At 54.0% G+C, this 48,890-nt stretch carries 42 protein-coding genes and 4 pseudogenes (1 of these 46 cut by a window edge); 35 read left to right on the plus strand and 11 right to left on the minus strand.

The features are described from left to right. The 4 genes from ACQKPC_RS16945 to ACQKPC_RS16960 all read left to right on the plus strand — a co-directional run. Window positions 1-206 carry the end of a DUF1329 domain-containing protein gene (locus ACQKPC_RS16945; RefSeq protein ID WP_427625616.1) on the plus strand. It extends 1,183 nt beyond the left edge of the window, so the window shows 206 of its 1,389 coding nt (coding positions 1,184-1,389); its start codon lies off the left edge, out of view; it ends in the stop codon at window positions 204-206. Window positions 207-385: 179 nt separating this feature from the next. Further along, window positions 386-1,348, plus strand: a complete 963-nt coding sequence (locus ACQKPC_RS16950) for a WD40/YVTN/BNR-like repeat-containing protein (protein WP_427625617.1) — start codon at window positions 386-388, stop codon at window positions 1,346-1,348. A 16-nt stretch (window positions 1,349-1,364) separates the two neighbouring features. Continuing rightward, a complete protein-coding gene (locus tag ACQKPC_RS16955) occupies window positions 1,365-3,803 on the plus strand; it encodes an efflux RND transporter permease subunit (protein WP_427625618.1) in 2,439 nt (812 codons plus the stop codon). A 469-nt stretch (window positions 3,804-4,272) separates the two neighbouring features. Beyond that, window positions 4,273-4,506, plus strand: a complete 234-nt coding sequence (locus ACQKPC_RS16960) for a hypothetical protein (RefSeq protein WP_427625619.1) — start codon at window positions 4,273-4,275, stop codon at window positions 4,504-4,506. Between the two features lie 119 nt (window positions 4,507-4,625). Here the strand turns inward: ACQKPC_RS16960 and ACQKPC_RS16965 are convergent, their stop codons facing one another. Beyond that, window positions 4,626-5,339, minus strand: coding sequence for a methyl-accepting chemotaxis protein (locus ACQKPC_RS16965; protein WP_427625657.1), 714 nt, complete (start codon window positions 5,337-5,339; stop codon window positions 4,626-4,628). Window positions 5,340-5,483: 144 nt separating this feature from the next. Beyond that, window positions 5,484-6,623, minus strand: a pseudogene (locus tag ACQKPC_RS16970) (HAMP domain-containing protein); the annotation flags it as partial. Between the two features lie 323 nt (window positions 6,624-6,946). Here ACQKPC_RS16970 and ACQKPC_RS16975 point away from each other — a divergent pair. Then, window positions 6,947-7,345, plus strand: a complete 399-nt coding sequence (locus tag ACQKPC_RS16975; RefSeq protein ID WP_427625620.1) for a nuclear transport factor 2 family protein — start codon at window positions 6,947-6,949, stop codon at window positions 7,343-7,345. 226 nt (window positions 7,346-7,571) lie between these two features. Here the strand turns inward: ACQKPC_RS16975 and ACQKPC_RS16980 are convergent, their stop codons facing one another. The 4 genes from ACQKPC_RS16980 to ACQKPC_RS16995 all read right to left on the minus strand — a co-directional run bounded on the left by ACQKPC_RS16980 (window position 7,572) and on the right by ACQKPC_RS16995 (window position 11,024). Next, a complete protein-coding gene (locus ACQKPC_RS16980) occupies window positions 7,572-8,459 on the minus strand; it encodes a DsbA family oxidoreductase (protein WP_427625621.1) in 888 nt (295 codons plus the stop codon). A gap of 39 nt (window positions 8,460-8,498) precedes the next feature. Further along, window positions 8,499-8,888: a DoxX family protein gene (locus tag ACQKPC_RS16985; protein ID WP_427625622.1), complete on the minus strand. Its 390-nt coding sequence runs from the start codon at window positions 8,886-8,888 to the stop codon at window positions 8,499-8,501. Between the two features lie 75 nt (window positions 8,889-8,963). After that, a complete protein-coding gene (locus ACQKPC_RS16990; RefSeq protein ID WP_427625623.1) occupies window positions 8,964-10,073 on the minus strand; it encodes an alkene reductase in 1,110 nt (369 codons plus the stop codon). 33 nt (window positions 10,074-10,106) lie between these two features. Further along, complete coding sequence (locus ACQKPC_RS16995; RefSeq protein WP_427625624.1) at window positions 10,107-11,024, minus strand: SDR family oxidoreductase; 918 nt, start codon at window positions 11,022-11,024, stop codon at window positions 10,107-10,109. Between the two features lie 79 nt (window positions 11,025-11,103). Between ACQKPC_RS16995 and ACQKPC_RS17000 the strand changes: the two genes are divergently transcribed. Then, entirely contained in the window at window positions 11,104-11,589 is a 486-nt protein-coding gene (locus tag ACQKPC_RS17000; protein WP_427625625.1) for a winged helix-turn-helix transcriptional regulator, read from the plus strand. A 213-nt stretch (window positions 11,590-11,802) separates the two neighbouring features. Here the strand turns inward: ACQKPC_RS17000 and ACQKPC_RS17005 are convergent, their stop codons facing one another. After that, window positions 11,803-12,561, minus strand: a complete 759-nt coding sequence (locus ACQKPC_RS17005) for an SDR family oxidoreductase (RefSeq protein ID WP_427625626.1) — start codon at window positions 12,559-12,561, stop codon at window positions 11,803-11,805. Window positions 12,562-12,691: 130 nt separating this feature from the next. Between ACQKPC_RS17005 and ACQKPC_RS17010 the strand changes: the two genes are divergently transcribed. Then, entirely contained in the window at window positions 12,692-13,273 is a 582-nt protein-coding gene (locus tag ACQKPC_RS17010) for a TetR/AcrR family transcriptional regulator (protein ID WP_427625658.1), read from the plus strand. A 272-nt stretch (window positions 13,274-13,545) separates the two neighbouring features. Here ACQKPC_RS17010 and ACQKPC_RS17015 read toward each other — a convergent pair whose 3' ends face one another. Further along, window positions 13,546-13,935, minus strand: a complete 390-nt coding sequence (locus tag ACQKPC_RS17015; protein WP_427625627.1) for a hypothetical protein — start codon at window positions 13,933-13,935, stop codon at window positions 13,546-13,548. A 142-nt stretch (window positions 13,936-14,077) separates the two neighbouring features. Then, window positions 14,078-14,614, minus strand: a complete 537-nt coding sequence (locus ACQKPC_RS17020) for a DUF2867 domain-containing protein (RefSeq protein ID WP_427625628.1) — start codon at window positions 14,612-14,614, stop codon at window positions 14,078-14,080. 413 nt (window positions 14,615-15,027) lie between these two features. On the opposite strand from ACQKPC_RS17020, the gene ACQKPC_RS17025 reads away from it, so the two are divergent. From ACQKPC_RS17025 to ACQKPC_RS17075, 11 genes are all read left to right on the plus strand, one after another. Then, complete coding sequence (locus ACQKPC_RS17025) at window positions 15,028-15,939, plus strand: LysR family transcriptional regulator (protein WP_427625629.1); 912 nt, start codon at window positions 15,028-15,030, stop codon at window positions 15,937-15,939. A gap of 133 nt (window positions 15,940-16,072) precedes the next feature. Further along, window positions 16,073-16,969: a transporter substrate-binding domain-containing protein gene (locus ACQKPC_RS17030; protein ID WP_427625630.1), complete on the plus strand. Its 897-nt coding sequence runs from the start codon at window positions 16,073-16,075 to the stop codon at window positions 16,967-16,969. A 52-nt stretch (window positions 16,970-17,021) separates the two neighbouring features. Further along, window positions 17,022-17,843 (plus strand): amino acid ABC transporter ATP-binding protein, encoded by an 822-nt coding sequence (locus ACQKPC_RS17035; RefSeq protein ID WP_427625631.1) that lies wholly within the window; start codon window positions 17,022-17,024, stop codon window positions 17,841-17,843. 25 nt (window positions 17,844-17,868) lie between these two features. After that, on the plus strand, window positions 17,869-18,540 hold the full coding sequence (locus ACQKPC_RS17040) for an amino acid ABC transporter permease (RefSeq protein WP_427625632.1): 672 nt from the start codon (window positions 17,869-17,871) through the stop codon (window positions 18,538-18,540). 10 nt (window positions 18,541-18,550) lie between these two features. Beyond that, window positions 18,551-19,216 (plus strand): amino acid ABC transporter permease, encoded by a 666-nt coding sequence (locus ACQKPC_RS17045; RefSeq protein ID WP_046056243.1) that lies wholly within the window; start codon window positions 18,551-18,553, stop codon window positions 19,214-19,216. Window positions 19,217-19,254: 38 nt separating this feature from the next. After that, entirely contained in the window at window positions 19,255-20,136 is an 882-nt protein-coding gene (locus ACQKPC_RS17050; protein ID WP_427625633.1) for a dihydrodipicolinate synthase family protein, read from the plus strand. Window positions 20,137-20,195: 59 nt separating this feature from the next. After that, complete coding sequence (locus tag ACQKPC_RS17055) at window positions 20,196-21,239, plus strand: 4-hydroxyproline epimerase (RefSeq protein ID WP_427625634.1); 1,044 nt, start codon at window positions 20,196-20,198, stop codon at window positions 21,237-21,239. Then, window positions 21,236-22,534 (plus strand): NAD(P)/FAD-dependent oxidoreductase, encoded by a 1,299-nt coding sequence (locus tag ACQKPC_RS17060; RefSeq protein ID WP_427625635.1) that lies wholly within the window; start codon window positions 21,236-21,238, stop codon window positions 22,532-22,534. Before ACQKPC_RS17055 ends, ACQKPC_RS17060 begins: the two co-directional genes overlap by 4 nt. Then, entirely contained in the window at window positions 22,531-24,012 is a 1,482-nt protein-coding gene (locus tag ACQKPC_RS17065; RefSeq protein ID WP_427625636.1) for an aldehyde dehydrogenase family protein, read from the plus strand. The genes ACQKPC_RS17060 and ACQKPC_RS17065 overlap by 4 nt, the downstream gene beginning before the upstream one ends. An 11-nt stretch (window positions 24,013-24,023) precedes the next feature. Beyond that, window positions 24,024-25,046, plus strand: coding sequence for a proline racemase family protein (locus tag ACQKPC_RS17070; RefSeq protein ID WP_427625637.1), 1,023 nt, complete (start codon window positions 24,024-24,026; stop codon window positions 25,044-25,046). 71 nt (window positions 25,047-25,117) lie between these two features. Beyond that, entirely contained in the window at window positions 25,118-25,828 is a 711-nt protein-coding gene (locus ACQKPC_RS17075; RefSeq protein ID WP_427625638.1) for a GntR family transcriptional regulator, read from the plus strand. Window positions 25,829-26,566: 738 nt separating this feature from the next. Here the strand turns inward: ACQKPC_RS17075 and ACQKPC_RS17080 are convergent. Then, window positions 26,567-26,626, minus strand: a pseudogene (locus tag ACQKPC_RS17080) (hypothetical protein); the annotation flags it as partial. 399 nt (window positions 26,627-27,025) lie between these two features. On the opposite strand from ACQKPC_RS17080, the gene ACQKPC_RS17085 reads away from it, so the two are divergent. After that, on the plus strand, window positions 27,026-28,480 hold the full coding sequence (locus tag ACQKPC_RS17085; protein ID WP_427625639.1) for an amino acid permease: 1,455 nt from the start codon (window positions 27,026-27,028) through the stop codon (window positions 28,478-28,480). A 117-nt stretch (window positions 28,481-28,597) separates the two neighbouring features. Further along, window positions 28,598-30,331 (plus strand): acetolactate synthase 3 large subunit, encoded by a 1,734-nt coding sequence (locus ACQKPC_RS17090; protein ID WP_427625640.1) that lies wholly within the window; start codon window positions 28,598-28,600, stop codon window positions 30,329-30,331. A 65-nt stretch (window positions 30,332-30,396) separates the two neighbouring features. On the opposite strand, the gene ACQKPC_RS17095 is transcribed toward ACQKPC_RS17090, so the two are convergent. Beyond that, window positions 30,397-31,350, minus strand: coding sequence for a helix-turn-helix domain-containing protein (locus ACQKPC_RS17095; RefSeq protein WP_427625641.1), 954 nt, complete (start codon window positions 31,348-31,350; stop codon window positions 30,397-30,399). 336 nt (window positions 31,351-31,686) lie between these two features. Here ACQKPC_RS17095 and ACQKPC_RS17100 point away from each other — a divergent pair, with 336 nt between their 5' ends. From ACQKPC_RS17100 to ACQKPC_RS17170, 15 genes and pseudogenes are all read left to right on the plus strand, one after another. Beyond that, entirely contained in the window at window positions 31,687-32,628 is a 942-nt protein-coding gene (locus ACQKPC_RS17100; RefSeq protein WP_427625642.1) for an acetaldehyde dehydrogenase (acetylating), read from the plus strand. Window positions 32,629-32,633: 5 nt separating this feature from the next. Continuing rightward, window positions 32,634-33,647, plus strand: coding sequence for a 4-hydroxy-2-oxovalerate aldolase (gene dmpG / locus ACQKPC_RS17105; RefSeq protein ID WP_427625643.1), 1,014 nt, complete (start codon window positions 32,634-32,636; stop codon window positions 33,645-33,647). A 171-nt stretch (window positions 33,648-33,818) separates the two neighbouring features. Next, entirely contained in the window at window positions 33,819-34,679 is an 861-nt protein-coding gene (locus ACQKPC_RS17110; RefSeq protein ID WP_427625644.1) for an ABC transporter ATP-binding protein, read from the plus strand. Next, a complete protein-coding gene (locus ACQKPC_RS17115) occupies window positions 34,676-35,383 on the plus strand; it encodes an ABC transporter ATP-binding protein (protein WP_427625645.1) in 708 nt (235 codons plus the stop codon). The genes ACQKPC_RS17110 and ACQKPC_RS17115 overlap by 4 nt, the downstream gene beginning before the upstream one ends. A 9-nt stretch (window positions 35,384-35,392) precedes the next feature. Beyond that, complete coding sequence (locus tag ACQKPC_RS17120; RefSeq protein WP_427625646.1) at window positions 35,393-36,265, plus strand: branched-chain amino acid ABC transporter permease; 873 nt, start codon at window positions 35,393-35,395, stop codon at window positions 36,263-36,265. Between the two features lie 15 nt (window positions 36,266-36,280). Further along, the gene (locus ACQKPC_RS17125; RefSeq protein ID WP_427625647.1) at window positions 36,281-37,285 is read left to right on the plus strand and encodes a branched-chain amino acid ABC transporter permease; all 1,005 of its coding nucleotides are present in this window, start codon (window positions 36,281-36,283) and stop codon (window positions 37,283-37,285) included. A 46-nt stretch (window positions 37,286-37,331) separates the two neighbouring features. Beyond that, window positions 37,332-38,531, plus strand: a complete 1,200-nt coding sequence (locus ACQKPC_RS17130) for an ABC transporter substrate-binding protein (protein ID WP_427625648.1) — start codon at window positions 37,332-37,334, stop codon at window positions 38,529-38,531. A gap of 280 nt (window positions 38,532-38,811) precedes the next feature. Beyond that, window positions 38,812-39,554: pseudogene (locus ACQKPC_RS17135) on the plus strand (alpha/beta hydrolase). A 192-nt stretch (window positions 39,555-39,746) separates the two neighbouring features. Then, a complete protein-coding gene (locus ACQKPC_RS17140; protein ID WP_427625649.1) occupies window positions 39,747-40,937 on the plus strand; it encodes a PLP-dependent aminotransferase family protein in 1,191 nt (396 codons plus the stop codon). Window positions 40,938-41,121: 184 nt separating this feature from the next. Then, the gene (locus tag ACQKPC_RS17145) at window positions 41,122-41,331 is read left to right on the plus strand and encodes an Lrp/AsnC ligand binding domain-containing protein (protein ID WP_427625659.1); all 210 of its coding nucleotides are present in this window, start codon (window positions 41,122-41,124) and stop codon (window positions 41,329-41,331) included. Between the two features lie 39 nt (window positions 41,332-41,370). Beyond that, window positions 41,371-44,079, plus strand: coding sequence for an alpha-ketoglutarate dehydrogenase (mdeB, locus tag ACQKPC_RS17150; protein ID WP_427625650.1), 2,709 nt, complete (start codon window positions 41,371-41,373; stop codon window positions 44,077-44,079). Between the two features lie 95 nt (window positions 44,080-44,174). Next, window positions 44,175-45,500 (plus strand): dihydrolipoyllysine-residue acetyltransferase, encoded by a 1,326-nt coding sequence (gene aceF / locus ACQKPC_RS17155; protein ID WP_427625651.1) that lies wholly within the window; start codon window positions 44,175-44,177, stop codon window positions 45,498-45,500. Window positions 45,501-45,574: 74 nt separating this feature from the next. Beyond that, window positions 45,575-46,510: a cyclase family protein gene (locus ACQKPC_RS17160; protein WP_427625652.1), complete on the plus strand. Its 936-nt coding sequence runs from the start codon at window positions 45,575-45,577 to the stop codon at window positions 46,508-46,510. Between the two features lie 96 nt (window positions 46,511-46,606). Beyond that, window positions 46,607-47,950, plus strand: coding sequence for an MFS transporter (locus ACQKPC_RS17165; RefSeq protein ID WP_427625653.1), 1,344 nt, complete (start codon window positions 46,607-46,609; stop codon window positions 47,948-47,950). A 58-nt stretch (window positions 47,951-48,008) separates the two neighbouring features. After that, window positions 48,009-48,890, plus strand: a pseudogene (locus tag ACQKPC_RS17170) (NAD-glutamate dehydrogenase); the annotation flags it as partial.

A 48,890-nucleotide genomic window follows, 5' to 3' on the forward strand; every position in this document is an offset into this window, starting at 1 on the left:
TGACCATGTCGATCCAGCTCTATGACAAAGTGATTCCGTATGCGATCCCATGGCTGGTTTATGACCTTTCCAACAACGTCTATGTCATGTGCGGCATGCCGAGCAACGGACCGATCAAGGCAGGATTGAAAGGGCCGATGGCGGCGGATACCTGGAGCAAGGGTGACTGGTCCCCTGATGCGATCGCGGCGCGAGGGGTCCGTTAACCATGTTTGGTGAATACACGATGTGCCGATCGGCGGCATGGCCGAGAAGAGCGGGAATTGTTGCCTGGCTGATGGGGAGGTTTGCAACCCTCGTATGGTGTGCTCTGTGGGCATTTGTGTTGCCGCTGAGTGCTGCGAGCGGTGGGCAGACGGTGCTTGAGCCGGTACAGGTTCCTGCAATGAGCAGTCGTCTGGCCACGACGGCTCCGATAATCGCGGTGACTGTCGCTGGAACTCGAATCGTCGGGGTCGGTGTTCGGGGCCATATCGTGTATTCGGATAATCAGGGTCTGGAGTGGACGCAGGCACAAGTGCCGGTGAGTGTGGATTTGGTCAGCGTCCAGTTTCCGACTCCGCAGATCGGTTGGGCCACGGGTCATGACGGCGTTGTGCTCAAGAGCGCTGACGCCGGGAGTACCTGGAAACGGGTACTTGATGGGCGACGCGCGGCGCAACTCATGCTCGATTATTACGCGGCGCAACCCGCTGACGACCCGCGCATGCAGGCTGCGCTCGCCGAGTCCCGGCGCTTTGTGAAGGAGCAGGGGGCCCGCCCCTTCCTGGATGTCTGGTTCAGTGATGCAAATGAAGGATTCATCGTTGGTGCATGGGGTCTGGTGCTGCACACCACAGACGCCGGAGCGACGTGGACACCTTGGATGCATCTGGTCGACAACCCTGGCACCGGGCATCTTTACGCGATTCGCTCCATAGGATCGGAGTTTTGGATCGCCGGCGATCAAGGTTTGTTGTTGAAGCTGGACTCTGCCAGTGGGCGCTTCATCAGCACTCAACCACCGGAGGGCGGTAGCCTTTTTGGCGTGATCGGTACGCCAGACTTTGTGCTGGCTTACGGTCTGCTGGGCCGGGCCATCGTGTCGCGCGATGGTGGCAAAACGTGGGATCAATCATCCGGCCTTGGTGCGTCTTCGGTGACCGGGGGGGCTGTGCTTGTCGATGGGCGGGTGGTGCTGGTTGATGGTGGTGCCGGTCTGTGGGTCAGCGACGACAACGGCCGTCATTTTTCTGCGTGGCACATAGGTGCTGCGCGACCGTATACCGGAGTTGTCGATGCTGGTGGCAAGACCTTGGTCTTGGCCGGTCTTGGCGGCGTGCGCGCGCTTAGCAGCGTTACTCCTTGAATAGGCCTTTACAGACATGACTGCCGATATAAACCTCAATGCTATGCCTGTGGTGAAACGGATTGAAGACTTTGACACTCAATCGGGAAATTGGCTTGAGCGACTGATCTTTAACAATCGCATACCGGTGCTGCTGCTTTGCCTCGTGATCTCGATCTTGCTCGGCTGGCAGGCACTGCATTTGCGCGTGAATGCCAGTTATGAACAGATGCTTCCGCAGTCGCATCCCTACATGCAGAACTACCTGGCTCACCTGCGGGATCTGAGTGCGCTGGGCAATACCGTGCGCATCTCCGTGGAGAACACCGATGGCGATATCTTTGATCCGGCCTACCTGGAAGTGTTGGCCAAGGTGACAGATAAAGCCATGGTCACCAAGGGCGTCAACCGCGGCTGGGTAAAGTCGCTTTGGTTGCCTACGGTGCGTTGGACAGACGTGATTGCGGAAGGTTATGCCGGTGGACCGGTGATGCCGGATGGTTTCGACGGCTCACCATTGATGATCGAGAAACTTCGGCTCAACGTGCAGCGTGCCAACCTCGTTGGCCAACTCGTGTCACCTGACCTTAAGTCGAGCATGATTGTGATACCGATGCTGGACTATGATCCTGACACCGGAGAGCCGCTCAACTATGAGGAATTTGGTCGGACGGGGATTCAGGCTTTGCTTGCACTTCAGACCGACAAAATCAAGATTCATGCAGTTGGCTTCTCCGTGCTGATGGTCGAACTTATCCAGGGCCTCTATAAGGTCATGGTGTTTTTCGGGGCTGCAGTGGCCATCGCCGGGGTGATCATCTATTCCTATAGTCGCTGTCTGCGCAGCACTTTCGTACTCGTCGGGGTTTCGGTGCTTGGCGTGGTCTGGCTGTTGGGATTGATTGGGTTGCTCGGGCGCGAGTTGAATCCTTATTCGATTCTGGTGCCGTTTCTGATCTTTGCCATTGGCATCAGTCATGGCGCACAGAAGATGAACGGGATCGCCCAGGACGTTGCCCGCGGTACGCACCGATACGTTGCGGCGCGTTATACGTTTCGCCGCCTGTTTCTGGCCGGCCTGACTGCGTTGTTGACCAATATCCTGGGCTTTGCAGTGCTGATGGTGGTGGATATTCCGGTCATTCGGGAGATGGCCTTTATCACCAGTATCGGCGTAACGATATTGATTTTAACCAAGTTGGTGTTGATCCCTGTTGCCTTCTCTTACATCGGTGTGAATCACCATGCAGCGATGCGCCGCCTGGCTCTGGATTCAGAGCAAGCGTCTGGACAAGGCTTGAAAGGGTTGGGGTTGGCCACCCTCACTCGCTTCACCGAGCGGCGCTGGGCTATAGCTGCCCTTGTGGTGGCAGCGGTGCTGGCCGGTTCAAGCTGGCTGATCAGTCGCGACTTGAAGGTTGGGGATCTGGATGCGGGAGCCCCCGAGTTATGGCCCGACTCGGTTTACAACCGGGATGTCGACTTTGTGAACCGAAACTTTGGTTTATCGAGCGATCAATTTGCAGTGATCGTAAAAACATCAAAGAACGGTGGCCAGGAATACGACACTCTCGCAGAGATGGATCGCCTCGGCTGGCTGTTGCAACAAGATCCGGATGTGCAAGGCGTGTCCTCGATTGCAGCGGATGTGCCGTTCGTCAACATGGGCCAGTTTGAGGCCAATCCTAAATGGCTTACCATTCCGCGAAATAGCAATGCTGGCGTGGCGGTCTTTAACATCTATACGCAACGCGGTCTTGAGCTGGTAAATGCCGATTATTCGGTTATGCCGGTTATTGCTTATCTGACGAACCATAAGGCTGAAACACTGGCCCGTATGCTGAAAATCGTCGAAGACTTCGCGCGAACACATGACTCCGACACGATACAGTTCCTGCCAATCGCAGGGACCGCCGGCGTCGAGGCCGTGACCAATACAGTGGTGCGTAAAGCGCATGGTGAAATGCTGTTATTGCTCTATAGCGCCGTTGCGTTGCTATGTTTTGTCACATTCCGCAACTGGCGAGCAGTGATCGTCGCACTCATTCCGCTGCTTATTACCGCAGTGGTTTGTGAGGCGCTGATGGTCAAGGCCGGTATCGGTTTGAAAGTGGCGACGCTACCCGTGCATGCACTCGGTGTTGGGGTTGGCGTCGACTACGCTCTCTACCTTCTTAGCGTGCAACTCGTCATGCAGCGTCAAGGTGCAACCCTGGCTCAGGCGTATGGGGCGGCTGTAGGTTTTACCGGGAGAGTGGTTGCGTTAATTGGTGTAACAATGGCCGCAGGGGTGATTACCTGGATGTGGTCTCCGATCAAGTTTCAGGCCGATATGGGGCTGTTATTGGCGTTCATGTTCGTCTGGAACATGATCGGAGCTTTAGTGCTGATTCCAGCGCTGTCATATTTTTTGTTGCGGCGCGTCCGGCCAGTAGGTCCAATCCAATTAAAGCACCCGTCGCCGCATTGGATCTGAGGTTCTGTAACGGTTTGACCATCAGGAAATGTGATTAATCAGAGTGGAGTTTCAGCCTCCTGACGCATCCGAGTCTGCGGTGGAGGAGGCTGTAACGATTTCCGAGCTCAGTACCCAGGAGCTAGTGAGACGTATCAACCTGGTAGCGGGGCGCGCCTGACGGCCTATGCAGTGCAGTACCTCCGCAGGTCCGCCCCATATACCCTTCTCATCTCATCTCAGCGCTTAGGCTGAAGGCGTCTACCCTAATATTCATCGAGCCAGCCGAGCAATCTGCTCCGCTTGCGAATCTTGTCGCGTGCCTCAACGGCATGTCGCCCCTCTATCTGGAGTCAGGTACCAATGCCAGCATCTGTGTGGCTGATTGATTCAAAACACAGCAATTTGGATAGACGACGGCTTTTGGATGGGGGGAGGGTACGACGATGACGGATCGGGTAGCGATTGTTGAAAAAAGAAGGGTGCGCCCATGACCTGTCTCATTTGTGCAGGAATCGCCGAGCGCATTATGTGTGATGGTGATTGGGAGGAGCGAGACTGTCCATCCTGTGGGCGTTACCGGGTTTCTGATGTCCTCGTATTAACCTTGATGGAGCAGGGGCAGATTTTTGATGTGAGCAAAATGAGGGTTTGGCTTGCAGGCAAGCGCAGGGATGGCGGGATACCTTGCATTGAGATCCATGAGGCGCTGCTGATGCCATAAGCAGCGCTTCCTGGCTGTCACCAATGGATGAAGGCGCTACCTCACAGAACGCACACCCTGGAAAATGCCCGTGAACTGTTCAACCAGGCGATAGATTAGCGCTGTCGGCGACAGTTTTTTCAGATGCGAAACGCGCTGATCAGTTGTTTGAGTTGGAGCACCTGCGATGAGAGTTGGCGACTCGCGTGTTCAGTCTGACAAGTACCTTCGGCAGTACGTTCGCCGGCACGGTTGATCTCCACGATGTTCTGATCGATATCATGGGCAACAGCCGTCTGCTGCTTTACTGCCGCGGCGATTTGCTGGTTCTGATCGACGATCATCCCCATCGCGCCAAGAATATTCTCCAGGGCCTGCTGGACTTTCTCCGACTGGCTGACTGTGCCGTTGGCCATCTGATGGCTGACGTTCATGGCCTTCACTGCCGCGCCCACGCCACCCTGAATCCTGGAAATCATCTGCTCAATTTCTTCCGTGGACTGCCGAGTACGCTTGGCCAGTGTTCGCACCTCATCAGCCACTACAGCGAAACCACGACCCTGCTCACCCGCGCGGGCGGCCTCGATCGCCGCATTCAAGGCCAGCAGATTGGTTTGCTCGGCAATATTCTTGATCACTTCAAGCACAAGGCTGATGGACTGACTGTCGCTGGCCAGTTGATTGATCACCAATGCTGACTGATCTATCTCGCTGGCGAGCTGGGCAATACTGCCTTGCTGGGATTGCACTAGCCTGCGTCCACTGACCGTCTCTTCATTGACGCTGTGGGCACTACTGACCGCCGCGGCAGCACTACGCGCTACTTCCTGGGCTGTGGCTGCCATCTGGTTCATGGCCGTGGCAACTTGCTCGATCTGGCTACGCTGCCTGGCGACGGCCTGATTGCTCACCGCGGAAATCGACTCCACTTGTGCTGCTTGCTGCTCGACTTCAATTACTGTCTTGCTGACCAGTTCGATCAGGTCATGAATCTTCACCACCGTTCCATTGAATACCTGCCCCAATTCTCCCAGCTCATCATGGCTCTGGGCGGTGAAGCTCACGGTCATGTCTCCGGCTGCGACCTTGTTCATCACCTCACCCAATCTTTTCAGGGTGGTGCGCGTTGAGACATAGAAACCACCGTAGAGGTAGACGATCAGTAGGAATACGCTGGACAGGGCGACCACCAGTAGCAGCATATGCAGACGATTCTGTTCCAGGCGTTGCTGCAGCTCTTGGTCGAGGAAGGCCAGGGTTGCATCATTCAATTGGTAGGTTTTCTCCATCAAACCTGTGACCTGGTCATAAAACGCTTGCCAGGGTGTATCCAGAGTGTCAGCCATGACCACCTGTTTTTCGAACACCCCAGTGCTCTGCTTGAGTGTCGCCTTGCTGCCGCTGGCCAGTTGATCCAGGGCGTCACGGGCGGACTTGCTAGCCCCCAAAGCATCCTGCAATCTCAAATCATATTCGCCTTGTAGCTTCTCGAGTTGCTGGAGCAGTTCATCGAAACGGCTGCTGGCTGACGAAAGGAGAAAGCCCTGACCTAAAGAAGAAGCCCCCATCGCCCGACCTTTGCCGATGGTCTGAGTGATCAGTGGCGTAGCACTGGTAATCAAATCACTCATCTGGCGCACTTCGCTCTTGCTGTCCTGATTGAGCCTGGCCTGGCTGGCGACGATTTTGCTCAATATCTGCGCGCTACCGAGCAGCTTTTCGATCTGTGTACTTCTACTCAGCAAGGACTTATCTACTTGCTGCGCCCGAAACGCTGCAACCATCTCGTCGCGTTTACTATTAAAAGTGGCGATTTGCTCCGGATCGATGCTGACCGCCGTCAGGCCTTGCAGGTGATTCAAAATGGTCTGTTCGAGGCTATTGACTTTCGATTCAATATCACCGGCCTTACCCAATTGCCCCAGATTTGCATTGATTTCGACTAGATTTCCCAGGGTTTCCAGGTCCCTGCGTAAGGTCAGGCTGGCACTTAGCAGGTCGAGACTTTGCAGTTCAACACGAGTGCTCAGGAACTCAGCGTAAGAATCGCGGACCAGGTAAAAACTGATCACCAGCATGGGTACGAAAAACAGAATACTGATCAGGCTGAACTTCATACCAAAGCTCAGGCGATTCATCAGCTCGATGGCCGGATACAGCAGGCGCTTCACAAGACGTCTCCCTTTCGTTTTTATTTTTATGAGCTGTCGTCAGACAGGGCGTATCAGCATTTTTCTGTCTGTTGAACTACCTGTTAAATTTATATACCAGTTAATTTGATCTGGTCAATAATCTTCGATATGGTTTGGCGCAATGCGGGTCTGTAGTATTGGCTTTTTTGGCAGAGGGTCGATCGTCGGTTAGTAACCAAAAGATCCTGTAATACTGATATCGGTATCAATAGATTTAGAACCGCTCATCTCAACGTTAACCAGCCCATCATTCAGCACGGAAATCATCTATGAAGCCGTCCATCAGTGACATCGTTGAAGTCAACCAGCTTTTATCCCTTTGGAGTCACCTCGTTGACAGGCGCGCATGGCACCGTTTTGATGAGGTGCTTACCGACGATGCGCTCTATGACTGCAGCATTTTCGGATATACACCTGTTTCGGGTATTGACGCGATTCGAGGGATGTTTGATCAGGAAGGCCATGCACGGGCGCATCACACGACCAATGTGTATGTGCAAGATGGGCCAGGAGACGAACTCATCGCGGAGTCTAAAGGTCTGGGGCTGCTGGCTAATGGGGCATTCGCAAGCGTTACCTTCCTGGACAAGCTTCGGCCAACCCAGGCGGGTTGGCGTTTAGCGAGTCGCGTGCTGAAAATCGAACCTGTGCCCTATTCAGATGACTGATTCGGTCATTGCTGTCAGTACCGATAAAAAACTGACCCACCCTACCTGTTCGGTTCTGGGGTGAGATGGAGCGAAATTCACGGGGGGGGGGGGCGGGGCGGCGTTGTGTGTGACGCAGTCGAGCCTATGATCGGCACGCCGCCGACCAGCCTGTTCGAGTTTTTGATCGAACACCGACTCGATTGCTGGCCAGCAGGAACGGGTTGCGATGCGTCGGGTCGATAATCTAGTTTTCTTGTGTCTGCGCAGAGATGATACAGCCGTCGGAGCCACAGACTTCGCCCGTCGCCATGCTCGCGACTTCCTGAGGGCGGGCGTCCCATGCCTGCTGCAGTGCGGTAAGAAACGCAGAACTGGGCTGCGCACCGGAGAGCGTCTGTCGGCCAGCGATCCGGAAGAACGGAACGCCATTGTCTCCAAGCGCCCGGGCGACACGCAGGTCCTCATCGACCTCCGCCGTGTAGGTATTTCCATTGAGCACCGCAGCGCAGGTATCCGGTTCGAGGCCGATTTCGGCAGCGAGCCGAAGCAGGGACGTTCGATCAAACAAGGACGCCCGCTCTGAAAAGTTGGCCCGATAGAAGCGCTCCACCGCCTGCTCCTGCAAGCCTTGGGTCGTCGCGTGTTTCACAAGACGATGAGCGTCGAGCGTGTCGCCCGTGAGCGTGTCGACAAGATGGTAGGTCAAGCCTTCCTTCGCAGCCTCGCCTTCCACATGATCCAGCATGGCTGTGACCTGCTGCGCGGAGCTCAGTCGCTGTAGGAGCACCTCCCGCGCAACCCTTGGAGAAGCGCCAGGCATCAGCCGAAACGAGCGATGCACGATTTCCACATAGTCGCGCTGAGGGAGCTCGGCCAGCGCACGCTCAAAACGACGCTTGCCGATCCAGCACCATGGGCAGATCAGATCCGACCAGATTTCAACGGTGAGGGCTTGGGTCATGATTCGTGTTTCCTGATGGTGGGGTTGCGGGTAGATGACGCTGCCAGGTTGCGTGTCCGATCCGAGCTCCACCTGGTCGGCCAGTGCGACCTCTTCGAGCAGTTCGGGGATGCGCTGTGCGGGGTCGACGGCAAGGTTAACCGTGCCCCACGTCCGCAAAGGTGTAGACACCGATTTCCATCAGCGGTCTTACCTGGATAGGCTGACCGGTCAGGTCGTGAGCGGCCAGCGGCCGTAAGGCGATGCTTTCGCCCGTGCGGCGTTCTGGGTGAAGTACGACAGGACAATCAGAACGAGCCCGATGAGGGCTGGCACGAAACCGCCGTCACCTGCGTTGGCATGTGCCGACACAGCCAGCAGCAAATGAAAGAACATGCCCGCATAAGTGAGATCGACCAGCGCGATCACCGGACGCCAAAGGATGACGACCGCTGCCGTGAGCTTGACGATAGCAAGGATGGGTACGAGGTAGCCGGGAAAACCGAGCTGGCCCCATATCGCTTGAACCTGCGTGGTGGCGCTCAGATAGAACACACCACCCGCCAAGTACAAGAGTGCCAGGAGGGCGGTGCTTCCCCAATAGATACGTTTCTGCGACATTTTTTCTCCAAAGGTCTCAATAAGAGGGCTGCACAAAGTTTGCGCGCTGCGTTGCTTGAAGCAGGGCCTTGCGATTCAGTCCTCTGTGCTTTCGAGGGACGGATAGTCGGTGTAGCCCACTTCGTCCTTCTCGCTGGCGTAGAAGGTTGCGAAGTCGGGTGGGTTCAGTGGGACGCCGCGATAGAAGCGTTCCGGCAGGTCTGGAGTGGTCAGGAAGGGAACGCCGTAGGCCACCAGGTCGGCATCGCCCGCCATCAGTGCGCTCTCGCCGGACGCGGCATCGTAGCCGCCATTGACGATCAGGCTGGCCCCGAAAACCTTTCGCAGGTGCGGTGTAACTCTTTCCACCGAAGTAGGCGCCGCCGCTGGGCCGGCGATCGCCTCGCCGACATGCAGGTAGGCGATACACAGCGCGCTCAACTGGCGCGCGAGATGGCTGAAAGTCGCCACCGGGTTGCTGTCCGACATGGAGTGCAGGGGCAGGGTCGGCGTGACCTTGTAACCCACGCGATGGGCGCCGAACACCTTGATGACGGCTGCCGTGACTTCCAGCGGGAAGCGCGCGCGATTCTCGATGCTGCCACCGTAGCGGTCGGTGCGTTGGTTCGAGCCGTCGCGCAGAAACTGATCGAGTAGGTAGCCGGTCGCGCCATGGATCTCCACGCCATCGAAGCCTGCTGCCTTGGCGTTGATCGCCGCCTGGCGGTATTGCTCGACGATGGCGGGAATCTCCTCGGTTTCCAGCGCCCTTGGCACGACGATCGGCTTCTTGCCCTGGGGCGTGAACACTTCACCCTCGGCCAGCAGCGCGGAGGGTGCGATCGGCAACTCGCCGCCGTGGAAGTCGGGATGCGAAATGCGACCAACATGCCATAACTGGGCGAAGATCCGACCGCCGACGGCATGGACCGCCTCGGTGATGCGTCGCCAGCCTTCGACCTGCTCGGGAGAGTGGATTCCTGGCGTGCGGATGTAGCCGACGCCCTGTGGGCTGATCTGAGTGGCCTCGGACACAATCAGCCCCGCCGATGCGCGCTGCGTGTAGTAGGTCGCAGCCAGCGGACTGGGGACATTACCCTCAACCGCGCGGCTGCGTGTCATCGGCGCCATGACCAGCCGGTTCTTGAGGGTGAGATCCCCCAGTTGATAGGGGGACAGCAGTGTGGCGAGGTCGGTTTGCGACATATCGAAGAAATCCTTTACGAAAATAAAAACAGATCAGGCGCCGATCGCGTCCCTGGCCGCCAGCAGGGCGGCGCGGTGTTCAATCAGGAACTCGCGCAGGCTGCGCGCTGGCTTGCCGGTCAGGCGCTCCACGGTGTTACCGACGACATCGACGCCGCCTTGGCGGGTGTTCACGTCGATCGCGACGAGCAGGTCGATCAAGGCGGGCGCAATCCCGGCGGCCGCTAGGCCATTCCTCAGATCCGCATCGCTCACGGGAATCAGCGCCACCGACGCGCCGAATACCTCATTCACGATGGCGGCGATCTCCGCCGGCGTTAGTGCGTCGGGTCCCGTGACCGGAAGCCGGCGGCCTTCTTCCGCAGTCGTGGTCAACGCCGCAGCAGCGGCTCGGGCAAGATCGTCGCGCCAGACATGGGCGGTCCGCCCTTCGCCGGCGGCCGTGAACCACTGCCCGCAGGCCAATACCTGTGGCAGCCACATGAACACGCTGTCGGCATACCAACTCGGGCGCAGGATGGTGAAGGGGACACGGCTGCCCTCGATGGCCTGCTCGGTGCCGTGATGGTCGGGCGCAAACGGAATCGACGAACCCGGCCCCGGGTTCAGCATCGAGGTGTAGACGATGTGCTTGACGCCGGTCTTCACCGCAGCCTCGACTGCGGCCAGATGCTGGTGCAAGCGGCGCGGCGGATCATCGGGCGTGTCGAGCACGGAAATGATCAGGATACGATCGATCCCCGCGAAAGCCCGATCGAGCGATGCCGGATCGTCGAAGTCGGCCCGCCTCACCTCCACGCCGCGCGCCGACAGATCGGCGAGGCCATCGGGATTGCGGGTTGTGGCGACGACGTTCGACGCGCCGCCCTCCAGCAGCAGTTCGACCACGCGGCGGCCCAGATGGCCGCTGGCGCCCGTCACCAATAAGGTGGGCGACTTTGCTTCTGTCATTGAGTTTTCCTCACCCAGGTATATGATTAAGTCTAGGTCTACTTTAGAGACCTATTTAATGGCTGCATAGGAGGCAGGTTTGGCTATCCAGGTAACAAAAAAGGAACCTACTGCGGTGAAGCATGCGAGGATCATCGAAGCTTTTCAGGCATTGGAGTCTTGGGGGGAGCACCAGGTGGAGTGCCCTGTGCGAGATGTGTTGGATCGGATCGGCGATAAGTGGAGCACCCTGCTGATCGTCGCCTTGGCCGGCGGCCCACGCCGTTTCAACAGCGTGCAGCGGCTCGTGCCCGACATCTCCAAGCGGATGCTGACTCAGACATTGCGCGGTCTCGAGCGGGACGGCCTCATCACACGCCACGTCTTCGCCACCACCCCCCCCAGCGTCGAGTACCGCCTGGCGCCCCTTGGGCAATCGCTGCTTGATCCGCTGGCCGTGTTGATCGCGTGGGCAGACGAGCGTCATGAGGATATTCGGCAGGCACGACAGCAGTTCGACGCGGGCTCTTCGGACGTCGGCGATGAAGTACCTGCGATTGCGGGCACGGTCTTCAAGACCACATAGCGGCACCTTGCATCAGTGGTGCGCGACCATTGGCCGGTGATGCCACGCTCGTGCCCGCCAGATCACTCTCATCGTGGACGCCGCACGCACCTTCCTTCCTGGCGAAATGACCTGACGAGAACGGCCATGCCAAGCGTTCCATGGGGTCTGAATTACCAGAGGCGCGTGCGACATCGGATCGCTTAGCCAAGCGAGGATCGGTGTTTCATCCGCTTAGCTTTGCGGAGCTTTCACCGCGGAGAGCATGCCAAGCACATTGGCATAGTTGCCATTGGCTTCTGCGTAGCGAACGAATTTGGCACTTTCCACGATGATTTCTTGTGGAGTGGGTTCAGTATGCAATTGGGCCAAAGTCTCAGTGAGGAAGTCTTCCAGCGGCATAGACTGTTCGTTGTCCTGCTGACCGAATAAGGTCGTGCGCACGCCTGGCGGCGCCACTTCGATCACGCTGACAGACGTATCGGCGAGCTGCACGCGTAGACTCTCCGTGAATGAATGGATCGCGGCCTTGGTGGCATTGTAGGTGGGGGTGGCAGGAAGCGGGACGAACGCGAGAGCGGAAGTGACGTTCACAATGACTGCATCATCCTTGCCCACCAGTTGCGGTAAGAAGGCGTACACCATCCGGATCGTTCCGAGGAGGTTGATGGTGACGGATTCTTCTGCGATTTTCTGGCTAGCCGGTTCGAGGACGTTTTCTCCCTGCATGATGCCGGCGTTATTGACCACGACGTTCAGATCAGGGTACTTGGCAGCCAACGTCTGGCTCGCCTGAGAGATGGATGCCTGGTCAGCGACATCAAGTTCGATTGCATCAATGCCCGGATGATCGGTGGTGATCTGATAGAGCAGTTCCTTGCGTCTGCCGGCGACGATCACCTTGTTGCCGGCCTTATGAAAGCGCAGCGCCAAACCGAGCCCTATGCCCGAGGTGCCGCCGGTGATCAGGATCGTATTGCCTCTGGTCTTCATGAGATAATTTCCGACTTTATGTTGTGGTTAAGATGGTGAATCGGACAGTTGTCCGTTTTCGAAGCGTAACGGACAGTTGTCCGGTTAGCAAGAGTGTCCCTTTCGGGAAGGAGGACGAGTGCCGCAACAGATGGACACACAGTCGCGTTCGGACGCGCTACAGAATCGTGAACGTATCTTGAAAGTGGCAATCACCGAGTTGACACGTTCGGCGGACGTACCGCTGAGCGCAATCGCAAAGAAGGCGGGTGTCGGGCAGGCTACCTTCTACCGTAACTTCCCCAATCGGGAGTCCCTGATAATAGAGGTCTACCGTTACGAGATGGAGCAGGTTGCCGATCTCGCAGCACACCTGCTCCAGACCTGCTCACCGGACCAGGCCCTGCGGGAGTGGATGGATCGTCTTGCCCAGTACGCCTTGACCAAGGCCGGTTTAGCCGATGCAATCCGCCAGGCCGCCAGTGCACGAGATTGTCCGGGAACATCTGGATATGCCCCGGTAGCCGCTGCGGCCAAACTCCTGCTCAGCGTTAACGAGGAGGCCGGCACCATTCGCCCCGGAGTTACTACGGACGACTTCTTTCTGGCTATCGCCGGTATTTGGCAGATCGATTCCGGTGGAGACTGGCAACCGCGCCTCACCCGGCTCATGGACCTTGTCATGGACGGACTGCGCGCGGGCGCGCCCGCGCGTTCCCTAGATCAGCGGTGAGGGGCTTGCTCTTTCAATGGTCGGCTTACCGAAAAACTGCCGAGTGAGTAGCTGGAAACCGTCGAAGGCGCGCGATTTTTTCAGTCGCAGCGTCCCGGGTCAGAAGAGTCGGGGTGTGGCAATTGAGGATAGAGTCATAGCTTCAGATTTTGATCAAACTATCTGAGGCTTTGTGTCAGTGACCAGTCGTGGGTTGATGACGACGGCGTTCCCATTCTTGAATGTCTATTGAGCACTTGAACTTAACGTCCGCTCGATGGACGAGTCAGGCCTCAGTGCTGGCCCGTCAGAATAGGCATGACCGACTGAGCATCGGCTTTCAGTGCGAAGTAGGTCCATATGCCTCCAAGAAGATCCGCTACTCCGAAGAGAACGATCATTGGACTGGCAAGGCCAACGACAGCGAAGGTAGTGAAGGCCACGAAGACAAGGAAGCGCGTGTACACCGAGGCTTCCAAAAATGGCTTGTTTTCGTGCTTGGCTGCGACCCACGCGTAGATGCCGATATTGAACGCGATAATGCCAACCACGTGAATCCAGACCTCGGAGGTTGGTGGAATCCGAAAGATCGCCAGCAAGAAGTTCGGCGCGACGACTAACACTGCACCCACGACGAACAAATAGATGGCGAAGACCTTGGCACTGAACGCAGACCTGGACATATTTTCCATTCCTTTAGTGATGAACGGCAGATGGAGCGAATGAGTCTTAGAGGCCTGACGTTTGGCATGAGAGGGCTGGGCCGGGCTTGCCGGAACTAGCCTCTCGATAGAAGGGCCGGACCTCGGGAGGCATACTGCGTTCTCAGCCCTTAGGGGCGGTAGCCAGAGGCCAACCGATGCGCGCCGCACGCAAGAGACTGGCCTTAACAACCAAGCGGTGAAATGGGGCAATGACGAAGATGTAGGCCCGGCCTAGACGGTTGTGGCACTGGACCACGGTTGAAACAACGAGTTGGCGGCTGCCTTCTGGCTCTGCCTCTCCAGAACATAGAACCGATATCCGGAAGTCGAGGTGCTTGTCGTCCTCTCCCAACACGATTTCAGTCTGGTTCGTGCTGTAGACCTTGAAGATTCCAATCCGATTAGCAAGTGATGCCAAGTGTTTGGCTGTCTTGAGACCAAAACCGGCAACGATAGTGTCTCGGACTTTCGTGAGCCATCCGATCCAGGCTGGCTGGTGGGAAAAGATGAATCGAGCTAGCAAATCTGGATTGCTGGATGTACCCGCAGGGAGCCGAATCGCAAAAGCGTCCGCCAGGTTCATCGACTTGTAAAGGTGGGTGATACCGGACCTCGCGGGGACTGGCACCGACGTAATGAGCTCGAACTCTCTGGGCATCGAGGATCTCTCCTGAGGTCTGACTACTGATTAGATGACATGCCATGTCGCGTTTCTGGTTGCGATGGCTTGTCGTATAACACTCCTTGTCGCCCTGTCAGTGCTTGTCTAGCTTAGAAGTGGTCGCGGCAAACGCGACATCGCCCTGAGAAACACGACAAGGGCGACGGCAAGCACTGCTGCCTTCCAGATTCGAAAGCAGCATCGGTACGCTACCCATTTGCCATCACTGTGTCCACCAGCGGCATGTTCGGTGCTGACGACCGCAATGCCGTTGATAAGGTTGGCTACTTTGCTCATGTGGGGGGCGGTATCGCTGGTGCCTAGAATATTTCTGCTGGGAGAGCATGTAACCCATCAATGTGTGAGTAATATATTTAATATCTAACGTTTATGTTTGGAAAAACTCACCTATGAGCAAGAAAAATCCACTGAGCCAGGTCAGTGATTTCGATCTGCGCCTGCTCCGATTGTTTAAAACGGTGGTGCAGTGCGGCAGTTTCTCCGCCGCCGAAAGCACGCTTGGCATCAGTCGCTCAGCGATCAGTCTGCACATGAGTGACCTGGAAAAACGCCTGGGAATGCGGTTGTGTCAACGTGGTCGCGCCGGGTTCGCACTGACCGATGAGGGCAGGGAGGTTCTGCGCTCCAGTGAGGCGGTTCTGGCAGCGATCGAGGGATTTCGCAGCGAGGTCAATCAGTTGCACAGCCAGCTGCGCGGCGATCTGAATATCGGCGTCATGAACAACCTGGTGACACAGCCGAAAATGCGCATCACCCGCGCCTTGAAATCCCTGCGTGGTCAAGGAGATGGCGTGACGATCAACTTGAGCATGAGCACTCCGGGCGAGATCGAGCGAGGCCTGCTTGACGGGCGTCTGCATGTGGGGGCAATCCCTTTGATTACGCCCCTTTCAGGGCTTGAATACACGCTGCTCTACGAGGAGCGTTCGAATCTTTATTGCAGCTGGGAGCACCCGTTGTTCGGGCACGCGGAGGAGGTGAGCAATGACGATCTGCGGCATGTCGATGCGGTCGTCCCGAGCTACCGAATGACCGCCGAGGCGATTGGTCTACATCAGCTGCTTGAGTGTTCGGCTACGGCCACGGACCGTGAAGGCATCGCTTTTCTGATCCTTACCGGCAGCTACATCGGTTTTCTGCCCGATCATTTAGCCGCTGGCTGGGTCGAGAAAGGCTTGATGAAACCCTTGGCGCCACAGCGCTTGTATTTCGATGCGCCACTGGCTGTGGTCACCTCCAAAAGCCGTCGTCCAAGCCTGATTCTCGATCACTTCCTCAAAGCCATTCAGCAAGCCCTCTAGTTTTTTCCTCCCCGAGAGCGGTCGTCCGACCGCTCGGTCATTTTCCTCAATAAATTTTTTCGACGTGTGTTGACAGCTTGATTCATTCAAATCTAATCTGCATACAGCGCTGCACACATGACGGCGCACAGTGATGTTGAATTTGTACCTTCCTGCCTACAAGAACGAAATCATCGGAGAGGTCAAAATGGCTCGGTTCCTTCCTCGCACCATCCGCAACATGCTCGTTTGTGCATCCGCTATTGGCGTGTTGCTCACCCAGGTCCCAGCCCAGGCGGCTGATGTTTCACTCTGGAAAGACATTCAGAAGGCGGGGGTTCTACGGTGTGGGGCTGCCGTTGCTGCGCCTTACGTCATGCGCGATGCCCGTTCGGGTGAATACAGTGGCTACTTCGTGGACCTGTGCCGCGACTTCGGCGAGAGAGTGTTGAAGGTGAAGGTCGAGTTTGTCGATACCAACTGGGACAACCTCGTGGCCGGCCTGCAAGGCGGCAAGTGGGACATGGCCATGGCGCTCAACCAGACGCCTGAACGCGCGCTGGCGGTGAGCTTTTCCGTGCCGGCGACGGACTATCAAGTCTCGTTACTGATCAACAAGGACAACCCGAAACTGGCGAATGCCGGCAACACCCTCGCCGATTTCGACAAACCTGATGTGACCTTCGCGGTCATGTCCGGAACCGCCCAGGACAAGGCGATTTCGGCGGTCGTCAAGCAAGGCAAGATCATGCGCCTGCCAGGCATGGATGAGGTGCGCCTTGCCGTGATGTCCAAGCGTGCTGATGTATTGGTCGATGCCAGCGACACCAACCACCTGTTTGCCGTGGCCAACCCTGGCTGGTCGAAGGAAGTGCTGCCCAAGCCTGCGCTGGCCAAGCAAGGTGTCGCGTTCGGTGTCCGCCGAGACGTCAGCGCCGCGGACTTGCAGACGTTGAACATCTATCTCACCCAGCGTCGTGAGACCGGTGAAATCGACGCCTTGGTCGACAAAGCCTCGCAACTGGCCAACGCCGACAAAACCCCTCAGTAAACCCCGCCGATGCCGAGCGCGCAGCGGGCTGCGCGCTCTCGGAGAATGTCCGATGAAAGCTTCCACTCTAGCGGCGGTGCCGCCACGGCCTCTGCACGCCTGTGAAACGAAGAGCACTGAGTTCATTCAGCTGCGCGACGTCTATAAGTCCTACGGCGAAAATCTGGTGGTGATGGACCACCTCGATCTGGATATGCGGGCCGATGACCGCCTGGTAATCATTGGTCCGAGCGGCAGCGGAAAAAGCTCATTGCTGCGGGTCATGATGGGGCTCGAGAGCATTCAGGGCGGAACCATCCGCTTTCAGGGCAAACCCTATATCGATGGTAATGCCCGGGGCAAAGGCAAGCCCATGGACTGCTCGCTGCAAACCCAGGTGGGCATGGTGTTTCAGCATTACACGCTGTTTCCGCACCTGTCCGTGCTGGGCAATCTGATCCTGGCGCCGATGAAGGTTCATGGCCTGTCCAAGGCTCAGGCCATCGAAAAGGCCCGGCAGTTGCTGGCTCGACTGGGGCTGGAAAGCAAACTCAACGTTTACCCCAGCCAGTTATCCGGCGGCCAGAAACAGCGGGTGGCGATTGCCCGGGCGCTGATGCTTGAGCCCAAGCTGATGCTGTTCGATGAGGTCACCTCGGCACTCGATCCGGAGATGGTCATCGAGGTGCAGAACGTGATGCTGCAACTGGCCGAACAGAAGATGGCGATGATCATCGTCACCCACGACATGCACTTCGCCCGTCATATCGCCACCCGCGTGGTGTTTTGCGCCAACGGCAAAGTGGTCGAGCAAGGCCATCCCGATCAGTTGTTCACTCAGCCCAAGGAACCCCGCACCCGCGAGTTTCTGGAAAAAGTGCTGCACCTGGACTGATGCACCTGAACCGAGGAGTACGGTCATGAATTATCAATTCGACTTCAACTTTCTAAACGGCAATGTCGGTCTGCTGTGGGATGGCCTGAAAGTCACTCTGCAGCTGGCACTGGTGTCGAACATTGTCGGGTTGGTGCTGGGTTTTGGCCTGTGCCTGCTGACCTTGAGCCGCTGGTTTTTCCTGCGGTGGCCGGCACAGCTGTTCATCGAGTTCTTTCGTTGCACGCCGGTGCTGCTGCAAATCGTCTGGTTCTTCTACTGCGTGCCGATGCTCTTTGACGTGTTCATCGACCCGATCACCATGGGCGTACTCGCCTTGGGCCTGAACCTCACAGCGTTCAACGCCGAGGCCTACCGGGCCGGCGTGCAGGCGGTACCGCGCGAGCACCTGGATGCCTGCGTTGCATTGGGCCTACGCCCCTGGCAGCGCACGCTCTACGTGATTCTTCCGCAAGCGCTGCGCAGTGCCATCCCGGTGTTGATGACTAATGGCATCTCGATCCTTCAGCAAAGTGCGCTGGTGGCGATCGTCGCCGTGGCGGACCTGATGTACGTCGGTAAAAGCATCGCCACCGAAGCCTACCGTCCGCTGGAAACCTATTCGCTGATCGCGCTCATCTACTTCGCCCTGTCGCTGCCCATTGCTCAGTTCGTGCAGTGGCTGGAACGTCGCCAGGACGCTGCGCTCGCGCGCTGAGGAGACTGTCATGAATCTCGATTTCACCGTGGTGTTCTCTTACTGGCAAGCCTTGTTGCAGGGGCTGGCGCTGACGCTGGCGTTCACCGTGGGCTGCGCCATTCTCGGCAGTCTGTGCGGTTTTCTGTTGAGCCTGTTGCGAGCGTCCCGCAGTCGCTGGTTAAGCGTGCCTGCCGGACTTTACGTGGAACTGTTCCGCGGAACGCCGTTGCTGATTCAGCTGTTCTGGGTATTTTTCTGCTTCCCGGTGGTGTTTGGCATCGACGTGCCGCCCTACGTGTCAGTGTTGCTGGCGCTGACCCTGTACATGACCGCCATCACTAGCGAGACGTTCCGCGGCGCCCTGAAATCCATTCCCGGCGAACAGCATGATGCGTGTGTCGCATTGGGTTTGGCCTCGTGGAATAAAACGATCTTTGTGGTGTTTCCCCAGGCCTTGCTCAGGGGCATTCCACCGCTGCTTTCCAACGTGGTTTCGCTGTTCAAGGAGAGCGCATTGATTTCCTCGGTGGGCATCGCCGACCTGATGTTCGTCGGCCAGAACATTTCCAACAGCACGGCTCGCCCGGTCGAGTTCCTCTCGGCGGTGGCTGTCATCTATTTCCTCGTGGCGTTCCCGTTGACCCGTCTGGTCGGCGTGATCGAGACGCGGATGCTGCGTCGTTATGCGTACTAACCCCAACCCTGTCATCCAACTTAAGTGGAGTGTCTTCAATGACTCAACTCAAAGGCATCCTGCCTGCTCTGGTCACGCCTTTCGACAAGGCCGGCAATGTCAATTACGACATGCTCTCCAACATTATCGAGTTTCAACTCAAGGCCGGCGTCAAAGGCTTCGTGCCGCTGGGCTCTACCGGTGAGTACTACGCACTGACCAACGAAGAACGACGCCAGGTGTTGGCGACTGTGCGTGAAGTGGTCGGTGACCGTGGCGTGCTGATTGCTGGTGCCAACGGCTCCTGCACCCGTGAAGTGATCGAACAGGTGAAGCAGACCCGTGATGCGGGTTACACCAACCTGCTGATCGCGCCACCGTACTACGCACTGCCGTCGCAGGAAGAGCTGATCGGTCACTACCAGGCCATTCTCGATGCGGCACCCGACATCAATGTGGTGTTGTACAACTACCCGGTGCGCACCAACGTTGAAGTCGGCTTCGGTGTACTGGATGCATTCAAGGACCACGAGCGCGTTATCGCCATCAAGGAAAGCAGCGGTAACCTGCTGCGCGCCATCGAAATTGGCGGCACCTACAAAGATCACTATCAGTTGTCCTGTGGTTCCGATGACCAGGCACTGGACTTCTTCCTGTGGGGCGCGACCAGCTGGATCTGCGGTCCGGCCAACTGCCTGACCCAGCAGGTGTGTGATTTCTACACCCGCTACTCCAGCGGTGATCTGGCAGGTGCCCAAGCCATCGTGCGTTCGCTGTTCCCGGTGTTGGCGGACATGGAATCCGGCAAGTTCATTCAGAAGGTCAAGTACGGCTGTGAGTTGGCGGGTTTCGCCGCCGGCAACGCACGGATGCCGCTGCAACCGCTGACCACCGAAGAAAAAGCCAGCTTCCGCAAAGCCTTCGAACTGGCTCAAGGTTAATGGCGCCTGCCGCATCGGTCGCCACGCCCGGCCGATGCGGCTCTACGGAGTGATATGACATGACCCGACACGTTTTCAACTGCATCGAAGGCCATACCGAAGGGATGCCGGTGCGCATGGTCGTCGCTGGAGCACCGACACTTGCAGGCGCGACCATGAGCGAACGGCGCGAACATTTCATGGCCGAGTTCGACTGGGTGCGCCGCGCCTTGATGTTTGAGCCCCGAGGCCATTCGCACATGTCGGGCACGATCTTCTATCCGCCGATGCGTGCTGACAGTGACTTCAGTCTGCTGTTCATCGAAACCTCCGGCTGCTTGCCGATGTGCGGGCATGCCACCTTGGGTTCCATTACCTTTGCGCTCGAGTCCGGCCTGATTGAACCGAAGGTTCCGGGTACGGTGGTGGTGGATGTTCCTGCAGGCCAGATTCACGCGACCTACACCCGCACTGGCGACAAAGTCAGTTCGGTGTGCTTCACCAATGTGCCGTCATTTCTGTTGCACCGTGATCTGACTATCGACTTCCCGCCACTGGGGTTGTTAAAGGTCGACATTGCTTACGGCGGCAACTTTTATCCGATTATCGACGTGCAGCCCAATTACCCGGGTTGTGAACATTTCAGCCCGCAGCAGCTGCTGGACTGGGGACGGCAAATGCAGGATCTGGTCAACCAATCCATTGACGTGATCCATCCGGAAAACCCGGCGATCAAAGGCGTCAAACACTGCATGTGGACAGGCGCGCCGATTTCGCCGCAGTCCCAGGGACGGGCGGTGGTCATTGCCGGGGCCAGCCTCATCGATCGCTCCCCCTGCGGCACTGGCAGCTCGGCTCGCGTCGCTCAGCGTTTCGCCCGTGGCTGGCTGGCCGAAGACGCTGCCTATCGCCACGAAAGCCTGATTGGCAGTTTTTTCGTCGGTCGCGTGGCGCAGCTGCTTGAATTGGAAGATGGCCGTTCTGCAATTCGCCCCAGTATTGAAGGGCGGGCGTGGATCACCGGCCGCGCCGAGTTTATGGTCGACGATACCCAACCCTGGTGGGACGGCTTCAGTTTGGAAGATTTTGCCGCTCCAACCTCTGTCCAAGAGACTTTCCTATGACACCTCTGCAGGCACCTGCACAAGAACCCATCCTGCGCGAAAAGGCTGTCGTGGTCGGCGGCGGCATCGTTGGCGTCTGTTGTGCGCTGTATCTGCAACGGGAAGGTTATGCGGTCACCCTGATCGACCCGGCAGCGGCGGGGGACAGCACTGCCAAGTGGAGTTGCGGGCAGATGGCGGTCAGCGAGGTCATTCCGCTGTCCAAGCCCGGGATCCTGAAAAAAATACCCGGCTGGCTGCTCGACCAGAAAGGGCCTCTGGCATTAAGGCCCAGTGCATTGCCCGGCATCTTGCCGTGGTTCCTGCGGTTTCTGTCCTGTGCCCGGCACTCGAAAATCGTCGAGATTTCCGAGGATATGGCGACCCTCACGCACCATGTCTATGAGGACTATGCGCCCTTGCTGGACGCCTGCCCGGACAAGAGCCTGATGGGGGAGAAGCCGATCATCGAGGTGTTTGACACGCCGTCAGGGCTGGATCACGAACGTCCGCATCTGGAATTGCGCAAGGCTCTGGGCTTCAAGTCCGAAGTGCTCGACCGCGCGGCCATCTCGGACCTGGAGCCTTCACTGGCGGGTAAATTCAGCCATGGCCTGCTGTTTCCGGACTGGCGCGCGGTCAGCGACACCAAAGGCTTCATCGCCGCACTGACGCAAAGCTTCATCGACCAGGGCGGCGTTCGTGTACGTGCTCAGGTCAAACACATCGATGAAGTGGCTGACCGTGCCAGCGGCGTCACCCTCACTAACGGTGAACGCTACGCGGCCGACCATGTGGTGATTGCCGCGGGAACCGGCTCGCGGCAGTTTTTCGAACAGATCGGTGCTCATGTTCCCTTGGCTGGCATCGCCGGCTACCAAGTGCTGTTGCCGACACCGGGGGTGGAAGTCCGCCACTCGGTGATCTACGCCGATGGCGGGTTCTGCTTCAGCCCTATGACCCGAGGCCTGCAGATCGGCGGAACCATCGAGTTCGCCAGCCCCGATGCCGAGCCTAACTTCAAACGCGCCGACATCATTCTTGAGAAAGCCCGAAAAATTCTTCCTCAATTGCAACTGGACAACATTGAGTACGGCGTCGGCTATCGCCCGTTTCTTCCCGACACTAAACCAGTCATTGATCGCAGCCGCCGGCTATCGAACGTGTTCATGGCGTTTGGCCACGGCCAGCTCGGCCTGACATTAGGTGCGACGACCGGGCGACTCATCGCCGATCTGGTCGCCGGTCGTACACCGGCCCAGGACCTGAGCCCTTTTAGCGCCAAGCGTTTTGCCCTTTTTGGAGACCATGCATGAAATCCTATGATCAGCTCTATATCGACGGCCAGTGGGTTCGCCCGAAGAAAGGTGGCACCTTTGACACCATCGACCCCAGCACTGAGTCGGTCATCACTCAGGTCGCTGCGGCAACGGCAGAAGATGTCGACCTGGCAGTAAAAGCCGCTCGCCGTGCCTTCGATGAAGGTCCGTGGCCGCAAATGACCGGAGCCGAGCGTGCGACGATTCTGCGGGCAATCGCCAGCGGCATTCGCGAGCGCCAGGACAAACTCGCCGAGCTTGAGGTTCGTGATAACGGTAAACCGTTACCCGAAGCCCTGTGGGACATCGGTGATACGGCGGGCTGTTTCGATTTTTACGCCGATCTGGCCGACGGCCTCGATGGTCAGCGCGAGCAGCGCATTTCGCTCGCGGATGAACGCTTCACCTCGGTCGCTCGCAAGGAGCCGATGGGGGTCGCCGGGGCCATTATTCCGTGGAATTTCCCGATGCTAATGGCCGCCTGGAAAGTTGCACCGGCGTTGGCCGCCGGTTGCTGCATGGTGCTGAAACCGTCCGAGCTGACGCCGCTGACTGCCCTTGAACTGGCGGATATTGCCCATCAGGCGGGTCTGCCTGCCGGTGTACTCAATGTCGTGACAGGCTTGGGGCCGGATGCCGGTGCGCCGCTGAGCGAGCATCCGGGTATCGATAAGCTGGCCTTTACCGGCAGCGTTCCGACCGGCACGCGGATCATGCAAGCCGCCGCGCGGGAGATCAAAAACCTTAGCCTGGAGTTGGGCGGCAAATCGCCGTTCATCATCTTCGATGACAGCGATATCGAGGCTGCGGTCGAATGGATCATGTTCGGGATTTTCTGGAATCAGGGCGAGGTGTGTTCGGCCACTTCCAGAGTGCTGGTTCAGCGGAATCTGTATGAGCCGCTGCTCAAGCGTCTGGTGGAGCAGACCCAACGTCTGAGCATCGGAAACGGGATGAGCGAAGGCGTGCTGCTCGGCCCGTTGGTGAGTCGCGGTCAGTATGACAAAGTCCTGGAAGCCATCGCTCGCGGTCGAGAGGAAGGCGCAACGCTGCTTACCGGTGGTACTCGCCTGACGAACTGTGAGAAAGGCTATTTTCTGACGCCGGCAATCTTTGCCGACGTGCCGGAGGACAGCTGGATCTGGAAAGAGGAAATCTTCGGGCCAGTGGTGTGTGTTCGTCCATTCGACGATGAATCTGAAGCGCTGCGCAGTGCCAATGACTCGCGCTTCGGCCTCGCCGCCGCCGTGATGTCGCGCGATCTTGTACGTGCCGAGCGCGTCGCCCGTCGTTTGCGAGCGGGCATCGTCTGGATCAATTGCTCCCAACCGACATTCACCGAAGCCCCATGGGGCGGTTACAAACAAAGCGGGATCGGACGTGAGCTGGGAGAGTGGGGGTTGAACAACTACCTAGAAACCAAGCAGATCACTCGATACGACAGTGAGCAGCCGTGGGGCTGGTACATCAAGTAAAGGAGGCCGCTATGCGCTGGAAAAAAACGCTGCAAATGGCTGATGTGCATTGTGAAGGTGAGATCGGCAAGGTCATCACGGGCGGGGTCATTGATGTTCCCGGCAAGACCATGCTCGACAAGATGAACTACATCAACGAAGTCGACGACAGCCTGAGACGGTTGGTGATTCTTGAGCCGCGTGGTTGCCTGCAAATGTCGGTGAATCTGCTGCTGCCACCCACTCGGCCTGAGGCTCAAGCAGGCTTTATCGTCTTGCAGGCGGACAAGGCGCATCCCATGTCCGGCAGTAACTGCATCTGTGTGGTGACGGCGTTACTGGAACTTGGGATGCTGCCGATGGTAGAGCCCGTTACCACTGTCGTGCTGGACACGCCTGCCGGTTTGGTGACTGCTCGCGCGCAGTGCGCTGACGGGCGCTGCATGAGTGTCTCTCTGGATATGGTGCCGTCCTTTGTCGAACAGCTGGACGCCCCCATTCAGACAGCCGAGTTCGGTTCCATCAAAGCTGATATCGCGTTCGGCGGCGTGTATTACGCGTTGGTCGACGTGGACCAGGTCGGTTTGACCATTGCACCTGAGAACGCTCGCGAGTTGGCCACACAAGGTGTTCGCCTGAAGGGACTGATCAACGAGCAGGTGAGGGTCAGTCACCCGTTGTTCAAAGAGCTCGACGAAGTGGCCTATGTGATGTTCCGCAATCGTTTGGATAAGAGCACCTACCAGACCTGTACCACGCTGCCTCCAGGGCGGGTTGACCGCTCACCCTGTGGGACGGGCAGCTCCGCCAATCTGGCTACCTTGAGTGCGCGAGGGCTGGTGGAGGTGGGGGACAAGCTCACCTCGCGCTCCACCATCGGTGGCGAATTTCAGGTCGAGCTGCTGGGGCTGACGGAGGTAGGCGGCAAACCGGCGGTTCTGCCTAGAATCACTGGGCGGGCCTGGATATACGGACTGCATCAGATCGGGGTCGATCCGGACGATCCCCTTGCGGCAGGCTTCATGCTGAGCGATACCTGGGGTGAAGGTTTCTAACTACCCCGGGGCAGATGTTAAAGTTGCAGGCTGGTCAGATGACTGACCTGCACTGCTGAGAACAAGACCTTATGAGCAAAGAAACAACTGAAACGGCCAGCGGTGCCAAACGCCATGGCGGTCGCTATATCTACGAAGAATTGCGCAAGCAGATCCTGACGCTGAAGCTCAAGCCGGGCATGCCATTGGATGAGGTATCTCTGGCGGCCCAATTCGGTCTTTCCCGCTCGCCGGTGCGTGATGCGCTGGCCCGTTTGATCAGCGAAGGGTTGGTCACCATTCTGCCGAACCGCACGCTGTTGGTGACGCCGTTCGAGATCGAAGAATTCCCGAACTATATTTCCGCTCTGGACCTGATTCAGCGTGCGGTGACCCGGCTCGCGGCCCTGCAGCGCACCGATGACGACTTGGTTCGAATACGGGCGGCCGACGCAGCCTATCTGGACGCGGTCAGTACCGGGGACTTTCAGGCCATGTCCGAGACCAACAAGGCCTTTCACATGGCGATCGCTGAGGCGGGGAAAAACCCGTACTTCATCAGTTACTACGAAAAGCTCTTGGGTGAAGGCCAACGCCTGCTGCATTTGCACTTTGACTACATCATCAGCGCCGCCAGCACCTCAACGCGACTGGGTCGGGACCACGATGAGATCGTAAATGCCATTGTGGCCCGTAAACCCGATGAAGCCGAGCATGCGGCGCACGAGCATACGATGCTATTTCAACGACGGTTTCTCGCCTATATGCAGCAAAACCTTACCGAGAAGATGTCAGTTGTTTGAGATTCGGAAATAGATGACCGTGGATTGATGGAAGCTTTCGACCGAGGCTATGTAAAAACTCTTTCGAGCAGCACGTCTTGGGGTTATGTTCTTCCTATTATTGACATGCCCGCCGAACAAGTCCAAGAATGAGTTCGTTCCTGCTTCAGGAATAAAAGAAACCCTATAGATTTCAATGGATCGGACGCCAGATGAGAGTCTCGTTCCCCTCTCCAAATACACAAAAACGCCGCTTACTCATCGGCGTTTTTGTTTGTGTGTAATTTGTTGGGCTGCGTCGAGGAGAGGTCATGATTTCTACATTTGTTCCGGCACTTTCTGCGAAAACTACCTCCAAGCCCGTTCCTCAGGGGCGTAGGTGCAGGCAGACCATTCGAAAAACTAGCCGCTGGTCGAAAAGCAATACTTCACCCAAGGTGTAGGCTGGGAGATTTTTTCAAAAGCCAGAAACAACAAAGCCCTGAATAATAAGGGCTTTAGCTTACAAATATGGTGGAGGCGGTGACATCCCCTATTGTGTATCGAGCCCCTCAAAACCATCCTGGCCGTCAAGATGTCGATGAACTTCTCGCCCAACGAGTTCCAAGCTTCTTTTTTCTCGGTGGCATAATCATGGTGTAAGTAGTGACGACGGACCCGGGAACCTGCCCGATGTCTCGACTGGAGAAGGCGTGTAAATCGGTGGTCACTTTGCCTTTTCCGAGGCGTGAGGCGTGAGGCGTGAATCAGGCCGAGGAATTACTGGCGATACACATCATCCAGCGCGCCGTAGTAATAGCGGCCGGTCAGTGTCGGTGTGAGTTGATAGCTGCCGCCCCCATAACGGAAGTGGTACCGACGCCGGTGGCCCGCTCAGAAAAAAATGTTAGGTCATCAAAGCTACGTGGCCTCTAGCGCCTTTAAGCCTTGAGGTCAGACGTTTATCTGACCAGACGCGAACTTCTGTGTGCTGATGAACTGACACTGAAGATTATCGCGTGTCGCCTCATCAGGATTTGTTTGAAAGAGGCCTTTTTTTCCACTAAAGCGGCGCCATCGCTGTGTTCGCCGCAATTTTAGGTCGTCTTGGATGATTTCTTTGGGATAAAACGAGAGACCTTGCAGACGGTGGGGTCGAGGTGGTGGCGTAGATCAGGCGGCCAGTTTGACCAAGATAACTACCTTGTGCTGCAGCAATTAAGCAGACTGGTAAATTTTATGAATTCTGATAAGGCACTAAAAGGCGATCTACTCGGAGGACACGATTACTCCAACTCGCGGGGACAGAATCTTGAGAGAGGACTCTCGAATCGACATATCCAGCTTATTTCAATAGGTGGTGCTGTTGGGACAGGGTTATTCATGGGGGCAGGAAAAACTATTAGTTTGTCAGGCTCCTCGATCATATTGACTTACATGATTATCGGTTTTTTTCTGTTTTTTGTAATGCGAGCGATGGGGGAACTGCTGCTCTCTAACTTGAAATATAAGTCTTTTGCAGATTTTGGTGCGGCTTATCTTGGGCCTTGGGCGGGTTTTTTCATCGGCTGGTCGTATTGGCTGACCTGGGTAGTTGGTGCTATCGCCGATTATGTAGTGATTGGAGGGTACTTTCAGTTTTGGTATCCTGATTTACCTGCCTGGATACCAGCTATCTGCACGCTTGGGTTGCTTTTGTTTTTGAATATTCTAACTGTAAAGCTATTTGGTGAGCTTGAATTTTGGTTCGCAATAATCAAGATCGTCGCGATTGTGGGTCTCATAATTGTTGGGGCTATCCTGATTAGCACAGCTTACGTATCTCCAAATGGTGTAACTGCATCTCTTGAAAATTTAACTGAGAAAGGAACCATTTTTCCTTATGGCATGGCAGGTTTTTTTGCCGGTTTCCAGATAGCGATATTTTCGTTCGCAGGTATTGAGTTGGTAGGAACCACCGCAGCCGAGACTGCTAACCCTAAGAAGACTTTGCCGCGAGCTATCAATGCCGTTCCTATACGGGTCATTCTATTTTATGTTTTGTCGCTGATCTGTATCATTGCAGTTACCTCTTGGCATGAGGTATCGCCAACTAAGAGTCCGTTCGTTCAGTTGTTTCTGCTGGCGGGTCTGCCCGCAGCGGCCGGTATGATTAATTTTGTTGTCACCACCTCGGCGATGTCTGCTGCCAATAGTGGTGTGTTCTCAACCAGTCGCATGATATACGGCTTGGCTGTAGAAAAAGACGCTCCAGCAATTTTTAAGGTTTTGTCGCGATCCTCAGTACCCGTGGCAGGATTGTTGTTTTCTTGTTTCTGCATGCTGGTTGGAACAGGGTTGCTATTTGCAATTCCTGATGTGATGACAGTGTTTACTCTCGTTTCGACCATTTCCGCAATTTTGTTTATTTTTACATGGTCGATGATATTGATTTCGTACCTGGTATATCGAAAGAAGCGTCCGGACTTGCATGAGCGTTCAGAGTTTAAGATGCCTTGGGGGGTGCCAATGTGTTGGATAACCCTCATCTTTTTTGTGTTTGTTGTATCCTTACTTTCCTTGGTGCCGGATACCCGGCAAGCACTATCTCTGGTGCCGATTTGGTTTGTCGCACTCTTCATTTTCTATCGTGTCAGGGCTCGAGGCGAGCGTTACAAAATACTTCGGAAGGGTGTGAGGCTTCAGGGAGAATAGGTAAAGTTTTCCAATTTATTTAGGTTGTTAGTTTGGCTGCTTTGCATTGGGCGAGGTAGCTATAACTGCCTACCAACTTCTATTCAAGTGATTCAATAAGAATAATGGGATCTTGATATGTCGTTATTGTCGGGTGCGGAGATGATCGTCCAGTTTCTTAAGGACGAGGGTGTACGTTACGTGTACGGTTATCCTGGCGGCGCTGTGTTGCACATCTATGATGCGCTGTTCAAGGTGCCGGAGATTGAACACATCCTTGTTCGCCACGAACAGGCAGCTACACACATGGCTGACGGTTATGCCAGGGCGACAGGGAAGGCGGGGGTTGTCTTGGTAACCTCTGGGCCAGGTGCTACGAACGCGGTCACCGGTATAGCTACCGCTTTCATGGACTCGATACCAATGGTTGTCCTTTCAGGTCAGGTTAGCAGCTGGCAAATTGGTACGGATGCTTTTCAAGAGACTGACATGATCGGAATCTCACGACCGATCGTGAAGCATAGTTTCATTGTTAAGCATGCATCAGAGATTCCGCAAATCCTCAAGAAGGCTTTTTATTTAGCAGAGTCCGGACGCCCAGGCCCAGTCGTAGTAGACCTGCCGAAAGATGTTACAAATCCAGATAACAAGTTCGAGTATGCCTATCCCCGGTCAGGAAGGATAAGGGCTTATAATCCACCTAAACATGGACATTTAGGTCAGATACAACGAGCTGCTGAGATGTTAGTCAACGCGCGCCAACCCATCATTTATTCTGGGGGAGGAGTCATACTTGGGAAGGGTTCTACTATCCTAACTGAACTTGCGCAGTTGCTTAATGCCCCAGTGACCAACACGCTGATGGGGCTTGGCGGATATCCAGGTTCTGATCGGCAGTTTGTGGGTATGCTAGGTATGCACGGTAGTTACACGGCGAATATGGCTATGCATTATGCAGATGTCATTCTCGCCGTGGGAGTAAGGTTTGACGACAGAGTCACAAATGGAGCCGATAAATTTTGTCCTGATGCGTTAGTTATCCACATAGATATCGACCCAGTATCGATATCTAAGATTGTCAAAGCCGATATTCCTATTGTGGGTGATGTGCGTAGTGTTCTTGGTGATCTTTTTACCTTTGTCTCTGAGTTGATGTCAAGAGCTGCTAGTGATCGCCTAGGCGCCTGGTGGCACCGGATTGAGGGATGGAGGGATGAGCGGGGGATGTTCCCGTACCAGAAAGGAGTTGGTGTCCTGATCAAGCCTCAGGAGGTAATTAAAGCTCTTCATGAAATTACAAGAGGGGACGCGTTCGTAGCTTCTGATGTGGGGCAGCATCAAATGTTCGCCGCACAGCATTATTTATTCGATAAGCCCAATCGGTGGATCAACTCTGGAGGGTTAGGGACAATGGGGTTCGGACTGCCCGCTGCGATGGGTGTGAAGCTTAACTTTCCAAAGAATGAAGTGATTTGTGTAACGGGTGATGGAAGTATTCAAATGAATATTCAAGAGCTCTCTACATGTCTGCAATTTGGTATAAATGTTAAGATCATTAATCTTAACAACAGTTCGTTGGGAATGGTTAGGCAGCTCCAGGATATCAATCACGGAAGTCGGCACTCTCATTCCTATATGGACTCGCTTCCCGATTTTGTCGCTGTTGCAGAGGCTTACGGGCATTTTGGCGTGCGTATCACCGACCGTGATCAGATGGCCGTACAACTAAAAGATGTTTTCAAAATAAAGGATCGACTTGTTTTTGTAGATGTACAAGTCGATCCAGAAGAGCATGTTTACCCAATGCAAAGAAAAGACGGGTCAATGCGTGATATGTACTTGAGTAAAGATGAGTCTACCGAATTTTCTTAATAAGCTGTTAGGCTGCGTGAGCAGACGGGCTGCTCACGAGAATGGAATGAACTAACTCTATTTAGTCAAGTGCGAAAGTGCTGGCGCCACTTTAGAGGGGTCATTCCCGTTGCTTGTTTCAACGCGCTTGTGAAGTGACTTTGGCTAGCGAAACCGCAACTTTCCGAAATCTCACAGAGGCTGCTATCCGAGAGCTTAAGCATTTCCTTTGCTTTTTCCAGGCGCATTTGCATCAACCATCTGTGTGGTGTTTCACCAATCTCTTGATGAAAGCTTCGTGCGAAATGGCGTCTGCTCAACCCAGCTGCGCTGGCGAGGTCGTCAAGCGAGATTTCAGAGCCAAGGTTGGCCATAACGAATTGTTTTACTCGCTTTAACCGCCACTGAGGGAGCACAACGGCAGTATTAGCTTCGAGGCTGGTGCCAGCCTTGATCAGCATTTGAGAGAGAATTGAAATCAGAAGGCCATCTCCCAACAAACTGTTGGCGGGCTGACCTCCGACTATGTTCTCCCACAGACGGTTCATCATTAATTCTACCAGTGGATCTGACCACGTTTCTTCTGCGAGAGGCCAGAACGCTTCAGTGATACGGTGAGGGCAGGTGGCCCCCAGGACGGTTTTCACTGTCTCGTTTGGTAACGCCAGTACCAGAATTGTGCGATCACCGTTTACCTCCCAAGCGCTCTCCATCTCAGATGGAACGACGAGCATTCTTCCAGGTTCCGCGATCTGACGTTGGCTATGATCGCCCATTTTCCACGACCAAGTGCACTGGTTGGAAACGGCGATAGGTAAGGCAAGAATGGTTTCGTTGACGCTTGGGTCAACGAAATTATGAGATCCCTGTTCAACCTTGATCATTCTGAAAGGTAGGCGACCTTTGGAGGATCGGTGCTCCTGCGGAAATTTCGAGTAGCTAGATCCCATGTAGAAATCTGAGTAGTTATCCCAATTGCTCAGAGGGTTGATGGCTTGTGCATGAGCGTATTCATTGAATAAAACTGGGGAATTCAGCATCTCAGGACTCGCTTACCGAAAGTAACGTTTTTCTCGCAAAAGCATTTCTTGCACAGACCATGCCATGCAGTCCTTTGGCGCGGGTGAAACGCCCGCGCGCCCCGTGCTTGCGGGTTATATTCAGTCTACTCCAAGCTTTAAGAGTGCTCTGGCCTTTTGATGAAAGAAATGGCGCTTAGGAGGGAGCGACAGCTCTAGACCGAGGATAGGATCGTGACTAGGTAGACGGGCATATAAAACAGCCAAATGCCCTCAGCCGGTCAAAACTCGAACGGTGCACTTTGTTGGTGCGTAAGTCCCCGATTAGAGAGCCATCAAATCTTTGCGAGAAAAACAATGTCAACGTCAAAGGTCAAAGTCGCGATTATTGGATCGGGCAACATTGGTACCGATCTGATGATTAAAGTGCTTCGCCAATCCTCCGTGCTTGAGGTTGTGGCAATGGTAGGTGTCGACATCAATTCAGACGGATTGGATCGTGCTCGGCGCTTTGGTGTAGCCACTACCCATGAAGGGATTGAGGGCTTATTGCGGATGCCGGAGTTCGAGGGTATTCGCATAGTCTTTGATGCTACTTCAGCTGGTGCACACAAACATCATGACGAAATTCTCCGGGCCAAAGGCGTACAGATTATCGATCTGACCCCTGCCGCGATCGGCCCCTACATCGTTCCCTCGGTGAACCTTGAAGAGCATCTGCACGAGCCAAACCTGAACATGGTGACGTGCGGTGGTCAGGCGACAATTCCTATAGTGGCGGCGGTCAATCGAGTGGCAGCGGTTCAATACGCAGAAATCATTGCGTCCATTGCATCCAAGTCGGCAGGGCCAGGAACTAGGGCCAATATTGATGAGTTCACGGAAACCACATCTCGTGGTCTGGAGCTAGTTGGAGGAGCAAAAAGGGGTAAGGCAACCATCATTCTTAATCCAGCTGAACCTCCTCTGATCATGCGGGATACCGTTCACTGCCTCTGTGCAGATGCTGACGAAGAAGCCATTCGACTGTCCGTGAACGAGATGGTCGCTAGCGTCCAGGAGTACGTACCGGGCTACCGCTTGAAGCAAAGTGTGCAGTTCGAGCGATTCACCAAAGAAAGCCCTTTGCCGCTTACCCGTCCAGCGGATCCGTTCGTAGGCTTGAAGGTTTCCGTTTTTCTTGAGGTTGAGGGGGCTGCACATTACCTCCCTGCCTATGCCGGGAACCTCGACATTATGACGTCCGCTGCGCTTAAAACAGCGGAGCGTGTATCTGAACTCCGGAACTGGATTGGGTGAGCGAAATGACCAAACTCTTTATTCTTGATGTCACCCTCCGTGATGGCATGCATGCTATTCGCCAGCAATACGACCTGGGCCACGTTCGCGATATCGTCGAAGCTCTAGACGAAGCTGGTGTTGATGGGATTGAAGTGGGCCACGGCGATGGCTTGAACGGTTCCAGCCTGACCTATGGTTTCAGCCGGCATACAGATCTCGCCTACATCGAGCAGGCGGCAAAGGTCTGCAAGCGTGCGGTGCTGACGACAGTTCTGCTGCCTGGTATCGGCACCATTGAAGACATGAAACGCGCCCGAGACGCAGGGATTAAGAACATTCGTATTGCCACCCACTGCACCGAAGGCGACATTTCGGCGCAGCATATCGCTGCTGCGAAAGACCTGGGATTGCAGGTCTCCGGTTTTCTCATGATGTCATCCGGGACGACACCAGAGTTACTGGCTCAGCAGGCGCTGAAAATGGAGAGCTACGGTGCTGGTTGTGTGTACGTGGCCGACTCTGCTGGTGGACTTACGGTTAAAGACTGTGGAGAGCGTTTCGATGCTTTGGATGCGGTTCTGAAGCCTGGGACTGATCGTGGCATTCACGCTCATGAAAACATGTCCCTTTCTGTTGCAAACAGCGTTGTTGCGGTGGAGAAGGGAGCTCGTCGAGTAGACGCGTCCTTGGCAGGTATGGGCGCAGGGGCGGGCAATTGCCCTCTGGAAGCTTTTATTGCTGTCGCTAACCACTATGGTTGGGAGCACGGATGCGATCTGTTCAAGCTCCAGGATGCGGCTGATGACCTCGTCCGACCTATTCAGGATCGGCCGGTACGCGTGGACAGGGAGACGCTCACACTTGGTTATGCCGGTGTTTATTCGAGTTTCCTGCGTCATGCCGAAAATGCTGCTGCTAAGTTCGGGCTGGATCCACGCGCTGTTCTGGTAGAGATCGGGCGCCGCCGTCTGATCGGTGGGCAGGAGGACATGATTCAAGATGTCGCTCTTGACCTCGCCAAGCAACAAAACGGTTGATCCTTTCGCAGTCTAGTTCCTTGCATCGTTAAAGAACGTCCTTCCTATGAAATCTATGGCTCTCCTGCGGCAGGTTTTTTAACCGCAAGCTGATAATTTCATATCACACAGAAACCAAGCCTACCGCCCTTACAGCTAGTTTGGGCGGAGAGCTTTCGAGGAATGGCACCGATGACATTGTCGCTTGCGCCGGACATAAACTCCGAAGTTAAAAGAAGTAATGCTGTTCAGGTTGATCAGGCAAAAAGTCGCCCCTCGACCATTCTTTCCTGTGAGGGTTTGGGAATACAGTTTGGACTATTTAAAGCTGTTGATGGATGCACGATTACTGTAGAGAAAGGATCGATCACTGGTCTGATTGGCCCTAACGGAGCCGGTAAGACTACGATGTTCAATATGATCGCAGGGGCTTATCGGCCCAGTGCAGGGAAGATCATATACAACGGTGAAGATATCACCCGGACAACACCTGATCAGCGATTCCACAAAGGCTTGGTTCGTACTTTTCAGATTCCTCACGAGTTTCACCAGTTAACGGTTTTAGAAAACTTGATGATGGTTGATCCGAATCAACCAGGAGAGTCGATATTCAGTAATTGGCTCACACCTCGTCGTGCCTCAGTCGCAGAAAAAGCTACACGCCAGAAAGCGTGGGAAGTTCTAGAGTTTTTAGAGCTCACGCATATTGCTGATCAGCGCGCAGGTCAAATATCCGGCGGTCAAAAAAAGCTGTTGGAACTTGGTCGTACAGTAATGACCAAAGCGGAACTCGTTCTCCTAGATGAACCTGCCGCCGGCGTTAATCGGACATTGCTGCGAAAACTCGAAGAAAAAATTGAGTATTTAAATAAAGAGCTCGGGTATACATTTATTTTGATCGAGCATGATATGGAGATGATTGAGCGGCTTTGTGATCCAGTCGTTTGTATGGCACAGGGCAGTGTATTGATAGAGGGCACTTTAGCGGAAGTGCGAGCCGATGCCAGGGTGCTAGAAGCTTATCTTGGCGAAACGGGGAGCAACGCAGCATGACTGCACTATTGAGGATGGCCGACGTCCGTGGCGGATACGGTGATGCGGATATATTAAATGGCGTGTCTATCGACGTGGCCAAACGCGAAATTGTCGTTATCGTTGGGCCTAACGGTGCTGGGAAGTCTACCGCGATGAAATCCATATTTGGACTTTTAAAAGTCCGAGGTGGATCTATCAAAGTAGGGGATCAAGACGTTACGGGTTGGGCTCCTAACAAAATCGTGGGCGCAGGTGTTTGCTACGTTCCTCAAGTACAGAACATTTTCGCTGACATGACGGTACATGAAAATTTTGAGATGGGCGCCTTTTTGCGTAAAGGTGACTATTCGGCAGCATTGGACAATGTGTATCACCTGTTTCCCGATCTGAAAGCAAAAGCTAAGGCCCCAGCGGGCAGTCTTTCAGGCGGTCAGCGCCAAATGGTCGCTATGGGGCGGGCACTTATGCTTGATCCACAAGTTCTTCTTTTAGATGAACCTACAGCTGGCCTATCTCCCAAATACATGGAGCAGATATTCCAGATCAGCCGAGACATTCGGGATACAGGCGTAGCCATTCTCTTGGTTGAGCAACACGCTAAACAAGCGCTAGCGTTCGCCGATCGCGGTTATGTACTTGCAGCAGGAAAAAATCGCCACGAGGGCACCGGGGCCGAGCTATTAGGCAATCGGCAAGTCGCTGAAATGTTTTTGGGTGGATAAGAAAGATCTATGAGCATTCTCGATTTCATTAACTTCTATCTAGTACCCGGTATCGTCCAAGGCTCTGTATATGCGCTTGGAGCTATTGGGGTAACTCTGGTCTACGCAATAATGCGTCACGGGCATTTTGCTCATGGAGATATGGCGACACTGGGCGCTTTCGTTGCGTTATTTGTTGTCACATCTTTAGGGTTGCCGATCTATGTAGCCCTTCCGGTGGCAGTTGTTCTATCTGGTTCGGTTGCAGTAGGGATTGATCGTGTGTTCTATGCCCACTTGCGTAGTCGACCAATGATCATCACCACTATTGCTTCTCTCGGGATAGCATTGATGCTGCGTTCGGTGGTTCAAATGATTTGGGGCGTAAATACCGAAAGCTATAGTCTCGGAATTACCCGGCCTCACGATTGGTTTGGCGTCAAGATAAAAAGCTATGAGATTATCACGTTGTGGGTAGTGGTGGGTTTGGTCATTACTCTGCAACTGTTTTTGACAAACACCAAGTGGGGCAAGGCGATGCGTGCCATGTCCGACAACCCGAACTTGGCACTTTTGTGCGGAATAGATAATCGCAAGGTTGTGACTTTGACCTGGATGATTGTCGGTGGTTTGTGTGCTGCGTCAGGTTTCTTCCTTGGACTTAACACCGAAGTTAAATCGATGATGGGCTGGAACATTCTTTTGCCGACATTTGCCGCTGCAATCCTGGGAGGCGTAGGACGAATTGAAGGAGCGATTGTGGGGGGCTTGATCGTGGGGATTGTGGAAGAACTTTCAGTTCTAGCGATTCCGACGGAATACAAAATATTGGCCCCATTCGTCATTCTTCTCGTCGTCCTGTTAATGCGCCCGACGGGGATTTTTCACGGCAAACTTTTGTAGGCAGAGGTGGTTTTTATGGAATGGCTTGAAGCATTAAATTATCCCGTCTACTTGGCCATATTTATTTGTATTTACGGCTGCATTGCGCTGGGTTTGAATATCCAGTGGGGGTTCGCTGGCTTGTTCAACGCCGGCATCGCAGGGTTCTTCGCTGTAGGTGCTTACACCTCAGCGATTCTGACCTCGCCTCACGCGGAAGGTCGACTTGGTGGGTTTGAACTATCAGTTCCGCTGGGGATGATAGGGGCGATGGTGGTCACATCAATACTGGCTTGGCCTATCGGTAAAATATGCCTGCGGTTTCGTTCTGATTATTTGGCCATCGTTTCTATCGGGTTTGCCGAGGCCATCCGTTTAGTGGCGCGATCAGAAGATTGGTTGACCAACTCAGCTCGTGGCATAAGCGGGATTCCTCGGCCATTCGGCGATCTGCCCTATGCCCAGGCGCAATGGGCTTACTTAGCAGTAGCGGCCTCCATCCTTTTGGTGGCTTACCTACTGATCGAGCGTCAGGCACGTTCGCCATGGGGAAGGATGATGCGTGCAATTCGCGACAATGAAACTGCAGCGTTGGCGATGGGGAAAGATGTCCCTTATCGCAGGCTTCAAGCTTTCATTCTGGGTTCCGCACTCATGGGCCTAGCAGGCGCACTGTATGTTCACCTGGCTCGAACTATTACGCCAGATGCCATTGATCCTATGATCATTACGTTCCTGGCATGGATCATGGTTATTTTGGGCGGCTCTGGAAACAATCGAGGCGTATTGCTTGGCGCTCTAATCATCTGGTTGATCTGGTCTTCATCCGAGTTTGTTACTGATCAGTTACCGGCCGAATGGGCTTTGAAAGCCAAATATGCGCGAATATTTCTGATTGGGTTACTACTTCAACTCGTTCTTCGATTCCGTCCGGAGGGATTGTTGCCCGAGGCAATGCGAAAAGTAATAAGTCCGGTAAAAAAAGCGCAGCCCCCTGTGAGTGATGCAGCCTGCGAAGTTAGCCCGTCCTCAAATAAATAAAAACATCAATTGATGCACTGCCACTACCTAAGCACTGGAGCTTCGTATGAACTTTAAGAAGATTGGATTGTGTTCAGTTTTGCTCGGTACCATTGCTGTCAGCGTACCTGCTTTTGCAGATATTAAGATTGGGCTTTTGGGTGGGATTACAGGTGGTACTGCTGCATTAGCGCCGGAAATTATGAAGGCCTATGACCTTGCGGTGAAACAAGTTAATGACCAAGGCGGTATGCTGAAGGGCGATAAATTAGTTGGTATCACTTCGGACGATGGTTGCAACCCTCAACTGAGTGCTGATGCCGCTACCAAACTGGTTAACGTATCCAAGGTCTTGGGTGTGGTAGGGCCGTGGTGCTCTGGTGCGGTTCTTTCTGCGGCTAACTCTGTAACTATTCCCGCTGGCATCGTTTTGATTACCCCGGCAGGCACCTCGCCTGAACTATCTAAGCTGAAAGATAAAGATACGGTTTTCCGCACTATCCCGTCTGATGAATATCAAGGTCAGGCACTCGCACGTACTCTGATCTCGCGTGGCACAAAAACTGTCGCTGTGTCGTTTATCAACAATGATTACGGCAAAGGCTTCGCAGAGGCCTTCAAGAAGGAGTATGAGTCAATCGGCGGTAAGGTCACCGGTTATGCTGCGCATGAAGAGAACAAGTCTTCATATCGTTCTGATTTGGCCCAGTTGGCGAAGTCTGGTGCCGGTACTCTGCTGGTATTCGACTATGGCGACACTTCCGGTCTGACCATTATGCGTGAAGCCATTGAAAATGACTTCTTCAAGAATTTCATTGGCGGAGAAGGTATGAAGTCCGCTGCGCTGATCAAGGGGGTGGGAACAGACAACCTGTCTAACTTCCTTGTCTCTTCTCCCGTGGGTGTTGAGTCCGAATCGCTGAAGCTGTTTAGCGAGGCATTCAAGAAGGATGGTGGAGACCCTAACGCCATCTTCACAACGACTGGCTACGATGCCGTTTTCATGCTTGCACTTGCGCTTGAGAAGGCGGGTGGCGACAAAACCAAATTGCCAGAAGCCTTGCGTGCTATTTCAGACGGTAAGGGAGAGCCAATCCTGGCGGGTGAGTGGAAGAAGGCCAAGGAACTGATCGATGCTGGAAAAGACATCGATTACAAAGGCGCGTCTGGTGAGTTGAAATTTGACGCTAACGGCGATGTATCCGGCAATTACGCCTTGTTCAAGGTCGTAGGGAAGGATTTCGAGATAGTCACAGCCATGAATTAATTATCAAAAAAGCTCCGAATGACATCCCCACATTCGGAGCTTTTGATGCACTGATTTTTTCCAATGCAATCTTCGGAAGGAGCAAAACTCCTCTTCATCCCACCATCTCGGCGATTTTAGACGCCGGTCGTAATCTCCCCCGTTTATGAAACGTTGTCCATAGAGGAAGCCCGACGACGGGCCAAACAAGGGTACATCTACGCTCAGACCACAGCTGTCTCATCGGTGCAAAACTCGACGATTGCTGGTCGACACGGAGGCATCAAGATTCGCATTTACAATGCCTTCCGGAGAGTCTGTCTTCCCTGCCGTAATCTTTTTTCACGGTAGCGGTTTTTGTGTTCTCGATCTTGATTCACACGACGAGATCTGCCGATTGCTTTGTTTGGGAGCTCCATGCGTTGTTGTATCTGTGGATTACGGACTTACTCCAGAGTCGCCAAATCCCCGAGGGTCAGATTACAGTCTTGATGCCGCTAAATGGGTGGCGGATAACGCAGCGGCCTTGTCGATCGACGCTGAAAAAATTGTTTTAGCTGGAAATAGTGCTGGCGGAAATATGGCTGCGGTCTCGGCGTTTCGGTTGCGTGATGAGGGCATGTCCCTGGCCTGTGGTCTGTTGCTCTTTTATCCGGTTACCGATCATTACGACGCGCAGTATCCAAGCTACACCAGTTTTGATACTGGCTTCGGGCTAACGGCCAACACCATGCACTGGTTTGGGATATGTACCTTGATGATCCTCGGGTAGCTAGCCAAGCCTACGTTTCACCAGGCCGCGCTGACTTACATGGCCTACCGTCCACGCATGTCCAAACTGCTGAATTTGATGCCCTGCGCGATGAGTCGGAGGCCTTCGTTATAAGGCTCCAGGAGTTCTCTGTTCAAGTGACGTGGAAAAGGGACTATGGCTTGAACCATGGCTATCTTCGTTGGGCTGCTGAGATTGGCGAAGCTGGGACGAAAATGTCGGAAACCTGTGAATGGCTGCTCAAGATTTGGGGAGCCGAGGCAGGCCAGTGAATCTGCGCAGACCTCACTCACTATGGCTGTTTCCTGAAACTTTAGGCCTGCTCGTTAAAGCTCGTTAAATAGGGGCTGGTATCGTATTCCCATATTCATTTCGTTTTTTTCGAGTCAAAAATTGGCGCTTGCGCAGTTTCCCTGAACGTTAAAAAACGGCGTACCAACACTTAAATTTACAGGGTGGATTCAATGACACTTCGGCTCGCTGAACGGATGATCAACGTCAAGCCATCGGCTATTCGCCAATTGCTGAAGCTTGGCGCGGATCCGGAAATTATTTCGTTTGGAGGAGGCTATCCTGATGCATCGTTGTTTCCTCTTGAACAGCTGAATCATGTGTATCAGACGGCGATTCTTGACCAAGGTCGAGACTCTCTGCAATACACCGTATCTAATGGGTCGTTGAAACTTCGTGAACAAATCGCTGAGCGCATGGCGAAAGAAGGCGTGGCCTGTGGGCCAGACAACGTGCTTGTTCTCCAGGGCGGTCAGCAAGGTCTGGATTTAGTCGCAAAACTGCTGATCAATAAGGGCGATGGTATTGTTGCCGAAGACCCAACTTTTCTGGGCGCGTTGATCGCGTTCAACCCTTATGAGCCGCGTTACATTCCTGTCAAGATGGATGATGACGGAATGGATATGGACGCTTTGGCTCAAGCCCTGGAGACAAACTCCGGGGTTAAATTTATTTATGTAATTCCGGATTTCCAGAACCCAACAGGCGTAACCCTGAGTCTGGATCGGCGCAAGCGCCTCATAGAGCTTGCTAACAAACATGATCTGATTGTGCTTGAGGATACTCCTTATCGTGAGATCCGTTATCAAGGCGAGGCACTTCCCCCTATTAAGACCTTCGATACCGAAGATCGCGTAATTTACTTGGGTAGTTTCTCGAAAATTCTCGCTCCGGGCCTTCGTTTGGGTTGGGCTGTTGCGTCTGAAGAATTGATCCAGCAACTGAGTTTGCTGAAGCTCGCCGCCGATACGCAATGCAGCACTCTGAATATGGCTGCAGTATCACTCTTCATGGAAAAATACGATATGGATGCTCATATCGAGTCAATTCGTCAGGTTTATCTGCGCAAGAAAGACTTGATGCTGAATACTATTCGAGAGACTTTTCCTGCTTCGGTTCGCTATACAGAGCCAAGTGGCGGTATGTTTACCTGGTTGACGTTTCCTGAGGGTTTTGATGCAGGAACATTTATGCTTGAGCAGGCCTTGCCTAAGGCTAAAGTTGCTTATGTTCCCGGTGCTAGCTTTTTTTCAGTAGATCAAAAAGTTAATACCGCCCGAGTCAGTTATTCGACACAGTCGGATGAAAATATAGTCAAGGGCATCAGTGCTCTCGGTAATCTCCTAACAGCCGAGCTTTCATAGGCGTGACGGGATAGGTGGTTCAGCGTATGCCAAATATCGACATAGAAAGTTTCAGGGTTGTCTTGGTCTTGGGGCTATTAGTGGTGATTTTTTTCAAACGCTGAACTGCTCTTTCCTTCTGTGCCCGGCTCGAAAGACTCGGGCATTGTTAATCTGAGGCACCGAAGTGAACATTTTTATCAATGTGCAGCTGAGAGAGCATACTCAGTGTGCGGCTGATTTTTTTGAGAAAGCAATGCGGCAATATGATGAGGTGCGGGCTATGTATCGTTATGGGCCCGATTTTGAATATGTTCTACGAGTGTTAGTGGATGATGTTGCTTCGGCTGAGCAGTTGATCCGCGAGGTCGTAATGAATATACCGACAGTAATCGTTTTGCGGTCTATTAAATAGTTTATTTAATAGTTCGATAACAAAAATAAGGAGACGGCTATGAGCCATATTCAACTGCATGATTTTTTGCCTGGCCAATCAGCCGATACTAACGCCGATAGCGCTGAAACAGCAGAGTGGCGTGAAGCGCTTCTGTCTTTGGTAGAGCATGCCGGGCCAGCCCGCGCGAGGGAAATCCTCGACATGCTATCCGAGGTAGCTCGCGATCCTGCGATTGGCTGGCGTCCGATGCTAGGGTCTCCTTATGTCAATACAATCACTGTCGACCAGCAACCTCCGTTTCCTGGTGATTTGGCAATCGAAGAGCGCCTTGCTTCGATCATGCGATGGAACGCACTCGCTATGGTCGTGCGGGCCAACCAAGCTTACGGTGAACTCGGCGGCCACATATCGAGCTATGCCAGTGCGGCAGACCTGTTCGAGGTGGGGTTCAACCACTTTTTCAAGGGGCCAGATAGTGCGATAGGGCCCGATTTGGTCTTCTATCAGCCTCACTCAGCTCCTGGTGTATACGCACGAGCTTTCCTTGAGGGGCGCCTGAGCGAAGAAAACCTTGATCATTATCGTCAAGAGATCGTGGCAAGTCGTAAGGGAGTTCAAGGTCTCTCCAGCTATCCGCACCCATGGCTGATGCCTGACTTCTGGCAGTTTCCTACTGGTTCGATGGGGATCGGCCCGATCTCGTCAATCTATCAAGCTCGCTTCATGCGCTACCTTCAGCACCGCAATTTGCTGAACACCGAAGGTCGAAGGGTGTGGGGTGTATTCGGTGATGGTGAGATGGATGAGCCGGAAAGCATGTCTGCGTTGACGCTCGCCGCTCGGGAAGGGCTGGATAACCTTGTCTGGGTCGTGAACTGCAACCTTCAGCGCTTGGACGGGCCTGTTCGAGGCAATGGTCGCATCATTGACGAGTTGGAAGCACTTTTCTCTGGGGCAGGTTGGAACGTCATTAAGCTCGTGTGGGGCTCGGATTGGGACGGACTGTTCGCCAGGGACAAGGATGGGGCGCTTGTCAGAGCGCTTTCCACCACAGTGGATGGTCAATTTCAGACATTTGCTGCGAAGGACGGTCGTTACAATCGTGAGCATTTCTTTGGCCAGAACGAGTCGCTTGCCGCTCTGGCTCAGGGGCTGACGGACGAGCAAATCGATCGTCTCAAGCGTGGCGGCCATGACATGGTCAAAATCTTTGCCGCCTACCAAGCGGCCATGCTCGAAAAAGGTCGTCCTACCGTCATCCTTGCCCAAACTAAAAAGGGTTATGGGATGGGTGAAGCTGGGCAAGGAAAAATGACCACGCACCAGCAGAAGAAGTTAGATAGAGAGTCGCTGATCGACATTCGAAATCGCGCCAATCTCCCTCTCTCCGATGCCCAGGTGGAGTCACTCAGCTATTACAAACCTTCTGAGGGAAGCTTGGAGCTTGAGTATCTGCTTGAGCGCCGCCGTACTCTTGGAGGTTTCAGTCCTTCCCGTTGCCCAAAAGCTCCGGTACTCAATGTGCCGGCGATGTCGGGTTACGCCGCGTTCGCGACGCATGCTGAAGGTAAGGAAATGTCGACGACGATGGCTTTCGTCAGAATGCTCAGCGGACTGCTAAAAGACAAAGAGTTGGGGCCGAGGATCGTTCCCATCGTTGCGGACGAGGCCAGAACATTTGGTATGGCCAACCTCTTCAAACAAATTGGTATCTACTCAAGCGTAGGGCAGCGCTACGAGCCTGAAGATATCGGATCTATCTTGAGCTACCGGGAAGCGCTTGATGGCCAGATTCTGGAAGAGGGTATTAGTGAGGCCGGTGCTATCAGTTCGTGGGTTGCGGCTGCTACCAGCTATTCGGTACACGGCGTGCCTATGCTGCCGTTCTATATCTACTACTCCATGTTCGGTTTTCAGAGAGTTGGAGATTTAATTTGGGCTGCAGCGGATCAACGCGCGCGTGGCTTCCTGCTTGGTGCTACAGCAGGGAAAACAACGCTCGGAGGTGAAGGGCTTCAACACCAAGACGGCAGCAGTCATATCTGCGCTTCCTTGGTGCCCAACTGCAGGGCATACGATCCGGCGTTCGCTGGTGAGTTTGCGGTGATCCTCGATCACGGGATGCGGCAGATGCTTGAGCATCAGGTTGATGAGTTCTATTACGTCACCCTGATGAACGAAAACTATGCGCAACCTAGTCTGCCTACCGGTGTAGAGGCCGGAATCCTCAAGGGCATGTATCTCTTCGAATCGCACACAGTGCCTGATAGTAAACGACAAATTCGGCTCCTGGGGTCGGGGACGATTTTGCGTGAAGCCATCGCGGCGGCAGAACTGCTTGAGCAGGACTGGCAGGTGGGCAGTGAAGTCTGGAGCGTGACTAGCTTTACCGAGCTTGCGCGCGATGCTCGCGAAGTCGAACGTTTGAATCGTCTGAATCCGTTGAACCCACAAAATGATTCACACGTATGCACCTCTCTGCCTGGTGCGGTACCGATTATTGCTGTCACTGACTACGTCAGAGCATTGCCGCAATTGATCTCGTCTTATGTTGAGGCGCCGTTCACTGCGATGGGTACCGATGGTTTCGGACGAAGCGATACCCGTGAGGCACTGCGCAGTTTCTTTGAAATCGATCGTTTCCACATTGTGCTCAGTGCTCTGACTTCACTGGTTAAACAAGGTGTGCTCAGCCCAGAAGTTTGTTTGCAAGCGATCCAGAAATACGGGATCGAAAAGGCGCCACACGCTCCTTGGGAATGTTGAGTCTTTAATTTGCTGCCACGGCAGCAATCACAAGTTGAATGATTTTTCATTTTCAAATCGGTGAGCCGTTGTGGCGGCTCGCCAGGAGTGAGTGCATGAGCATGCTGCAGGAAGTTTTTGTTCCCAACATCGGTGATTTTAAAGAGGTGGAGGTTATCGAGGTGCTTGTTGCTGATAACGAGCACGTCGAGCCTGGACAGAGTCTTATTGTTGTAGAAACAGACAAGGCATCGATGGATATCCCAGCTCCAAGCGCCGGTACCATCAAGTCGCTAAAAGTTGCCGTAGGCGACAAGGTAAGTGAAGGGAAGTTGATCGCGATGTTGCAGGTGGCGCAGGCAGCGCCAAGTGAGGTGCCTGAGGCCGCCACTGCTACGCCTGAAGCGAGTGAAGCCAGTGCTCAACTCATTCAGGCCCAGGCTGCAGAGCCAGCCCCGTCACCTGTTACAAGTGTTGTACAGCCTAAAGTAGAGGCTGCACCGACAACATCCGGTCAACTTGTTTTTGCGTCTCCATCAGTACGCAAGATCGCCAGAGAACTAAACGTCTCGTTGGCTGAAATCAAAGGCAGTGGCCCTCGCTCCCGAATTACCAAGGACGATGTCCAACGGTATGTACGGGAGGTGATGTCGGGTGAATTCCAGGCTAAAGGTCAGAAGGTCGCTCAAGCGTCAACCGGTGTAGGTATGCCTGGGTTACTGCCATGGCCAGAAGTTGATTTCGAAAAATTCGGCCCGGTGGAGCGTCGTGAGCTTTCACGAATCAAGAAAATCAGTGGTGCCAACCTTCATCGTAACTGGGTGATGATCCCTCATGTTACGAACCATGAAGATGCTGATATTACTGAGCTTGAGCAGTTCCGAGTACAAGTCAACCAAGGGCAGGATAAAGCGAAGGCAAAAATTACTTTGCTTGCATTGCTTATGAAAGCGTCTGTAGCTGCGCTCAACAAATTTCCGGAGTTCAACTCTAGTTTGGTAGGGGAGGAGATAGTATTTAAGAATTACTATCACATCGGGTTTGCGGTAGATACTCCAAACGGCTTGGTTGTACCAGTAGTGCATGACGTGGATAAAAAAGGCGTCTTTGCAATTGCAGAGGAAATGTCATCTCTTTCAATTCGTGCTCGTGAAGGAAAATTGTCAGGGCGAGATATGCAAGGTGGGAGTTTTACGATTTCATCGTTGGGTGGAATTGGAGGCACTTATTTTACTCCGATTATCAATGCCCCTGAGGTTGCGATTCTGGGAGTGGGTAAGAGTTCTACTCGCGTTGTGTGGAATGGCAAAGAGGGAGTGCCTCGGTTGATACTTCCTCTCAGCTTAAGTTGGGATCATCGTGTTATAGATGGTGCCGCAGCCGGCCGCTTCAATGCTTATTTGGCAAATATGCTGGCTGATTGTCGACGTTTGTTGCTGTAATCCGTGCAAAAGCCATAAAACAAAAAACGTTATTTCTACTGCCATCATTCTAAATGTTGAACGAGAGTATGAATATGAAACGTACTGCGCGACCTTGGGTGACTTCGATTTTTGCAGCACTACTGGTGTGTGGACAAGCACACGCAGCAGATACATCGCTGTGGACAGCTTACAACCAGACAATGAAGTCGGCCAAATATATTGATCTGACCCATGCGTTTGAGCCGGATCAAGCAGTTTGGCCAGGTTTTGGGAATGCGAAGTTCAAGGCTGCGGTAGCGGGTGCAACGATTCCTGGCTTTGTTGAGAAGGGCGAGGAGTTCACCTATGAGAAGCATGGATTTGTAGCAACAGCCTACGAGATTCCAACGGATCAATATGGCACGCAGCTGGATCCACCTTCGCATTGGAACCCTGTCGGCGCCACCATCAGTGATCTGCCGGCAACGTTCTCTGTGCGTCCTCTGGTGGTGATCAATATCTCCGACAAAGTCCAGAAAGACCCGGGCTATCACATGCAGGTTTCTGACGTGATGGAATGGGAAAAACGCAACGGCCGAGTTCCTGAGGGAGCTGTCGTTATGGTGAGGTCGGATTGGTACAAGTTGTGGAACGATCATGATCGTTTTCGCAATGCCCCTTTCCCGGGAGTGAGCCTCGCAGCTTTGAAGTTTCTGCACTTGGATCGAAAAACTCTGATGCACGGTCACGAGCCTCTAGATACTGACTCCACTCCGACGATGGAGGGGGAAACCTGGTTGATGCACAACAATTTTGCTCAGGCAGAAGGTGTTGCGAATCTCGACAAAGTCCCCGAAGCCGGGGCTCTGATTTCAATCGGTTTCGCCAAGCCTCTCGGTGGCAGTGGTGGTTACGCGCGTTATGTTGCCATTGCACCCTCAACTTGGACGATGGGTGAAACACTGAAGGAAGAGCCTGGTGCACCATTGCCTACTCAGAAGGCGCCGCTCAAACGCGATTCTTTGGGTGTGATGCGTCCTACGCCTTGATCTGACCTGTCTGACTTCAACTGACCAACTCCAAGTTATTTGGAGCTGGTCAGTTGGCTTGATTCCATAAAAATTAAAATAAAAAAAGGGGGCTTTATGGCCGCTTCCGATCGTGTCGATGTCAGTGTGTTTCTGGATTCACAACCGATTGGTGTTCGCCAGTGGATTGTTTTTGTGCTGTGTCTGGTGGTCTTAGGGATCGATGGTTTTGATACGACCTCCATCGGTTTCATTGCCCCGGCTCTCGTAGACGATTGGGGTATCCAGCGCCATGACTTAGGGCCCGTCATGATGAGTGGCCTGTTTGGCGTGGCGGTGGGTTGTGTCATTGCAGGGCCCTTGGCCGACCGCTTCGGGCGCCGTGTGGTGATTATTGGATCGATTTTGTCCATCGGAATATGGAGCTTAATATCCGCTTTTTCCGGGGATATCATTTCGCTGAGCGTATTCAGGTTCTTAACTGGGCTTGGCTTAGGTGCATCGATGCCCAATGCGGCGACCTTGGTCTCAGAGTTCGCTCCGAAGCGCCGTCGATCGCAGATGGTGACAAGTATTTATTCTGGTTTCGCAATTGGCGCTGCACTCGGAGGGCTGGCTAGTGAGTCACTCATCGCGAGTTATGGGTGGCGCTCAGTGTTAATCGTTGGCGGCATCATCCCCATCGTATTTTCTTTTTTTCTACTGTTTTGGCTTCCTGAATCCATTGCTTTTATGGCTCATCGTCGTGATAAGTACGTCGGTAAAATTATCAAATCTGTTAACTCGATGTGTCCAAGGCTGGTTGATTCTAGTACAAAATTCTTCACGTCCGAAGACTCTGTAAAAGGACATAGCTCTGTACGGGCGTTGTTTTCTAAGAATTACTATAGCGGTACATTGCTTATCTGGCTTGTTTTATTTGTAGGCTTGATAAATCTTTATCTTCTGTCGAGTTGGTTACCGTTATTAAGCCGTGATGCTGGTCTGAGCATGGCTCAAGCAGCAGTTATTGGTGCATTGTTTCAGGCTGGCGGGATTTTTGGGAATCTCGCGATTGGAATAAAAATGGATAATTGGGAGCACCACAAGGTCGTTGCGCTGACGATTCTGGGTGGGGCACTCACAGCTTTTGTTATTGCATTGAATAAGCCAAGTGTATTTTTCCTATATCCGTCAATAATTGTGTTGGGGTATTTCGTTAATAGTGCGAATGCAGGTGCATATGCTTTGGCTGCAAATTTCTACCCATCTCAGTTTCGGGCAACAGGTGTGAGTTGGGCAACAGGAATGGGGCGTTTAGGTGCCATTTGCGGAGCAGGAATTGGAGCCTCAATGCTCGGAATGGGATGGGGGTTTAGAGAGCTTTTCTTTTTTATAAGCTTGCCTGCGTTGATCGGTGCGGCAGCGGTATTCGTAAAAAAAATCAGTGCACAACCAGCAAGTTCATTGACTACAACATAGTGCCAACATGCTTAGTCGCTTGGTAATAACGGATCTCAGTGTGACGTGGAGTAAGGACATGGCGTTTTTCACCGCTGCTAGCAAAGTTGATTTTCAGGAGCAGCTGCAATCGGCCTTGGGGCAGCACATCAGTGAGCATTCGGAATCGTACCTGAAGATGTTCACTGATCAGTTTTTCGGCATCATTTCCCTGGACGAACTGACCCAGCGTCGGTTGTCTGACCTCGCCGGTTGCACCCTTTCTGCATGGCGTTTGCTTGAGCGTTTTGATCACGCGCGACCGCAAGTTCGGGTCTACAACCCTGATTACGAGCGCCATGGTTGGCAATCCACTCACACGGTAGTTGAGGTATTGCATTCCGACTTGCCATTCCTGGTTGATTCGGTGCGTACCGAGCTGAGCCGTCGCGGCTACAGCATCCATACCCTCCAAACCACCGTGCTGTGCGTGCGTCGCGGCGATAAGGGGGAGCTGCTGGAAGTTTTGCCGAAAGGTACCCAGGGCGACGACGTGCTGCAAGAGTCGCTTATGTATCTTGAGATTGACCGGTGTGCCAATCCAAGTGATCTGAGCTTGCTGAGTCATGAAGTTGAGCAGGTGCTAAGTGAAGTTCGGGCGGCAGTTGCTGACTTTGAGCCTATGAAAAATAAGGTTCAAGAGATGCTCGGGTTGATCAGTCAGTCTTCGTTCCCCATGGATGAGGAGGAGAAAGCTGAGATCAAATCCTTTCTCCAATGGCTGACTGACAACCGTTTTACTTTTTTGGGTTATGAAGAGTTTGTCGTTACTGACCATGACGATGGAGGTCAACTGCTTTATAACGAGCAATCCTTTCTCGGCTTGTCCAAACTGCTGCGTGCCGGCCTGACCGTCGACGATCTGCGCATCGAAGACTACGCCGTCAACTACCTGCGCGAACCGACGCCGCTGTCGTTCGCC

This window comes from Pseudomonas sp. NPDC089918 (assembly GCF_050280605.1).
Lineage (GTDB): Bacteria > Pseudomonadota > Gammaproteobacteria > Pseudomonadales > Pseudomonadaceae > Aquipseudomonas.

Excerpts from the sequence above, each read along its gene's own strand:
- ACQKPC_RS17065 (WP_427625636.1), top strand. The coding sequence starts at position 22,531 with ATGAAATCCTATGATCAGCTCTATATCGACGGCCAGTGGGTTCGCCCG.
- ACQKPC_RS17120 (WP_427625646.1), top strand. The coding sequence starts at position 35,393 with ATGAGCATTCTCGATTTCATTAACTTCTATCTAGTACCCGGTATCGTC.
- ACQKPC_RS17015 (WP_427625627.1), bottom strand. The coding sequence starts at position 13,935 with ATGTCCAGGTCTGCGTTCAGTGCCAAGGTCTTCGCCATCTATTTGTTC.
- ACQKPC_RS17035 (WP_427625631.1), top strand. The coding sequence starts at position 17,022 with ATGAAAGCTTCCACTCTAGCGGCGGTGCCGCCACGGCCTCTGCACGCC.
- ACQKPC_RS17100 (WP_427625642.1), top strand. The coding sequence starts at position 31,687 with ATGTCAACGTCAAAGGTCAAAGTCGCGATTATTGGATCGGGCAACATT.
- ACQKPC_RS17110 (WP_427625644.1), top strand. The coding sequence starts at position 33,819 with ATGACATTGTCGCTTGCGCCGGACATAAACTCCGAAGTTAAAAGAAGT.
- ACQKPC_RS17040 (WP_427625632.1), top strand. The coding sequence starts at position 17,869 with ATGAATTATCAATTCGACTTCAACTTTCTAAACGGCAATGTCGGTCTG.
- ACQKPC_RS17045 (WP_046056243.1), top strand. The coding sequence starts at position 18,551 with ATGAATCTCGATTTCACCGTGGTGTTCTCTTACTGGCAAGCCTTGTTG.
- ACQKPC_RS17140 (WP_427625649.1), top strand. The coding sequence starts at position 39,747 with ATGACACTTCGGCTCGCTGAACGGATGATCAACGTCAAGCCATCGGCT.
- aceF (WP_427625651.1), top strand. The coding sequence starts at position 44,175 with ATGAGCATGCTGCAGGAAGTTTTTGTTCCCAACATCGGTGATTTTAAA.
- ACQKPC_RS17130 (WP_427625648.1), top strand. The coding sequence starts at position 37,332 with ATGAACTTTAAGAAGATTGGATTGTGTTCAGTTTTGCTCGGTACCATT.
- ACQKPC_RS17060 (WP_427625635.1), top strand. The coding sequence starts at position 21,236 with ATGACACCTCTGCAGGCACCTGCACAAGAACCCATCCTGCGCGAAAAG.
- ACQKPC_RS17005 (WP_427625626.1), bottom strand. The coding sequence starts at position 12,561 with ATGAAGACCAGAGGCAATACGATCCTGATCACCGGCGGCACCTCGGGC.
- ACQKPC_RS16960 (WP_427625619.1), top strand. The coding sequence starts at position 4,273 with ATGACCTGTCTCATTTGTGCAGGAATCGCCGAGCGCATTATGTGTGAT.
- ACQKPC_RS16955 (WP_427625618.1), top strand. The coding sequence starts at position 1,365 with ATGACTGCCGATATAAACCTCAATGCTATGCCTGTGGTGAAACGGATT.
- ACQKPC_RS17115 (WP_427625645.1), top strand. The coding sequence starts at position 34,676 with ATGACTGCACTATTGAGGATGGCCGACGTCCGTGGCGGATACGGTGAT.
- ACQKPC_RS17165 (WP_427625653.1), top strand. The coding sequence starts at position 46,607 with ATGGCCGCTTCCGATCGTGTCGATGTCAGTGTGTTTCTGGATTCACAA.
- ACQKPC_RS17070 (WP_427625637.1), top strand. The coding sequence starts at position 24,024 with ATGCGCTGGAAAAAAACGCTGCAAATGGCTGATGTGCATTGTGAAGGT.
- mdeB (WP_427625650.1), top strand. The coding sequence starts at position 41,371 with ATGAGCCATATTCAACTGCATGATTTTTTGCCTGGCCAATCAGCCGAT.
- ACQKPC_RS17085 (WP_427625639.1), top strand. The coding sequence starts at position 27,026 with ATGAATTCTGATAAGGCACTAAAAGGCGATCTACTCGGAGGACACGAT.
- ACQKPC_RS17010 (WP_427625658.1), top strand. The coding sequence starts at position 12,692 with ATGGACACACAGTCGCGTTCGGACGCGCTACAGAATCGTGAACGTATC.
- ACQKPC_RS17020 (WP_427625628.1), bottom strand. The coding sequence starts at position 14,614 with ATGCCCAGAGAGTTCGAGCTCATTACGTCGGTGCCAGTCCCCGCGAGG.
- ACQKPC_RS17055 (WP_427625634.1), top strand. The coding sequence starts at position 20,196 with ATGACCCGACACGTTTTCAACTGCATCGAAGGCCATACCGAAGGGATG.
- ACQKPC_RS17075 (WP_427625638.1), top strand. The coding sequence starts at position 25,118 with ATGAGCAAAGAAACAACTGAAACGGCCAGCGGTGCCAAACGCCATGGC.
- ACQKPC_RS16965 (WP_427625657.1), bottom strand. The coding sequence starts at position 5,339 with ATGAACCAGATGGCAGCCACAGCCCAGGAAGTAGCGCGTAGTGCTGCC.
- ACQKPC_RS17030 (WP_427625630.1), top strand. The coding sequence starts at position 16,073 with ATGTTGAATTTGTACCTTCCTGCCTACAAGAACGAAATCATCGGAGAG.
- ACQKPC_RS16995 (WP_427625624.1), bottom strand. The coding sequence starts at position 11,024 with ATGACAGAAGCAAAGTCGCCCACCTTATTGGTGACGGGCGCCAGCGGC.
- ACQKPC_RS17095 (WP_427625641.1), bottom strand. The coding sequence starts at position 31,350 with ATGCTGAATTCCCCAGTTTTATTCAATGAATACGCTCATGCACAAGCC.
- ACQKPC_RS17090 (WP_427625640.1), top strand. The coding sequence starts at position 28,598 with ATGTCGTTATTGTCGGGTGCGGAGATGATCGTCCAGTTTCTTAAGGAC.
- ACQKPC_RS17050 (WP_427625633.1), top strand. The coding sequence starts at position 19,255 with ATGACTCAACTCAAAGGCATCCTGCCTGCTCTGGTCACGCCTTTCGAC.
- ACQKPC_RS17125 (WP_427625647.1), top strand. The coding sequence starts at position 36,281 with ATGGAATGGCTTGAAGCATTAAATTATCCCGTCTACTTGGCCATATTT.
- ACQKPC_RS16985 (WP_427625622.1), bottom strand. The coding sequence starts at position 8,888 with ATGTCGCAGAAACGTATCTATTGGGGAAGCACCGCCCTCCTGGCACTC.
- dmpG (WP_427625643.1), top strand. The coding sequence starts at position 32,634 with ATGACCAAACTCTTTATTCTTGATGTCACCCTCCGTGATGGCATGCAT.
- ACQKPC_RS16950 (WP_427625617.1), top strand. The coding sequence starts at position 386 with ATGAGCAGTCGTCTGGCCACGACGGCTCCGATAATCGCGGTGACTGTC.
- ACQKPC_RS16990 (WP_427625623.1), bottom strand. The coding sequence starts at position 10,073 with ATGTCGCAAACCGACCTCGCCACACTGCTGTCCCCCTATCAACTGGGG.
- ACQKPC_RS17160 (WP_427625652.1), top strand. The coding sequence starts at position 45,575 with ATGAAACGTACTGCGCGACCTTGGGTGACTTCGATTTTTGCAGCACTA.
- ACQKPC_RS16975 (WP_427625620.1), top strand. The coding sequence starts at position 6,947 with ATGAAGCCGTCCATCAGTGACATCGTTGAAGTCAACCAGCTTTTATCC.
- ACQKPC_RS17025 (WP_427625629.1), top strand. The coding sequence starts at position 15,028 with ATGAGCAAGAAAAATCCACTGAGCCAGGTCAGTGATTTCGATCTGCGC.